This is a genomic window from Aquabacterium lacunae (assembly GCF_004310865.1).
GTDB classification, from domain to species: Bacteria; Pseudomonadota; Gammaproteobacteria; order Burkholderiales; family Burkholderiaceae_C; genus Aquabacterium; species Aquabacterium lacunae.
The window spans coordinates 1-55318 of the sequence record NZ_SIXI01000008.1 but is presented as its reverse complement, the minus strand read 5'-3'; the positions used below and the strand labels follow the sequence as shown (position 1 = coordinate 55318).

Below are 55318 nucleotides of genomic sequence, written 5' to 3'. Positions count from 1 at the left end.
CCAGGAAGCGGCCTGAGCGCCCCTGAAACCGTCTGATTTTGTTGACTCAGAAGCACTACCTTCTTAACCCTTTCTTTCGCGGAGTCCGACCATGCGCACCAAGAGCCTGCTGACCGAAGCCAAGCAAATCGAACGGGCCGTCACCCTGATCCACCTGGGTGCCCGCCTGCAGGTGCTCGAGTCGGAAACCGACATGTCGTACGAACGCCTGCTGCGCCTGTACAAGGAAGTGGCCGGCAAGTCGCCTTCCAAGGGTCAGCTGCCGTTTTCGACCGACTGGTTCATGACCTGGCAGCCCAACATCCACTCGTCGCTGTTCCTCAACATCCACGAGTACCTCAACAAGGCCGCCGAAATCGACGAGATCGACGTCGTCATCAAGGCCTACCAGCTCTACCTGGAGCAGACCCAGTCACAAGGCCTCGAGCCCCTGCTGTCGGTGACCCGCGCCTGGCGCCTGGTCAAGTTCATCGACAACGGCATGCTGACCATGACCAAGTGCTCCAAGTGCGGTGGCCATTACGTCACCCACCCCCACGAAATCTCGCGCCACTATGTGTGCGGCCTGTGCAACCCGCCGGCACGTGCCGGCAAGGGCAAGGCCTCGGGCGCGCTTCAGATGCATTGATTTCCTGTCGTGTGCATGTGCTTCTCCTCCTGATGGCATGCGAATGCCTTGAGGGCTCCCCACGGGGAGCCCTTTTTTTCGTGCCCGCTGCTTCGCCGGAAAAGCCCTTGCAACCGCCGGGCGGCTCAGGCGGCGCCCGACTGGGCCAAGGCGTCGGCGATGCGCGCGATGCTGGAGAAGGTGCTGCGGGTCAGCAGATGGTCGGCGAATTCGATGTCGAAGCGTCCCTCCAGAGTCAGCATCACATTGACGCTGCATTGAGAGGTCAGGCCCGACTCGTACAGATCGGCATCTGGAGACAGGGTGCGCGCGTCGACAGACAGGCGACCCTGAGCAGACAGGGCATCACGCACAGCATCAAACAGAGATTCGGAAACACTCATGGCGCAGAAGGCGCAGAAACAGCAGGTTGAACAATGGCCACCACAGCCACCGCGTGGTCGCCATCATGGCTGAGGCTGAGTGCCCAGTGGGCGATGCCGCGGGAACGCAACACCTCGGCTGCGCGTCCGTGCACCCGCAGCACAGGCACACCACCAGGCAAGCGCTCAACCTCCAGGTCACGCCAACTCACGCCCACCTCGGCCAGGCCAAAGGCCTTGATCGCGGCCTCCTTGGCTGCGAATCGAGCGGCAAGACGCTCAACGCGAAGCATCGGTTCTGAACCGGCATCGCGGGCTTCGACAGCGGTGAACAGGCGCCGCAAAAAGCGTTCGCCAAACGTGTCGAGCGCCCGGGCAATCCTCGGCACATGCACCAGGTCCACGCCCAACCCTGGGGCCTTGCCGGCGTGGCCTCCAGAAACCGCCCCGAACAGATCGGCGCAGGACACCTGCAACTGATGAGCACTCAACATGCGCGCATTGTGCGGCCTGAGCCCTCGGCGCGCGCATGCGGTCGAGGGGGCAAAGCGTGACTGTCGCACATGAACATCCCCTGATTGCAGGGGAACCACCCGCTCAAGCAGGGCTGTTGGCTGTCACACGCACGCTGGATAATTCGGACGTATCAAGGGTTCGTGGGCGTGCAGTCTCACGCAGACTCGCCAACCTGACTCGGGGCCACCTTTGTTCGCTGCTCACTCAGATTCCCTCTGGCATTCCAGAGCGACCACAGACCACCAATGAGCATCACCTACGACATGGCCGCCTTCTATGAAGGTCTGGTCGCCCACCGACTGATCCTGCCCTCGGGTGTGCCAGGTGTGTTCGGCCGCGGCCCGATGTACGAACGCGTGATGGCCGGCCTGAACCACGCGCTCGACCAGATCGCGCTGAACGATGGTTACGAAACCATCCACCACCCGCCGGTGCTGCCCCGCCAGCTGCTGGAAAAGGTCAACTATCTGGAAGCTTTCCCGCACCTGTGCGGCTCCATCCACAGCTTCATGGGCAATGGGCTGGCCGCGCTGCGCCTGGCCGAGGCCGCGCGCAATCACGAGCCCTGGGGCGAGATGCTGGTGCAAAGCGATGTGGTCATGAGCCCGGCGGCCTGCTACAGCATCTACCCGCTGTTCAAGGGCACGCTGCCCGCCGATGGCCGCACCGTGGGCGTGAACAACTGGGTGTACCGCCACGAGCCCTCGGCCGAACCCACCCGCATGATGGCCTTTCGCATGCGCGAGTTCGTGCGCTTTGGCAGCGCCGAGCACGTGGTGCCGTGGCGCGAGATGTGGCTGAACCGCTTCAAGGCCCTGTTCGACACCCTGCAGCTGCCTGCCCATGCCGAAGTGGCCTCCGACCCCTTCTTCGGTCGCGCCGGCAAGCTCATGGCGGCCAGCCAGATCGAACAGAAACTGAAGTTCGAATTGATGGTGCCCATCAATTCGCTGGAATCGCCCACCGCGCTGGTGTCGTTCAACTACCACCAGAGCAAATTCGGCGAGCTGTTCGACATCCAGCAGGCCGACGGCGAAGTGGCCCACACGGCCTGCATCGGCATCGGCATGGAGCGCATCACCATGGGGCTGTTCAAGCACCTGGGCTTTGACCCGCGCGCCTGGCCCGAAGCGGCCCGCCGCACCCTGTGGACCGATGGCCAGCCCTGAGCTTTCTGCCCCCCTCGACCCCCATGGCGCCTTCCCCCTCCGCCCCCATGCACGTGGCCATCCTGGGCATTCGCGGCGTGCCCGCGGCCCACGGCGGCTTTGAAAGTTTTGCCGAGCGGCTGGCGCCATTTCTGGTGCGGGCTGGCTGGAAAGTCACGGTGTACTGCCAGGAAGACGGGCTGGGCCCTGTCACACGCAGCCGCTGGGGCGACGTGCACCGCGTGCACATCCCCTCGGGCGAAGACACCCCGGTGGCCTCCATGCGGTTTGACCGTGCCTGCCTGCAGCACGTGGCCCAGCACCGCCCCGATGTGGTCCTGCTGCTGGGCTACAACACGGCCGCCTTCACGTGGCGTCTGCGCCTGGCGGGCGTGCCCACCGTCATCAACATGGACGGCATCGAATACAGCCGAGCCAAGTGGAGCCTGCCCGCCAAGGCCTGGCTGTACCTGAACGAACGCCTGGGCTGCTGGCTGGGGCACCACCTGGTGGCCGACCACCCGGTGATCGCCAACCACCTGGCCAGCCGCGTCAGGCGCCGCAAGATCACCACCATCCCGTATGGCGCCGACGTGCTGGCGCCCGCCGCACCCGAGCCGCTGACCACACTGGGCCTTCAACCCGAGCAATTCGTCACCGTGATCGCGCGGGCCGAACCCGAGAACTCCATCCTCGAGATCGTGCAGGCCTTTTCGGTACGCCGGCGCGGCGTGCGCCTGGTGGTGCTGGGCAACTACCAGCCGCAAAGCAGCGCCTTCCATGCCCAGGTGCTGGCTGCCGCCTCGGACGAAGTGCTGTTCCCGGGGGCCATTTACGACCCCGCCGTGGTGCAGGCCCTGCGCACGCACTGCCTGTTCTATGTGCACGGCCACCAGGTGGGGGGCACCAACCCCTCGCTGCTGGAGGCCATGGGCGCAGGCAACGCCGTGCTGGCCCACGACAACCCCTTCAACCGCTGGGTGGTGGGCCCCGGCGCGCTTTACTTCCGTGACCGGGCCACCTGCACGGTGGCCCTCGACCAGATGCTGTCGGGCCGTGCCAATCTGGCCCTGATGCGCCGCGATAATCAGGCCCGCGTGGGCCGTGTCTTCGTGTGGGAGCAGGTGCTGGGCGCCTACGCCAGCCTGCTGGCGGCCGTGGCGCGCCAGGCCGCCACCCGAGAACCGGTGCGTCAGGACAACCCGATCTGGAAACAACACACCACATGAACCGTAGCGCCTTCGTGGTCGCTGGCTGGGGCCTGGCCCTGCTGGCAGGCTGTGGCCACGCCCCTTCGTTGCCGCCCACCGGCCCCGTGCCCGTGATGGGGGGCAGCGCCTCTGGCCCTGCCGACGCCCGCCCCGGGGAATCGGCTCCTTACCTGCTGGCCACCGGCGACGAGCTCGACATCAAGGTGCCCGACGCGCCCCAGTACGACCAGACCGTGCGCGTGCGCCCGGATGGCAAGATCGCCCTGCAGGTGGTGGGCACGGTGCATGTGGCCGGCCGCAGCCCGGACGATGTGCAGGCCGAGGTGCGCGAGCGCTACCGACAGGCTGGCGGCGGTCTGCAACAGCGCGACTACCTGCTGCACCCGAACGACGAGCTCGACATCAAGTTCCCTTACCAGGCGCAGCTCAATGAAACCCTGCGCGTGCGCCCGGACGGCAAGCTGCAGCTTCAGCTGGTGGGCACCGTGCAGGCCGAAGGCCTGACGCCCGAGCAGCTGCAGGCCGAACTCAAGCGCCGTTACGCCAAGGTGCTGCGCGTGCCCGAGCTCAGCGTCATCCTGCGCACGGCCACTTCGCAAAGCCTGCGCACCAACGCAGGCAATGGCCGCGCAGGGGTCAATGCCCTGGAGCCCACCGTGCTGGTGCGCAACTTCCAGGCGCCGCAGGTGTATGTGGCCGGAGAAATGGCCCGCCCCGGCATGTTCGCCTTCACACCGGGCATGACGCTGCTGCAGGCCCTGGCCCAGGCCGGTGGCCACCTGCCTTCGGGTGATCTGGCGCGCCTGATCGTGCTGCGCCGCACCGGCGCCGGCACGGCCGAGGTGCTGCAGCCGGGCCTGGAACGCGATTACCTCGGCGCTCCCCGCAAAGACCTGGTGCTGCAACCCTTCGATGTGGTGATGCTGCCGCCTTCACGCGTGGCCCTGCTCGGCCAGGACCTGGAGCAATACGTCTTCAAGATCCTGCCCCCGCTGCGCAACAGCTCGTTCGGCTTTGTGTACGACATCCGCAAGAACGGGAACTGAGCCATGAGCAGCACCGACATCCCCCTGTTCCCTGTGGCCACACCCCGTGCAGGCGGTGGCTTCACCGGCCGCGACCTGTGGCGCCAGTGGTTCAAGTACTGGGGCACCATCCTGGGCAGCACCGTCACGGTGGGTGCACTCACCTTGTACGGTGTGGCCATGCAGGCGCCGCAGTACCAGGCCTCGGCCAAGGTGTGGGTCAAGACCGAACAGCAAGGCACACCCAGCTTCCTGTCGGGCGTGTCCGCCTACCGGGAAGGCCAGGTGATCGACCCGGTCAACCGCAAGATCGAGACCGAAATGCAGCTGCTGCTGGCCCGCCCCAACGTGGAAGCCGTGGTGCGCAAGCTGGGCATGACACGCCGCGACCTGCCCGGCAACGCCCTGAGCGCCGTGCTGGGCAGCCCGCGTGCGGCCAGCCCCGAAGCCGAGTTGCAGGCCACGGTCGACGTGTTCCTCAAGACCGTGAAGGTCGAAGCCGCACGCTCGAAAACCGCCGACACCGCATCGAACCTGCTGGACATCAGCCTGACCACCACGCGGGCCGAACTGGCGCCGCAGGCCCTGCACGCCCTGGTGGCGCAGTACCAGCAGTACGGCACCGCGCAGACTCGGCAGCAGGGCCAGGCCAGCTACGCCCTGATCCGCGACAAGATGATGGCCGCCCAGGCCGACCTCGATCAGCTCGACCAGCGCCTGCTCAAGCTGATGGTGGCCCAGGGCAAGCGCAGCGATGTGCCCGTGCAGGGCACGCCACCGGTGCCAGTGGAAGTGGTGGTCGAGCCCGGCGAGGGCCTGCGCATGGACACCATGCTGGGCAGTGCACGCGCCGGCGGCACCTCGGCCGTGGGCCTGCTCAAGCAGCAAACCGTGACCCTGCAGTCGCGCGTGGAAGAGCTGCGTCAGCAGTACACCGACGAAGCCGAACCCGTGCGCAATGCCAGGCGCCAGCTGGCCCAGGCAGAGGCACGCCTGAGCCGTTCGGTGCAGGCCGGTGCCGAGCTCGAAGCGCAGATGCGCCAGCTGGAGCGCTCTCGCGCCCTGGCCCAGGACCGCTACATCGAGTTGCGCCGCAAGCTCGACCAGATCGAGCTGTACCTGGCCAGCAGCCCCGATGAAACCACCTCGCGCGTGCTGACCGAGCGCGCCCAGGTGCCCGACAAGCCCGAACGCAAGAAGCTGATCGTGCTGGGCGTGCTGGGTCCGTTGCTGGGCCTGGCACTGGGCCTGCTGCTGGCCGGCCTGCGCGAATACTTCGACCACCGGCTGCAGTCGGCCGAAGACGTCGAGCGCTACCTGGGCCTCGAAGCCCTGGCCATCATCCCCGACCACGGCAAGGAGCGCCCATGAAAGACGATGCGTTCTACCGCCTGGGCCTGCGGGTGCTGGGCAAGCTGCCCGCTGGCCCGCAAGGCCGTGTGGTGGTGATCACCAGCGCCCGCGACGGCGAAGGCAAGACCCATGTGGCGCAGGCCCTGGCGCAAGCCCTGGCGGCGCAATGCAGTGACCCGGTGGCCCTGGTGGCCTGCGAAAAGCAAGCCGGAGAAAGCGGTCCGGGCTGGTCGGAACTGGTGCATGACAGCGCCTGGCAAGACGCCATGGCCACGCCACCGGCCTCGGGCGATGGGCCGCACAGGGTCCGCGCCGGCCAGAAGGCCCGTGCGGAAACCCTGTTCAAGCCCGAAGCGGTGGCCCAGGCCCTGGGCACGCTGCGACAGCGCTTCGGCATGGTGATCATCGACGCGCCATCACTCGCTGGCTGCGGCGCCTTGCTGCGCCAGGCCGACGGTTGCCTGCTGGTGGTCAACGCCAAGGACACGCGCCGCGAAGTGGTGCAAGGCGCCCTGGCGGCCAACCCGGTGCCGGCCGACCGTTTGCTGGGCACGGTGCTGAACCAGCGGCCCGAGTACGTGCCCAGCTGGCTGTACCGCTGGGTGCTCTGACCCACCCTTCGCCGCCATGGCCCTGACCGACCTGCGCCACCCTGTGCTCGGGGCCCTGCTGGGCCTGGGCGCCGGCACGGCCTTGCTGGCCACAGCCGGTGATTCCATGACGCTGCCGGTGCTGCTGTTCGTGGCCCTGGCGGGCCTGGGCAGCATGGTGTGGTTCAGGGGCTCGCTTCGGCGCTACTTCCTGGTGCTGCTGTTTTTTGTGGCGCCCTTCGACCTGAGCAAGGCGGTGGTGCCGCCGCTCGACCGCTTCTATTCGCCCGGCTGGTACCTGAGCCTTGGGCAGCTGGTGCTGCTGGCCCTGACCGTGGCCTGGGGCGTCGAGCGCCTGCTGGTGCGCAAGGTCCCTCTGCAACGCACCCGACTGGACACGCTGGCCTTCGTCTACGTGGCCTGGATCTGGTGCTCGGCCGCCATGTCACCGGGCGACAAGTTGCTGCTGCTGGCCTCGGCCTTCAGTTACACCCTGTGCGTGCTGGCCTTCTACGTGGTCTCGCACGCCATCGAGCACATCACCGAAGTGCGCCGCCTGATGCAGGTGGTGGTGGTGGGGCTGCTGCTGCAGGTGGCCCATGTGAGCGCCCAGATGCTCACGCGCAGCCACCTGCCGCTGCCTGGCTCCAAAGGAGCGGGCACGGCCAATGCGGGCAACGTGGCCAACTTTGGCGGGCAGGAGGCTGCGGCCTTTCGGCCCACCGGCGCATTCGACCACCCCAATGCCCTGGCCGACTACCTCACGCTGGTGGGCATACCGGCCCTGGCACTGGTGCTGATGGGGCCACAGCGCATCCCCAGGCGCACCTGGTGGGTGGCCCTGGGCGTGTTCGGCCTGTGCAGCGTCACCTTGCTGATCACGCTGTCGCGCGGGGGATGGGCTGCCATGGCTCTGGGCTGCCTGGCGGTGGCCGTGGTGTTCTGGCGCCACCGCCTGATCGGCAGCACCCATGTGCTCGGGGCCGTGCTGGCGGGGGCTGTGGCGCTGGGCGCCGTGCTGGCGGCCTACCCGCAAGTGATCTGGCGCCTGACCGAACCCGACGACCGCTCGACCGAATCGCGCACCATCCTGAACGACCAGGCGCTGGCCATCATCGCCGAGCACCCGCTGACGGGTGCGGGCTTCGGGGCTTACAACCGGGCCGCCCACGAGATCCATGGCGAGAAATGGGCGCAGATCTCGCCTGACTACCAGGAGCAGATCCTCAAGCTGGTGGTGCACAACCACTACCTGCTGGTGGCCGCGCAACTGGGCATCCCGGCGCTTCTGTTCTGGTGCTACCTGCTCTGGTGCCTGGCCCGGCAGGCCTGGCCCGTGCAACGCTGGCGTGATCCGGGCACCACCGCGCTGGCCGTGGGGCTGGGCGGTGCCCTGATCAGCCAGATGCTGTTCCTGGCCTCCGACAACTACGACGCCGACATCCGCGTGTTCATGCTGTGGCTGACGGCAGGCCTGCTGCAGGCCCTGGTGCGCCTGCGGCCCTGGCCTGCTGTGGCCACCCCCACCGCCAGGAGCGCTGCATGAACCTCAAGCGGCTGCTGGGCAATTTCGCATCGGTGACCGTGCTGCGCCTGGGCATGGCCGCGCTGGGCTTCGGCCTGTTCTGGGTGCTGTCGCATGAACTGCCCACCGAGCAGCTGGGCGGGTTCTCGGTGCTGATGAACACCTTCTTCCTGCTGCAGACCTTGCCGCTGCTGGGCCTGGGCGTGCACCTCACGCGGGAGGTGGCCGCGCAACCTGCCCAGCGGGGGGCCCACATGGGCCAGGCGCTGGTGTTCAGCGCCCCCTGGGCGGTGCTGCTGGCGATGGGCGTGGGCCTTTACGGCCTGTGGTCTGCGCCCGCAGGGCTGCAGGCCGCTCACTGGCTGGTGGGCCTGGCCATGGTGCCCACAGCCTTCACGCTGGTGGCCGAGTCCACCCTGGTGGGCATGGAGCAGGTGCGCCCGCTCACGCTGATCAACCTGGCCGAAGCCGCCGTGCGCCTGGGGGGCGCCGCACTGGCCATTCACCTGGGGGCCGGGCTCGATGGCGTGTTCGCCGTGTTCCTGCTGGGCCGCCTGCTGAGCGCCGGGCTTTACCTGCGCCTGGCCCAACTGCCTCGCATCGATTGGCCCCGCGCGCGTGGCCCGGCCTGGCTCGCCCTGTGGCGCGAAGCACCGCCCTACCTGGGCCTGGCCGTGGTCACGGCCGCCACCAGCCGCATCGACGTGCTGCTGCTGTCGCGTCTGCAGGGCCTGGAAGCCGCAGGCGTGTACGCCGCCGCCGCCCGCCTGTACGAGGCCTCTCAGATGATGTCGACCATGGCCCTGGTGGTGATCTTCCCGGTGCTGGCCCGCCTGTTCCATGCCGATCCACCGGCCTTCGCCGCGATGCTCGACCGCTGCCTCCGCTGGGGCCTGCTGCTGGGTGTGCCCGTGGTGCTGGCCATCAGTGCCGTGGTGCCGTGGCTGGTGAAGGCGGTGTATGCGCCTCACCTGTGGGGCAGCGCGGCTGTGCTGCAGGTGCTGTGCGTGGGCACCTGGCTGCTGGCCCTCGACCAGCTGATGTCCACCACCATGCTGGCCGCACGGGCCCAGCGTGACGACCTGACGGCCATGGTGATCGGCCTGCTGCTGCTGCTCGCCTTGATCCCAGCACTGCTGTCCGTGATGGGGCTGGTGGGCACGGCCTGGGCGGTGGTGCTGGCCCTGGCCCTGCGCCTGGCCTGGCGCATCCGCTGGGCGGGCCAGGCATTGAAGCTGCCACAGCTGGGGCACCAGTCGCTGCGCGCCGCGGGGGCTGCCGGTGGCGCCCTGGCCTGCCACTTTGGCCTGCTGAACCACGGGCTGCCCATCTGGCAGGTGCTGCCGCTGGCACTGCTGACTCACGCAGCCCTGGCGCTGCTGCTGGGGGCCTTCCACCGCGGCCACCGCGACGACCTGCTCAGCCTGCAGCGGCTGCGCGCCGCCCGGCCCTGAGCCCCCTTGACCGCCATGCGCATCCTGCACCTCGACCCTGACGACATGGACAACCCGCTGTCCGGTGGTGGGCCCGTGCGCACCTTCGAGATCTGCCGACGCCTGGCACGCCGGCACGAGATCACTGTGCTCACGCCCACCTTCGAGGGCTCCACGCCCACGCTGGAACGCGAGGGCATCCAGTACGTGCGCCTGGGCCGCAAGATCAGGAACCACGGCTCCTCGCACCACTTCACCTTCCTGGCCAGCCTGCCGCGCGCCGTGCGCGAGCGCCAGCACGACCTGCTGGTGGAAGACTTCATGCCACCCTGCTCGGCCACCTGGACCCCCTGGTTCCGTCGCCGTGACAAACCCCTGATCGCCTCGGTGCAGTGGTTCTTCGCCGACGAATGGACGCGCCAGTACAAGCTGCCCTTCCACTGGGGCCAGGCCTGGGGCGTGCGCTGGTACGAACGCTTCGTGGTGCTCACCGACGACATGCGTCAGACCATCGAAGGCCTGAACCCGAAGGCTCAGTGCCGCTTGCTGCCCAACGGGGTGGACGACAGCTTTTACGCCATCGAGCCTGTGGTGGGTGACTTCCTCTTGTACCTGGGCCGCATCCAGGTGCACGCCAAAGGCCTGGACCTGCTGCTGCAGGCGCTGGCCACCATCGCACCCGAGCGTCGCCCGCGTCTGGTGCTGGCCGGCAGCGGCTTTGAAGAACCGCTGCTGCACCAGTGGCTGGCCGACACCGGCATGGGGCCGTGGGTGCACCTGACAGGCCATGTCAACGCCCCCCAGCGCGCCGAGCTGCTGCGCACCTGCCGCTTCATGGTGATGCCCTCGCGCATCGAGACCTTCGGCATGACCATCGCCGAAGCCCATGCGGCCGGCAAGGCCTGTGTGGTGTTCGATGCCGCCCCCATGCACGAAGTGGCCGCGCCCGACAGCCCCCGGGCCAAGGCCTTCGATGCGCGGTCGCTGGCTGCTGTCATCGAGCACTGGCACCATCGGCCCGATGCCGAGCTGGCCCAGCTCGGCGCCTCGGCCCGGCAGTGGGCCCGGCGCTACAACTGGGACACCGTGGCCGCGGCCCAGGAAGCCTTTTACCTCGAAGCCTGCGAACGCCCATGAGCACTTCAACGCTTCCACCCACTTTGCAAGACCCCACCACCTGGGCCGAAGCCCGGGCCCTGTTCCGTGCCGACTTCAGTCGCTGGGTGCAGTGGCTGGGCGGTGGCTCGGCCGCTCAGAAGGCCTACTGGTTCTGCCTGCCCAGTGTGCAGGCCCTGCTGTGGTTCCGCGTGGCCCGCTGCCTGTTCCTCAAGGGGCACCGCAACAGCGCCCGCCTGATCAGCCTGATCAGCCTGTACCTCACCCGCATCGAGATCCCGCCCACCAGCTCCATCGGGCCGGGTTGCATCATCCCGCACGCGGAAGGCGTGATCGTGTGCGGACGACTGGGTGCGCGCGCCACCTTGTCGGGCAGCTGCGGCATCGGTGGCGGCGCCCGCGAAGGCGATGTCGGTGGTGGCCCTGGTCTGCCCTGGGTGGGTGACGACGTGTTCTTCGGCCAGGGCGCCGTGGTTCTGGGCGCCCTGCGCGTGGGCCATGGCGTGGTGCTGGGCGCCTGCACGCTCACGCTCGACGACGTGCCCGACCGCGCCACCGTGATCGCACCCGTGGCCACGGAAGAGCCCTCCTGCAACTCCCTTGACCCTGCTCGCGCATGACAGACACCACACTGGACGCCCACACGGACGCCCCCCTGAGCTGGGCCCGCACCCGCGCCCTGATCGCGTCAGACGCGCGCCGCATGTTCGCTGGCAATGGCGGCGGCTCGCTGCCACAGCGCATGTTCTGGCTGCTGATGCCCACCTACCAGGCCCTGTTCTGGTACCGCCTGTCACGCTACTGCTTCCTGCGCGGATGGCGCAACACAGCGCGGCTGCTGTTCCTGTTCAACCTGTACCGCACGCGGGTGGAGATCCCGCCCACCACCGACATCGGCGAGGCCTGCCTGATCGGCCATGCCAGCGGCGTGGTGCTGTACGGCCGCATTGGCGCGCGCGCCACCATCTACGGTGACGCGAAGATCGGTGGGGGCATCGACAACAGCATCGACATCGGCGCCGGCCCGGGTTACCCCATCCTGGGTGACGACGTGACCCTGGGCTACCGTGCCGCGGTGCTGGGCCCCTTCCGCGTGGGTGACGGTGCCCGACTGGGTCCCTTTGCGCTGGCGGTGTACGACGTGCCCGCGGGCGCCAAACTCAGGGCCCGCAAGTCGGTCATCATGCGTCCCGCTGACGCCGCGGCACCCGCATCTCAAGGGCCACAGGCATGAGCATCGAAGCCTCCATCATCATCGTCAACTGGAAAGTGTGCGAGCTGCTGCGCGCCTGCCTGCAGTCGGTGCGCGACCAGGCGGGCCTGCGCATGGACCAGATGGAAGTCATCGTGGTCGACAACGACTCGCGCGACGGCAGCGTCGAGATGGTGCGCGCCGAATTCCCCGAGGTGCGCCTGATCGCCAACGCCGACAACCCGGGCTTTGGCAAGGCCAACAATCAGGCCCTGCCGTTCTGCACCGGCCGTTATGTGGTGCTGCTGAACCCTGACACCGTGTTGCTCGACGGCGCCATTGGCACCATGGTGCGCCGCATGGACGCCTGCCCTGACGTGGCCACCATGGGCTGCCGCCTGCTGAACGCCGATGGCAGCCTGCAGCGCTGGACCGGTGGCGCCTTCCCGCGCGCACTGAACCTGGCCAACCACTACCTCTTCCTCGACCGGCTGCTGCCACGGGCCATGCGGCCCATGCCCCTGTACCTGGACCACGACGCCCAGGCCGAGATCGATGTCGACTGGGTGAGCGGTGCGTTCATGATCCTGCGCACCGGCATGCTGGGTGGGCAGCTGTTCAACCCGGCCTTCTTCATGTACGGCGAAGACATGGAGCTGTGCCACCGCCTGAAACTGGCGGGCCACCGCGTGGTCTACAGCCCGGCGGCGTCGATCATTCACTACCAGGGCGCCAGCATGAAGCAGCAACAGGGCGATGTGCTGCTGTCCTCGCTGAAGGGCCCGCGCCAGTTCTACCGCCAGATGCGCGGGCCGCAGGGCCTGTGGATCTTCGACCTGTTCACCGTCAGTGGTTTTGGCCTGCGCTGGCTGCTGTACCGCCTGGCCAGCTGGGTGAAGCCGCAAGGCAACTACCAGGCCCGCGCGGCCTCCAGCCTCGACCTGATGGGGCGGGCCTGGCGCATCATGAAAGGCTGAGCCATGCTGAACCGACGCCAGTGGTTGTCTCGTGGTGGGGCCTTGCTGGGCACCACGCTGGTGGGCGCCTGCGGCGCCGGCGGCAACCCGGTGGCGCAGGTGCAGGCCATGCTGCAAACACCCATTCGCTCGGCCACGGGCCAGCCCAATGCCCTGAGCCTGCAGCTCGACCCGCGCGCGGCGGGTGTGGCCGTGAACCGGGCCGTGCTGGGCCAGAACCTGCACTGGGTGGACCGCGGCGACGAGATGTTCGACAGCGCAGCCGAACTTCGCCCGGCCATGGCCAGCCTGGCCGCCCGGGTGGGCACCACCAGCCTGCGCTACCCCGGCGGCCTGCAGTCAGACACCTTCCACTGGAAGCTGGGCATGGGCCTGCGCACCGAACGCGGCCTGAACGAGCACGCCAACGCCAAGCGCTTTCAGCCCACCCTGGTGGGCACACAAGAGCTCCTGGAGCTGTGTGAACAACTGGGCGCCCAGCCCCTGATCACCGTGAACCTGGCCTCGGGCACCGCGGCCGAAGCGGCCGACTGGGTGCGGGCCGTGAACGTCACCGGCCTGACCTCGCGCCGCACCGGGCAGCGCCTGCCCCGCGTGCCCCTGTGGGAGCTGGGCAACGAGCCCTACCTGCAGCCCGAAGAGCAACCCGCCCTGTGGATGAACGCCAGCGCCTTTGCGCAAAAGGCCCGTGAGTTCGCCAAAGCCATGCGGCAGGTGGACCCAGGCATTGCCCTGTCGCTGCCCATCACGCTCGACAAGCGCCATGGCGTGCCCGCCACACCCTTGCCCGGTTTCGCGCGCGAAGTGCTGGCCAGCCCCATCGAGGGGGTGAGCCACTTCAGCCTGCACAACGCCTACCTGCCCTTCGGGGCCGATGCCGAGCACAGCACCGACCGCCTGTACTGGGCCGCCATGGCCGCCGGTCGGGGCCTGAGTGCCGACCTGGCTGCCAACCGCCAGCTGCTGGCCGAGCTGCAACCGGGTGCCACGCCGCGCTGGGCCCTCACCGAGTTCAACGCGCTGTTCAGCCTGGGCCGCAGCACCGACACGCTCACGCTGTCGCCCGCCGGTGGCCTGGCCCTGGCCGAGCTGCTGCGCCAGCTGGTGCTGGAGCCTGACGTGGAACTGGCCCAGGGCTGGTCGCTGTCGGGCAATGGCTTTTTCGGGGCCATCCACCCCGACGCCTGGTTGCGCCCCACCGGTCAGGTGCTGGCGCTGTTCCGCGAAGGCCTGGTGGGCCAGCGCCTGCCCTGCACCCTGCAAGCGCCCACGGTGAACACGCCCGCGCTGGGCTTCACGCCGGCGGCCGAGAACCTGCCCGTGGCCACCGCCCTGGCCTGCCGCGAAGGCGACACCCTGCGCCTGCTGGTGCTGCACAAAGACCCTGCCAACCCGGCCGAGCTGACGCTGCAGCTGGGCGCCCACCGCATCGACAGTGGCCGCATCAGCCAGCTGAGCACCGAGCAGCTGTTCGACACGCGCGACGTGCCCGACACGCTGCGTCGCACCGACCGCGGCTGGGCGGCGCCTCCGGGTGCCCCCACCCTGAGCCTGCCCCCCCACAGCCTGACCCTGCTCACCCTGGTGCTCAGCCCCCAGCCCGAGACGGCCACCGCCTGAGCCCCGCCGACCATGCCCGCGCCACGCCGCCCCCGCATTGGGGTCGATTTCCACACCTTCGACGGCATCTTCCAGGGCAGCCGCAGCCACCTGCTGGGCCTGTACGAAGCGGCCATTGCCCAGGCCCCTGACCTCGATTTCCACCTGTTGCTGGCCGACACCGAGCGCCTGGTGGCCGAGCACCCGGCCTTCGGCGCCCCCAACGTGCACCGCGTGCCCATGCCCCATCGCAACGGCCTGGTGCGCCTGGCCTGGCAGCTGCCGCGCCTGCAGCAGCAACTGGGCCTGGACCTGTTCCACCTGCAGTACCGCCTGCCGCTGTGGACGGCCGGTCCCTGTGTGTGCACCATCCATGACGTGCTGTTCGAGACGCACCCGCAGTTCTTCTCCAAGGCCTTCACCGCCTTTGCACGCCTTTCAAGCCGCGATGCCTTGCGCCGTTCTCAAGCGCTTTTCACCGTCAGTGAGTACTCACGTCAATCGATGGTGCAGGCCTATGGCACGGCGCCTGAGCGCATCACCGTCACGCACAACGGGGTCGACACCCAGCGCTTCCATGCCGGGCCAGAAGGCGCCGACCTGGTGCAGGCGCACGGGCTGCAGCCCGGCGGCTACCTGTGCATCGTGGGCCGGCTGGAGCCCCGCAAGAACCACGTGAACCTGGTGCAGGCCTACGCCCGCCTCCCCAAGCCGCGCCCACCGCTGGTGGTGGTCGGCCAGCGCGATTTCGCCTTCGAAGCGGTGTTCGAGGTGGTACAGCGCGAGGGCCTGCAGCACGAGGTGCGCTTCCTGGAGCGTGTGGGCGACGCCGAGCTGCCCGCCTTGATCCGCCACAGCGCGGCCTTCGTGTACCCCACCTGGGCCGAAGGCTTCGGCATGCCGGTGCTCGAGGCCATGGCCTGTGGCGTGCCGGTGGTCACCTCCAGCACCACCTCGTTGCCCGAAGTGTCCGGTGACGTGGCCTTCCTGTGCCCGCCTGACGATGTGGCCGCCCTGGCCCAGGCCATGGCCCTAGCCCTGAACGAAGCCCCGGCGGCGCGCCAGCAGCGCATCCAGCGTGGCATCGAGCGGGCGCAGCAGTTCACCTGGCAGCGCTCGGCGCAGGCCCTGCTGGGCGAAATGCGCCGCCTGCTGGCCCGGCAGGGCCTCACACCTGGGTGACCAGCCCCCGCATCTCGACCACCTCGAAGTTCGAGCCCTTCACCTGGGCCAGCTGACCGACCAGGGTGTCGTTGTCCCAGCGGTCGTCCGGGGCGCCACTGACAAACCAGTTGCTGCCGTTGTCGGCCACGAACATGCCGTGGGTTTGCATGGCCGTGAGGATGGCCTTGACTTCGGGCGAAAAGCCGGCCGGGATCTGGTAACCGGCCTTCAGTCGCACCCGCATGCCCATGGGCGGCAGGTTGGCGCTCGTGTTCGCACTGGCGTAATGCGTGGCCGGCGGCACGAACGCGCGGCGCGTGCGGGCCACGGTGAAGCGCAGCGCATGGCGGATGCCACCCGGGCCCAGGCGGGCTTCGTCGTAGCGCACCAGGCCCGGGAAAATGGGCAAGCCAGCGGCGTCGGCACTGGTCCAGCCAGGCTGGGCCGTGGGGCGCACGGCGTTGCTGTCGGCATGGAACACGGCCCCGCAGTGGGCCTGCCAGCTGCCATCGGCCTGCGGCTCGGCACCACCGATTTCGTACAGGCGGTCGTTGTCGCGGTCGACCACCAGCACGTGCCGATCCCCCTGGCTGGCAGGGCCCCCTTCGATGGGTGCATCACGCGGCACCGGGTAGGGGCCAGGGTCACTTTCATCGCCATAAAGCGTCCAGACCATGGGCACGCGCGCCTGCTGGCCAGACACCACCACATACGGGATGCCGATGGGCTGCCCTTCGTACAGGCCTGCACCGAAATCGGGGTGCAGCCCGGTGTTCAGGCCGATGCTGGCGATCAGGGCGTCGGAATTGGGGTCTGGGGGCAGGGCCCGCACGTCCAGGTTCCACGCGTTGTCATCGGGGAACGGGCGTGCCCCATGGAGCGAGGCGCCCACGCCCAGGGAAGCGGCCTGCAGGCGGCCTGAGCCGCCAGGGGCTGCAATCTGCGACTGAGGTGCGCCACCGGCACCGCCGCCTCCGCAGCCGGGCAGGGCGCCAATCAAAGGCAGGGTGCCCAGCCACTGCAGGGCCTGGCGTCGGGTGTGCGGCATGGAGGTCTCCTCGGGTCCGCTCAGGGTGAGGCCGACAGGCAGCACCTCGTTTCAGCAGCGCCCACCCTGCAAAAAGCTTTACGTCTGCTGACGAAGCCATGCCCGAAATTGCAGGTGCTGACAGGGGTTTATCCGGTGGGCACGTGAATCGTTCACGCCGTACAACGTGAGGTGTGCAGCGTCGGCATCCCTCGGCGCACGCCCTTCCAAGGAGGCGAGATGACCGGTTCCCAAGGTTCGCAGTCGTTCCGTTCCCGTTCACGTCAGTGGTCTGCCCTGGCCTGTGTGGTCCTGGCCGGGGTGGCATTGCTGGCGTTTGCGCAGCAGCATCCGGTGTTCGGTCTGCTGGCCCTGTGCGGTGCCGCCACACTGTTCAAAGGCAGCGCCCTGAACCCACGCCATGCACGACGGCCCGCTCGCGTCGCACAGACTGTGCTGCCTGCCAGCGGCAGGCGCCGCCCCCTGCGCAAGGCAGCCTGACCATCGCCTTGCGCCCACCCGGCGCGGGCCTCAGGCGTTCACATCCACCACCACACGGCCACGCACCTGCCCTGCCAGCAACTGGCGGGCGGTGTCGATGGCCTCGTTCAGACCGATGGTGCGGCTGATCGCCGCCAGCACGGCCGGGTCGAGGTCACGGGCCAGGCGCTGCCAGGCTTGCAGGCGCAAGGCCTTGGGGGCCATCACGCTGTCGATGCCGGCCAGGGTCACACCCCGCAGAATGAACGGCGCCACGGTGGCGGGCAGGTCCATGCCGCCAGCCAGGCCGCAGGCCGTGACCACACCCCCGTACTGGGTGGCAGCGCAGACATTGGCCAGCGTGTGGCTGCCCACGGTGTCGACCGCGCCGGCCCAGCGTTCTTTGGTCAGCGGCTTGCCCGGCGCGGCAAAGGCCTCGCGGGGCAGCACCTCAGCGGCGCCGAGCTGCTTCAGGTAGTCGGCCTCCTGCGGGCGGCCGGTCACGGCGGCCACGCGGTAACCCAGGCGCGCCAGCAAGGCCACCGCCACACTGCCCACGCCACCGGCCGCACCCGTCACCACCACCTCGCCCCGCTCGGGCGTGATGCCATGGCGCTCCAGGGCCATCACGCACAGCATGGCGGTGTAGCCCGCCGTGCCGATGGCCATGGCCTGCGCCGGGGTGAAGGCGGCAGGCAGCGGCACCAGCCAGTCGCCTTTCAGGCGTGCCTTCTGGGCCAGGCCGCCCCAGTGGGTTTCGCCCACGCCCCAGCCATTGAGCACCACGGCATCACCGGGCTTGAACTCGGGGTGCTGGCTGTCCAGCACCGTACCGGCCAGGTCGATGCCCGGCACCATCGGGAATTTGCGCACCACCGGTGACTGACCCGTGATGGCCAGGCCGTCCTTGTAGTTCAGGGTGGAGCACGCCACCTGCACGGTCACGGCGCCCTCGGGCACCTCGGGCAGGGCGCTGTCGTCCAGCTCGCGCAAAGTGGCGCGGTAACCCTGGTCGTCCTTGTCGATGCAGATGGCCTTGAACATGGTGCGTGTCTCCTCGGGAATGCAGTCAGCGGTCGGCCTGCAGCATACCCCTTGGCGAGCCTGGGGCCCTGTGGTCTACTGCACACCGGACGTACGCCGTATCACGCGGGAAACACAGCCGGGAGACAACCATGTCGGGGCCCCCTTGGCGGATGCGAACGAACCTGGCCGTGCTGGTCGCAGCCTGTGTGCTGCCGGCTGCCATTGTGGCTGGGCTTCTGGTGTTCCGTGACTATCAGGAAAGCCGGCAGAACACCTTGCGGGGGCTGTTCAGCGCGGCGCGGGCCACGGCAGCCACACTCGACCGTGACCTCACCGGCATTGAAAGCGGGCTGCGCGTGCTGGCCGCCACCACCGCCCTGGCCGAAGACGACCTGCGGGCCTTCCATGCCGAAGCCAGCCATGCCTTGCCCACCCAGCAGATCACCAACTACGTGCTGATCGATCGGCAAGGCCAACAGCGCCTCAACACCCTGCGCCCACCCGATGCCCCCCTGCCCACCACCGACACGCCCCCGGTGCTGCTGTCGGTGTTCGACAAGCCACGCCCCGTGCTGTCCGACCTGTTCACCGGGCCTGTCACCGGCAAACCCACGGTCACCCTGGGTGTGCCGGTGCTGCGGGAAGGGCGTGTGGTCTACGTGCTCAATGCCGGGCTGGTACCCGAGCGTTTGCTCGACGTCATCAAGTCACAGCACCTGCCGCCCCACTACGTGTGCGCCATCCTTGACAGTCGAGGGCGCATCGTGGCGCGCAGCCACGACATGGCCCGCCACATCGGTCGTTACGCAGTACCTGACCTGGTGCAGGCCGTGACCCGCCAGCAAGAGGGGCAGATCGAGACCGTCACGCTGGAGGGCACGCCAGTGGTCAGTGCCTTCGTGCATTCGAGCGTGTCGGGCTGGAGCGTGGTGATCGGCATCCCGCAGGCCACGCTGTCGGCCGGCTTGCAAGAGGCGCTGGGCTGGCTGGTGGGCTCGACGCTGCTGCTTTTTTCAGTGACTCTGGGCCTGGCCTGGTGGCTGGCTCGCCACCGGGTGATGCGCCCCACCGACCGTCTGCTCGACCAGATGAATCGCATCACACTGGGCTTTGTCGACGAGCCCGAGCCCGTCGAGCACCGGGTGCGCGAATTCGCCTCGCTCCAAAAAGGGCTGGACACCATGCGCCGCCGGCTGAAAGCTCATGACGACGAACGCAACGCGGTACTGCACCGACTTGAAACCGTGCTGGAAGCCATCACCGACGGCTTCGTTCTCGTCGATGAGCAATGGTGCGTACGCCACGTGAACGCCCGCGCCGAATCGCTGCTGTGCGAACCCCGTGAAGCCTTGCTGGGCCTGGTGTTGTGGGACGTGTTGGCACCGGCCGACATCACGGTGCTGCGGCCGCATTTCGAGCGCGCCATGCGGCGCCACGAAGCCGAGCATTTCGAATGCCACCTGCCCGCCCTCAACCTGTGGCTGGAGGTGCGGCTGTTCCCTGGCGAAACCGGGCTGTCGGCCTACCTGCAAGACGTGAGCGCCGTGCGTGCTGCACGAGAAGCCCTGGAGGCACAGCGCCTGGCTGAGGCATCCAGCCTGGCCAAGACCGAGTTCCTGTCGCGCATGAGCCATGAACTGCGCACACCGTTGAACGCCGTGCTGGGTTTTGCCCAGTTGCTGGAGATGGACCGCCAGGAGCCCCTGAGCGCCCGGCAGCGCGAACGCATGCGGCACATCATCGATTCGGGCCAGCACCTGCTGGACATGATCAGCGAGGTGCTGGATGTCTCGCGCATCGAATCGGGCACGCTGAAAGTGCAGATCGGGCCCGTGGATGCAGCCCAGGTGGCGCGCGAATGTGAGCACATGCTGCAGACCGATGCGGCTCGGTTGGGCCTGAGCCTGCGTGTGATGACGACCGGCTCGCACCTGCCTGTGTTGGCTGACCCCACTCGCCTCAAGCAGGTGATGCTGAACCTGATGAGCAATGCACTGAAGTACAACCGCAGTGGTGGTCGGGTCGATGTGAGTCTGGTGCCCAGTCAGGGCCGGCTGGCGGTGGAGGTGCGCGACACCGGCCTGGGCATGAGCGCCGATCAGCTGGGGCACCTGTTCGAGCCCTTCAACCGACTGGGCCGTGAACACAGCGGCCTTCCGGGCACGGGCATCGGCCTGGTGATCAGCCAGCGCTTGCTGCACATGATGGGCGGACATTTGCAGGTGCGCTCAGAAGAGCAGGTGGGCACCACTTTCAGCTTCGAGTTGCCAATGGCGGGGGGGGCTCGCACCGACACGCATGCCGCCTCGCCCCTGCCGATGGACAGCCCCCAAGCCCCCATGCGCACCCTGCACTGAAGGACCCTGTACCGCACGACGTTCTCAGGGCCGCCAGACCGCCTGCACCCGGGGGTGCACAGGGTGATGGTCCAGCCAGCGAACCAGCACCCATACGCCAACCACAGCCAGCACGGTGCCCAGCACGAAGGTGGCTGTGTAGCCCACTGCATCGCCCAGCACACCGGCCAGCAAATTGGCCAGGCCCGACACCCCCACCACCACGCTGGCCAGCACGGTGTAGTCAGTGCCCGCATGCTCAGGTTCGCACACGTCCATCATCAAGGCAAACAGGGCGACGGTGGCCATGGTGCCTGCCAAGCCCTCCAGCATGGTGACGGTCCACAGGCAGGCCATGCCCCCCCAGCCCACCGCCACCACCGCATACAGCCCCAGAGACAAGGCCTGCATCAGGCCGGCCCACCACAAGGCCGCGCGGCGGCCGAAGCGCCACATGAACCAGCCACCCAGCACCGCACCCAGCAAGGAGGTGCCAGAGCCGGCCACGCCCTTGATCAGCGCCATCGTGTCCTTGGGCACTTGCAGGTCGGCCATGAAAGGCATGACCAGTGAGCCCACCATCTGCTCACCCAGCCGATAGGCCAGGATCAACAGGGCCAAGGTGCGAACTGGTGGTGTGCACAGGCGGCGCCACCAGTGAAGCCAAAGCCCATGCGCCTGAGCTGGTGCCAGGCTTCGGGCCGGCGGGGTTGCAGCCCGGCGGTCGGTGTGGGCATCGGTGGGGGCCCCGGCAGGCAGACGCCACACGGGCCACAAGGTCAGGGCCAGGGCGCCTGCCATGGCCGCGTACATCCAGCCACTGCCGTGTCGGGCATACAACCACATCAAGCCACCGCCGCCCAGGATCATGCCCACGCGGTAGGCACCCACCTGCAAGGCATTGGCCAGGCCACGTTGCGGCCCATCGAGCAGGCGCACGGCCAGGGCATCGGTCACCACATCCTGGGTGGCGGCCAGCAGGTTGAACAGCAGCACCACGGCCAGCAAGGCCAGGCTGTCAGCGCCGGGTTGCCACACGGCCATGGCCAGGGCCAGCACGGTAGCGCCGCCCTGCAGGCCCAGCAGCCAGCGACGCGAATGGCCGTGGGCGTCCAGCCAGGGCGCCCACAGGAACTTCAGCGCCCAAGGCAGGGCCAGGAACTGCAGCAGGCTCAGCGCCTTGAGCGACCAGCCCTGTTCGCGCAACAGCACCGGCAGGGCCAGCGTGAAGAACCCGAAGGGCAGACCCTGGGCCGCGTACAGGCTTGCCAGCAAAGGGCCATGGGGCAAGCGCCACCAGGGCAGCTCAGGCGCGGAAGGGCTCGTCATCGGTCAAAGAACCTTCAGGCCTTGTCCGCCGGCACCGGGAAGCGCCCCTCGTTGATGCGCATCTTGTCCTGGGCGGCCTGCACCAGGTCCACCTGCAGGCTGTCGGCCAGCTGCACCAGGTACAGCAGCACGTCGGCCATTTCCAGGCGCACCGCTTCGTGCACGTCGGGGGGCAGGGCGCGGCTTTGTGCCTCGGTCAGCCACTGGAAGGGCTCGAGCAGCTCGCCGGCTTCGACCACCAGGGCCGAGGCCAGGTTCTTGGGCGCATGGAAAGGCCCCCACTGGCGGGCCTGCGCGAACGCGCGCAGCGCCTGCTGTAACTGGTTCAGGGAATCGGCGGGTGGGCAGGGGGCGTCAAGGCTCATGTGCGCATGGTACCCAAGCGCCACCGCCCACCTGCAGGCCGCGCGGCTCAGGAGCTCAGAGGCTCAGCGGCGCGCGTCGGCCAGGGGCTTCCAGTGCAGGAAGCCGAACAGCAGGGTCAGCAGGGCGCTGACCACGAAGGGGCCGCGGTACAGGGCCACGGCCTTGCGGAACACCGCGATCTCCAGCAGGTGAGCGGCGAGCAGGCCCAGGGCACCCAGCTGCATCCAGTGGGTGATCTCGGGCGTCAGGGGCGCAGGCAGCACCACGAACACAGACGCCAGGGTGACCAGGTAAAAGGCGATCAGCGCGATCTTGTTGAGGGCATAGAACATCGTGTCTCCTCGAATAATTGACAACGGATCATGTCACAAATTAGGGTGCGCGGAAAAGGGATCTCTGGCGACAAGGCTGGCACGCCTCTCGCTTGTATACCAGTCGGTACATCACCCGAGTGCCCGCCTGCTGTGTGGCGGTGCATGCCGGGCCGATGCCTGCAACACGCTGGTGCAAGGAGATGCGCATGTCACTGGATCAATGGAATCGTCGGGACTGGATCAAGACCCTGGGCGCCACGGGCGCTTCGCTGGCCGCCGGAGGGCTGGCCTTGCCCGCCTGGGCCCAGAAGCCCCTGACGATCGGCATGATCTACGTCGGCCCGAAGGACGACTTCGGCTACAACCAATCGCACTACGAAGCCGCCATGGCCATCAAGGCCATGCCCGGCATCCAGATGGTGGGCGAAGAGAACGTGCCGGAAACCCAGGCCGTTCAAAAGACCATGCAGGGCATGATCTCGCAGGACGGCGCCACGCTGCTGTTCCCCACCTCGTTCGGCTACTTCAACCCGCACATCCTGGAGGTGGCCAAGAAGAACCCCGACGTGCGCTTCTCGCACTGCGGCGGCCTGTGGGATGCGGCCAAGCACCCCAAGAGCGTGGGCAGCTTCTTCGGCTACATCGACGAGTGCCAGTACCTCAACGGTGTGATCGCCGGCCACATGACCAAGTCGAAGAAGATCGGCTTCATCGCGGCCAAGCCCATCCCGCAGGTGCTGCGCAACATCAACGCCTTCACGCTGGGCGCCAAGTCGGTCAAGCCCGATATCACCTGTTCGGTCATCTTCACTGGTGACTGGTCGATGCCCGTGAAAGAGGCCGAGGCCACCAACAGCCTGGCCGACCAGGGCGTCGATGTGTTCACCATGCACGTCGACGGCCCCAAGGTGATCGTGGAAACCGCGGCCAAGCGCGGCAAGTTCGTGTGTGGCTACCACGCCTCGCAGGCCAAGCTGGCGCCCAACGCCTACCTGACCGGCGCCGAGTGGAACTGGGTCACGCCCTACAAGCAGATCGTGGACGCCGCACGCACCGGCAAGCCGCACCCCAACTTCATGCGCGGTGGCCTGAAGGAAGGCTATGTGAAGACCTCGCCTTATGGCGCCATGGTGCCCGAAGGCGCACGCAAGCAGGCCGATGCCATCAAGGCCGCCATGCTGAAGGACGAGTTCGAGATCTTCAAGGGCGAGCTCAAGGACAACACCGGCAAGGTGGTGATTCCCAAGGGCACCGTGATGAAGCAGACCGACGTGGCCCTGGAAGGCATGAACTGGCTGGTCGAAGGCGTGATCGGCAAGGTCTGAGCCCCATGAGCAGCACCCTGCCTTCCGCCTGGCCCCTGCGCGCGGCCAACCTGTTCGACGCGCTGGGCCTGCCGCTGCTGGCCCTGGCTGGCGCGGTGCTGCTGTTCGGCGGCTTTGTGTGGCTGGGCGGCGCCAGCCCGGTGGAGGCCTGGGTGCTGCTGTTCAAAGGCGCCTTTGGCGACGCTTTTTCCTGGCAGAACACGCTGCAGCGGGCCGCCCCGCTGATGCTCACGGCCCTGTGCGTGGCCATCCCCTTCCAGGCCGGCCTGATGGTGATCGGCGGGGAAGGGGCGCTGGTGCTGGGCGGCCTGGCCTGCGCCGCCCTGCCCATGTTCATGCCGCTGCCCGTGGGCGTGCCCGGCACGGTGCTGGTGCTGGTGGCCAGCGCGGCCGCAGGGGCCGCCTGGATCGCGCTGGTGGGCGCCATGCGACAGTTCCGCGGCGTGAACGAAACCATCGGCTCGCTGCTGATGGGCTACCTGGCCATCGGCCTGTTCAAACACTGGGTGGAAGGCCCGCTGCGCGACCCGGCCAGCCTGAACAAGCCTTCGACCCTGCCTTTGCCCGAGACCAACCTGCTGGGCCTGCTGCCCGGCTGGGAGGTGCACTGGGGCCTGGTGTGGGGCGTGGTGGCCTGCGTGGCCGCGGGCCTGTGGCTGCTGGGCAGCACGCATGGCTTTGCCACGCGGGTGGTGGGCGGCAATGCGCGCGCTGCGCGCCTGGTGGGCCTGCCCAGCCACCGCCTGATCCTCACCGCTTGTGCCTTGGGTGGCGCGGGTGCCGGCCTGGCCGGTGGCATCGAAGTGGCTGCTGTGCACACCTCGGCCAATGCCTCCCTGATCGTGGGGCTGGGCTACACGGGCATCCTGGTGTCGTTTGTGGCCCGCCACCAGCCACTGGCCATCGTGCCGGTGGCCATCCTGTTTGGCGGCTTTGGCGCGGCTGGCAGCCTGCTGCAACGCCGCCTCGACCTGCCCGATGCCTCGGTGCTGGTGCTGCAGGGCTTTGCCTTCGTGCTGATCCTGGCCGCTGAAGCCTGGCGCGGCCGCCTGGGCCCGTGGCTCACGGCCCGCGCCCAGATGGCCGGGCAAGCCGAGCCCACCCACGAAACCAGCCGCCAGCGGCTTCAACGCGAAGCCCTGGCCGCACTGCGCAAGCGCAAGGAGGCCGCATGAGCGATGTCAGCACCTTCAGCACCCTCGGCCTGTGGGGCGATGTGGCGGTGGCCGTGCTGGGCGGTGCCATCCGCGTGGGCACGCCCTTCCTGTTCGTGAGCCTGGGCGAATGCCTCACGGAGAAATCGGGCCGCATCAACCTGGGCCTGGAAGGCGTGCTGGTGCTGTCGGCCATGGCGGCCTTTGGCGGCAGTTACCTCACGGGCTCGGCCTGGCTGGGCGTGCTGATCGGTTGCTGCGCCGGCGCCCTGCTGGCGCTGCTGCACGGCCTGCTGTGCTCGCTGCCCCGTGTGAACGACATCGCCACCGGCATCGCGCTGATGCTGCTGGGTGCGGGCCTGGCCTTCTACCTGGGCAAACCGCTGATCCAACCGCAGGCCGCGCAAATCCCGGCGCTGGAGCTGGGCGCCTGGAGCAGCTCGCCCCAGGTGCAGGCCGCACTGCGCATCAATGCGCTGTTCCCTCTGGGCGTGGCCCTGGCGGCCTTCCTGGCCTGGGCCCTGGCCAACACGCGCTGGGGCCTGATCGTGCGCATGGCCGGCGACAGCAGCGACGCCGCACGCGCCCTGGGCTATTCCGTCAACACGGTGCGCGTGCTGGCCACCACCGCGGGTGGCTTCATCGCCGGGTTGGGCGGGGCCTCGCTGTCGCTGCACTACCCGGGCAGCTGGAACGAAGGCCTGTCGAGCGGGCAGGGCCTGATCGCCGTGGCCCTGGTCATCTTCGCGCGCTGGCGCCCCATGGCCTGCCTGGGCGCGGCCCTGCTGTTCGGCGGTGCGGGCGCATTGGGCCCGGCCCTGCAGTCGGTGGGCATCGGCTGGGGCTACCACCTCTTCAACGCCGTGCCCTATGCGCTGACCCTGCTGATCCTGCTGTGGACCTGCAGCCCGCGACGCTCGCTGCAAGGCGCGCCGCTGGAACTGGGCATGTCGCGCTGAGCGCAGATTTCTTCCTGATCAACACGGAGCACAGGCATGAGCGGACTCGGTGGATTGAACAAGACGCCTTCGGGCATGGTGATGGGCCTGGTGCAGCTGCAGCTGCCCGTGGTCGACACACCCACCCAGCTGGCGGCGCAAACGCAGCGCATCGTCGAGATGGTGGGCAAGGCCCGCCGCAGCTACCCGGGCATGGACCTGGTGGTGTTCCCCGAGTACTCGCTGCACGGCCTGAGCATGAGCACGGCCGATGAACTGATGGTCACGCTCGATGGCCCAGAGGTGGCCGCCTTCAAGGCCGCGTGCGTGGCGCACCAGATCTGGGGCTGCTTCTCGATCATGGAGAAGAACCCCGGCGGCATGCCCTACAACACCGGCCTGGTCATCGACGACCAGGGCCAGCTGCAGCTGTACTACCGCAAGTACCACCCGTGGGTGCCGGTCGAGCCCTGGGAGCCCGGCAACATGGGCATCCCCGTCATCACGGGGCCCAAGGGCGTGAAGCTGGCGCTCATCATCTGCCACGACGGCATGTTCCCCGAGATGGCGCGCGAATGCGCCTACCAGGGCGCCGAAGTCATGATCCGGACCGCGGGCTACACAGCGCCCATTCGCCACGCCTGGCAGATCACCAACCAGGCCAACGCCTTCCAGAATCTGATGGTCACGGCCAGCGTGTGCCTGTGCGGCAGCGACGGCACCTTCGATTCCATGGGCGAGGCCATGGTGTGCAACTTCGATGGCACCGTGATGGCGCAAGGCGGTGGCCGCCCCGACGAGATCGTGTGCGCCGAAGTGCGCGCCGACCTGGTGCGCGAAGCCCGCCAGCACTGGGGCGTCGAGAACAACATCTACCAGTTCTTCCACCGCGGCTATGTGGCCGTGAAGGGTGGCGCGCAAGACTGCCCCTACACCTTCATGCAGGACATGGTGGCCAGCACCGCACGCCTGCCCTGGGAGGCTGAAGTGGCCCACACCGACGGCCGAAGCTGCGGCTTCGCCCCGCCCACCCGCCACTTCCAGGGCAGCGAGCCCAACCTGCTGACCGCCGCTGCAGCCACCGCACAACCCGACCTGAAGGACGCCGCATGAACCCCACCACCTTCGTGGATGCCCGCCCCTACGCCTGGCCCTACAACGGCGACTTCCGCCCCACCAACACGGCGCTGGTCATCATCGACATGCAGACCGACTTCTGCGGTGTGGGTGGCTACGTGGACAAGATGGGCTACGACATCAGCGCCACGCGTGCGCCCATCGAGCCGCTGAAGGTGCTGCTGGCCGAAGCCCGCCGCGTGGGCATGCACGTGATCCACACCCGCGAAGGGCACCGCCCCGACCTGAGCGACCTGCCGGCCAACAAGCGCTGGCGCTCGCGCCAGATCGGCACCAATGGCGTGGGCATTGGCGACGCCGGGCCTTGCGGCCGCATCCTGGTGCGGGGCGAACCCGGCTGGGACATCATCCCCGAGCTCTACCCCGTCGCGGGCGAACCCATCATCGACAAGCCGGGCAAGGGCAGCTTCTGCGCCACCGACCTCGAGCTGATCCTGCGCACCCGTGGCATCGAGAACCTGATCCTCACGGGCATCACGACCGACGTGTGCGTGCACACCACCATGCGCGAGGCCAATGACCGCGGCTTCGAGTGCGTGATGCTGACCGACTGCACCGGCGCCACCGACCCCGGCAACCACGCCGCCGCGTTTTCGATGATCCAGATGCAGGGGGGCGTCTTCGGCGCCTTCACCGATTCCAAGGCCGTGCTGCAAGCCACCCGCGCCTGGCCCGCCGTGGCCGCGCAGGCGGCCTGAGCCCTTCAACCTCCCCCTTGCCCAACCGCCACCCCACGCCATGAGCCAGAACCCACGCCAGACCTCCTCCCGTCGCCAGTTCATCCAGACCTCGGCCGCCGCCTTGGCCTTGGGGGCCGGCGTGCCCACCGCACACGCGCAGGACGACAAGATCCTCATCGGCTTCTGGCCGGTGGCCTCGGGCCTGCCCCTGTTCACCGCGCTTGAGCGGGGCTTCTTCAAGGAGGCGGGCCTGAACGTGGAGGGCGTGAAGTTCGCCAGCGCGCAACAGGTGGCCGAGGCCATGATCGCCGGGCGCATCCACGGCTCGGCCAACGGCACCGCCTCGGCTGTGCTGGCCCTGGCCGAGATCACCTCGCCTGGCCTGTTCAAGATCATCTGTTCCAACCCCTCGAACCACAAGCTGGTGCTCGATCAGTTCGTGGTGCCCATCGACAGCCCGGTCAAATCGATCGCCGACCTCAAGGGCAAGCGTGTGGCCTCGGGCCCGGGCATCCAGAACGTCACGCTGGCCAAGATCATCCTGGAGAAGAACGGCATTGCCGATGCCAAGGTGACCGAGCTGCCCATCGGCCAGCACGTGGCCGCCCTGGCCGCCGGCCAGATCGATGCCGTGTACACGCTGGAGCCCACCGGCACCTCGGGCCGGCTCAAGGGCCTGACCCGCGTGCTGGAAAACGGCGTGATCGCCAAGTACGTGCTGGGGGCCGCCGATGCGCCCTGGTTCGGCGGCTCGGCCTCGCTCACCACCACCTTCCTGAAAGAGCGTCCCGAGGCCGCGAAGAAGTACATCGCGGCCTACGCCAAGGCCGTGGATTTCGTACGCAAGAACCCGGCCGATGTGCGTCGACACCTCGACGGCTTCACCGCCATTGACGAGACCCTGGTCAAGGAGGTGCCGCTGTCGGGCTTCGTGATGTACAACGAGTTCACCCCGTCGGACCTGAGCTACTTCCAGAAGTTCTTCGACGTGTTCGCCGAACGCAAGATCTTCTCGCGCCCGGTGCCGGTCAAGTCATTGATCTACGGCGGCTGAGCCGGAGGCCCCCATGCGTGTGCCCCTGAACTGGTCCAGTCCCTGGCTGTCCACCCGCTGGCTGCCGCTGATCGGCCCGCTGCTGCTGTTCGGCCTGTGGGAGCTGGTGATCTCGGCGCAGTGGGTCAAGCCGGTGCTGCTGCCCCCACCGGGTGACACCCTGGCCCACCTGTGGGAGGTCACGCACACCGGGGCCATCCGCGAAGACTTCATGGCCACGCTCACACGCACGCTGTCGGCCTTCGGCATCGCCGTGGCCATCGGCGTGCCCCTGGGCGTGATGCTGGGCAGCTCGGTCCTGGCCTACCGCAGCGTCGAGTTCCTGATCGACTTTTTCCGCTCCACGCCTTCGTCGGCCCTGATCCCGCTGTTCCTGCTGATCTTCGGCATCACCGACGTCAACAAGATCGCCATCGCGGCCTTTGCCGCCGTGCTGCTGGTGCTGTTCAACAGCGCCTACGGCGTGATGAACGCCAAGAAAACCCGCGTGATGGCCGCTCAGATCATGGGCGTGAGCCGTTGGCACGTGTTCAAGGACGTGATGCTGATGGAGAGCCTGCCGCAGACCTTCGTGGGCCTGCGCACCGGGGTGTCGATGGCGCTGGTCATCGTGATCGTGGCCGAAATGTTCATCGGCTCGGAAACCGGCCTGGGGCACCGCATCATCGATGCGCAGCAGGTGTTCAACGTCAAGGACATGTACACCTCCATCCTGATCACAGGCGCCCTGGGCTACCTGCTCAACCTGGCCTTCCTGCTGATCGAACAACGCATCGTGCACTGGAGCGGCAAAGCATGAGCGCCCTGATCGACCCCGTGGTGGCCACGGCCCGCCCGCACGTCACGGTGCGTGGCCTGAGCAAGGCCTTTGCCGGCCAGCCCCTCTACACCGACTTCCACCTCGACCTGCCACGCGGGCGCATCGTCTCGATCTTCGGGCCCAACGGCTGCGGCAAATCGACGCTGATGAACATGATCGCCGGGCTGATCCCGCTGGACGCTGGCGAGATCCTGTTCGACGGCAAGACCCTGAAACAGACGCAGATCGGCTACGTGTTCCAGAACTACCGCGATGCGCTGTTCCCCTGGCTCACGGCCCGCGACAACATCGCCTACCCCTTGCGACGCCAGGGCATGAAGGAAGCGGCCGTGCAGGCCCGGGTGGACGAGCTGATCGCGCTGTTCGAGATCCGCTTCGACCTGAAACGCTACCCCTATGAACTGTCGGGCGGGCAGCAGCAGACCGTGTGCATCATGCGGGCCCTGGCCCCCAGCCCCGAGGTCATGTTCCTGGACGAGCCGTTTTCCGCGCTCGACTTCGAGATGACCCTGTTCATCCGCGAAAAGCTGCAGGAGGCCCACCTGGCCACCGGCACCACCATGGTCATCGTGTCGCACGACCTGGAAGACGCCGTGTTCCTGGCCGACGAGATCCTGCTGCTGACCCGCCGCCCCACCCGCATCGCCGAGATCGTGCCCTTCCACCTGCCGCGCCCGCGCAGGCCCGAGTCGGTGGCCGACCCCGAGTTCGTGCGCGTGAAGGCCCGCACCCTCGAAGTGTTCAGAAGGGAAATGGCCGCATGACCGCCCCCCTCGACCCCACCCCGCGCAAGGCAGGCGCACTGGCCCTGTCCACCTACCAGCTCACCAAGCGCTTTGGCAGCTTCACCGCGCTCGACCACGTCGACATCGAGGTGCGGCCCGGCACGGTGCATGCCCTGCTGGGCGAAAACGGCGCGGGCAAAAGCACCCTGGTCAAGGCCATCGTGGGCTACCACCTGCCGGACGAAGGCGCCGTGCTGATCGACGGCCGCGAGCAGGCCATCGCCTCGCCCGTGGTGGCGCGCCAGCTGGGCATCGGCATGGTCTACCAGCACTTCACCGTGGTGCCCGGCATGACGGTGGCCGAGAACCTGCTGCTGGCCAAGGGCGAGCTGCCCGCCATCATCCACTGGAAGCAGGTGCGCGCCGAACTGGAAGCCTTCCTGGCCACCACGCCCTTCCGGCTCGACCTCGACGCGCGGCCCATGGACCTGTCGGCCGGTGAGAAGCAGAAGCTCGAAATCCTCAAGCAGCTGTACCTGAAGCCGCGGCTGCTGATTTTGGACGAGCCCACCTCGGTGCTGACCCCGCAGGAAGCCGACGAGGTGCTGGGCGCGCTGCGCGACCGCGCGCACGCCGGTGAGGTCAGCGTGATCATGATCTCGCACAAGTTCCGCGAGGTGATGGAAGTGGCCGACGACGTGAGCGTGCTGCGCCGCGGCCAACTCATGGGCAGCCACCGTGTGGCCGACACCACCCCCACCCGCCTGGGCGCCGAGATGATGGGCCTGACCGACGAAGCACAAGGCCAGGCCGCGGCATCGCCAGGCCTGGTCTCGGCCGTGGGCGGCACCGCCGGGCAGCGCATGCCGCGCGAGCCCTTCCCGCAAGGCCCCATCCGCCTGCGCATCGACCGCTTGCAGGTGGGCGGTGACCGGGGCGAGGCCGCCGTGCAGAACCTGTCGCTGCAGGTGCGCGCCGGCGAGATCGTGGGCGTGGCCGGCGTGTCGGGCAATGGCCAGCGCGAGCTGATGGAAGCCCTGGTGGGCCAGCGCGAACGGCTGGGTGGGCAGGTGTACATCGGCAAGGAGGCCTACCGCGCCACCCGCGAGCAGAACCAGCGCCTGAACGTGCGCAGCCTGCCCGAAGAGCCCCTGCGCAACGCCTGCGTGGGTGACCTGAGCGTGGCACGTAACATGGGCCTGCGCCGCTTCGACCAGGCGCCAGTGGCCCGTGCCGGCTGGGTGCGTGGCGGTTTGCTGCGCCAGCAGGCCCGCGCCCTGATCGAGGCCTACCGCGTGAAGACACAAGGCGAGAACGCGCCCATCCGCTCGCTTTCCGGGGGCAATGTGCAACGCGCCGTGCTGGCCCGCGAACTCGACGGCCAGGTCGACGTGCTGCTGGTGGCCAACCCGGTGTTCGGCCTCGACTTTGCTGCCGTGTCCGAGATCCATGCACGCCTGATGGCCGTGCGCAATGGCGGTGGTGCGGTGCTGCTGATCAGCGAAGACCTCGACGAGCTGCTGCGCCTGGCCGACCGCATCGTGGTGATCAGCGAAGGCCGCATCGTGCACGAATGCGACGCCGCCGACGCCGACCGCCATGTGCTGGGCGCCTGCATGGGCGGCCACGACCACGCGCCCCTGGAGGCCGCCGCATGATCACACTGCCTGCCCAACCCTTTGCCTACACCTTCGAGCTGGCCCGCACCGCGCTGGTCATCATCGACATGCAGCGCGACTTCGTCGAGCCCGGCGGCTTTGGTGCCTCGCTGGGCAACGACGTGCGCCCCCTGCAGGCCATCATCGCGCCGCTGCAGGCCCTGCTGGCCGCCTGGCGCGCTGCCGGGGGCTGTGTGGTGCACACCCGCGAAGGCCATGTGCCCGACCTGTCCGACTGCCCGCCCGCCAAGCGCGACCGCGGCCAGCCCGCCCTGCGCATTGGCGACGCGGGGCCCATGGGCCGTCTGCTGGTGCATGGCGAGCCCGGCCACGCCATCGTGCCCGAGCTGGCGCCACAGCCCGGCGAGGTCGTGATCGACAAGCCCGGCAAGGGCGCCTTCTACGCCACCCCCTTGCAAGCCGAGCTGCAGGCCCGCGGCATCACGCACCTGCTGGTGGCAGGGGTCACCACCGAGGTGTGCGTGCAGACCACGATGCGCGAAGCCAATGACCGGGGCTACGACTGCCTGCTGCTGGAAGACTGCACCGAAAGCTACTTCCTCGCGTTCAAGGCCGCCACGCTGGCCATGGTGCGCGCCCAGGGCGCCATCGTGGGGTGGACCGCCCCCAGCACCGCGGTGCTGAAAGCCCTCGCCTCATGAGCATCACCCCCGACCAGATCGACCTGCCGGCCGTGTGCGCCGAACTGCAGGCCGAGTTCACCCGCTACGAAGCCGCCCTGATGGCCAACGACGTGCAGGCCCTCAACGACTTCTTCTGGTGCGACCCGCGCGTCACGCGGTACGGCATCGCCGACAAGCAACTGGGCCATGAAGCCCTGGTGCGCTACCGGGCCCAGGTGCCAGCCCCCGATTTCACGCGGGCACTGCACCGCGTGCGCCTGCACAGCTTCGGGCCCGACCTGGCCGTGGCCCAATGCGAGTTCACCCGCAGCGACACCCCCTTGCACGGTTTCCAGACCCAGACCTGGGCGCGCCTGCCCGAAGGCTGGAAAATCGTGGCCGCTCACGTGAGCATGGTGCCGCCCTTCCCAGACCCATGAACCTGCCCGCCCCAGCCTTCGCTGCCCCCAGCGCCACCGAGCGTGTCGCGCCCAGCGCCTTCACGCTGGCCGAGCGCGCTTACGCCGAGATCAAGCAGCTGATCTTCGACTTCCAGCTGCTGCCGGGCGACCGCTTCTCGGAGAGCGACCTGGCCCAGCGCGTGCAGGTCAGTCGCACCCCCTTGCGACAGGCCCTGCAACGCCTGCAACGCGAAGGCTTCCTGCAGGTGTTCCCGAAAAGCGGCTGGCGGGTCAGCCCGCTCGATTTCGAGGCCTTCGACCAGCTCTACGACCTGCGCGTGCTGCTGGAGTGCCACGCCGTGGCCCGCCTGTGCGAAATGGAAGAGCGCCCCACGCTCAAGGCCCTGGCGCACGACTGGCTGGTGCCCGAGGCCGAGCGCCTGCAAGCCGCCCTGCCGGTCGACCGGCTGGACGAAACCTTCCACCACGCCCTGGTGCAGGCCACGGGCAACCAGGAAATGGTGCGCGTGCACGCCGACATCACCGAGCGCATCCGCATCATCCGGCGCCTGGACTTCACCCAGCGCCGCCGGGTAGACGCCACCTACGACGAACACGCCCGCATCCTGCGGGCCATCACCCGCCGTCGCAGCGACGAGGCCCAGCGCCTGCTGCGCGCCCACATCGAGCAAAGCAAGCTGGAAGTGCGGCACATCACGCTGGACATGCTCTACCAGGCCCGCCAGCGCGCCCAGGCCGCGCCCTGACCTCGTCACTTGAGGCAATGGCAGGCGCGCCGCCCTTGGCCTACAGTGCGGCATGGGCTGGGGGCGCCTTCTGCCCCGCCCACTCTGACCTGACCGGGGCCCCATGCAACGTCGCACATTCCTGCACCACACCTCCCTCGGCCTGCTCGTGGCCGCCGCGCACCAGCAAGCCTGGGCCCTGAGCCTGGCCGACCTGTCCAGCAAAGACGCCAGCGCCGGCGTCAAGGCTGCCCTGGAAAAGGGCGCGCTGGCCGCGGTCAGCCTGCTGGGCCAGCCCGACGGCTTCCTGGCCAACCCCAAGGTCAAGATCGAGCTGCCCGGCTTTCTGGAAGACGCCGCCCGCGTGCTGCGCATGACCGGCCAGGGTCGCAAGGTCGACGAGCTGGTCACCGGCATGAACCGCGCCGCCGAAGCCGCCGTGCCCATGGGCAAAGACCTGCTGGTGAACGCCGTCAAGACCATGAGCGTGACCGACGCCAAGCAGATCCTCTCGGGCGGCGACAACGCCGTCACCCAGTTCTTTGCCGACAAGACCCGCGCCCCCCTGGGCGAGAAGTTCCTGCCCGTGGTCACCCGCGCCACCCAACAGGTCGACCTGGCCAAAAGCTACAACCGCGTGGCTGGCAAGCTGGCCAGCACCGGCCTGCTCAAGGGCGACGACGCCAACATCGAGCGCTATGTCACGGGCAAGACGCTTGACGGGCTCTACACCCTGATCGGCGAAGAAGAGCGCAAGATCCGGCAAGACCCGGTGGGCACCGGCAGCGCCATCCTCAAGAAGGTGTTCGGCGCGCGCTGAGCGCCGGACCTGCCTCGCCGGTCAGCCGTTGCTGCCTGCGGTGCGCACCATGGCAATGGCCTCGAACGGGCACACCACGACACACCGCGCACAGCCCGTGCAGTGCCCTGGGTCATGCAAGGCGGACACCTTGGGCCCCCAGCCCTTGGGGTGCACGGCCTCCAGCCACAACACCTTGGGCGGGCAAGCCGCCACACAGCGACCGCAGCCAGTGCAGCGGTCGGGATCGACCGCGGGCAGGGCCTTGGGGCTCACGGCGCGTTGGCCATCAGCAGCCGCCAGGCCGCGCCGGTCAGGGCATGGGCCTGACCAAAACCCGCCACGAAACGCACCTGCGTGGGCTCGACCAGAAACAGGCTGAAATCACCGAAACCGAACAGGGGCTCGCTGTCAGGGAAACGCGTCTGGTAGAGCGCACGCGCCTGGGCGTGGTCGGCATGGTCTGTGGGGCATGGCTGGGCCAGACCCTGCAGGCTGATGCGCGGCAGGGCCAGCGGGGTGGGCGAGGTGTCTTGCGGCGCCGTCACCAGCAGGGCCACCTGAGGCTCGGTCTGCATGTCGGCGGTGTGGGTGGCCAGCTGGCTGACGTGGATCACCAGGCGGCCGTCGGGCATCAGGGCATAGGGCACCATCGAGGCCGCGGGCACGCCGCCGTGCAGGGTGGCCAGGGCGGCCACAGGCTGGCGTTGCAACACGGTGTGCAGCATGGCGCGGGTGTCGTCGGGCAAGGGCATGGTGCGGGCCTCCTGGGTGCATTGTGAACTGGGTCAGCCGGCTCATGGCTCGTCACGCGTGCGTCTTGCAAGGACCCCACCATGCAGGGGCCTTGAAGCCTCCACGATGTGGCGCATCATGGCGCCATTCAACAATTCAGGGCTCTCATGAACACCTCTCAACGTTGCACCTCGCTGGCGCTGGCTTTCCTCGCGCTGACCTGCGGCACGGCCGCCCATGCCACCGACCTGGCCGACGGCCTGCAACTGTCTTGCGACAGCACCCTGACCGTGCTGGACGGCACCGACCTGTCGTTGCGCTGCGCGGGCAACCTGTCACTGCAAGGCGTGCTGAACGACGTGCGACTGAGCCGGTCGGGCTCGATCAGCCTGGAAGCTGGAAATGACCTCAGCCTGTCGGGCCTGTCACTGACGGCCACTTCGGTGCACATGACGGCCACCGGCCGCTTGGAGCTCGCCTCTGACGTGAAGATCTTCAGCCCCGCCGGCACGGTGGTGCTGGACGCTTCCAGCCCGGGCACCGGCAACCCGCCGCCCCGGGTGTCAGGAGGCCAGGTGACACTGCGCGACCCCGCAGACTCGGGCGGTCTGCCGGGCGACCTCATCGTGCAAGCGGGCCGTGACGTGAGCCTGGGCGGCTCCCTTGGCGTGACCACGGCCGTGCCTGAGCCCACCACGGGCCTGATGGGCCTGATGGGCGCGGCACTGGTCTGGCGCTTGGCGCGCCGCCGCCGCAGCGTGGGCCTGGGGGCCTGAGTCACCCGGCCAGAACCCCCACGCCCTGGCAGGGCTTGTGACGCGGCCAGGGCGGTGCGCTACAGTGCCGCCCCATGTCAACCTACCCCGCCCCCACCGGCCAGGTGCCCAGCCCCTGCCGCAGCCTGTGCAAGCTCGATGACGAGCGGTTCTGCATCGGCTGTGGCCGCCATGTGGACGACATCCGCGCCTGGCGCACCATGACCGACGCCGAGCGCCTGGCCTGTGTGGCCCGTGCCGCCGAGAAAAAAAGGCGGCTCGAAAGCCGCCCCAACTGAACCAAAGAACACGGGCCTCACACCCGACAAAGGCTTTCGCCCCTGTTCAGAATCCTTCGACGATGAAGCGCGAGAACTCGCCTTCGCTGATGCCGCCCTTGACCAGCGGGTCGTAGCGCATGTCATCGTCCAGGAAACGCTTGAGCCACGACACCGTGGCCTTGTTCATCGTGTTGAGCTGCGCCTTGCTGGCCAGGAAGGTGGCGCACAGGTGGCTGGCACCCCGCACCTCGATCTCGGCGCGCGGCAGCGTGACCGGCAGGCTGGCGTAGAAGGGGTCAGAGTGCGTCTTGTTGGGCGCAATGGTGTCCTTTTCGCACGCCACGATCAGCATGGGCACCTGCACCTGGGCAAAGCTCTTGGTGGTGTGCCAGGGCTGAAGGGCCACAGCCGCCTTCAGGCTGGGGTCGGCCTGGGCGGCACTCAAGGTGGCCCCACCGCCCATCGAATTGCCGATCACGGCACGGCGCGAGGTGTCGGCCACCGAGGCGTAGGGAGCCTGGCCTTGCTGCGCCAGGCTGACCACATGCTTCAGGCCGGCCGCCAGCTGGGTGGCGCGTGCGTCGGGGAAATCACCCCGGGCCAGGCTGTCGAGGTTGGCCACCACAAAGCCGTGCGACGCGATCTTCTTGACCAGGCCGTCGTAGACCAGCTGGAATGCCTGGAAGCCTGGCATCAGGGCCACCACGCCGAAGGTCTCGCCCTGGGACTTGGGGTAATGCACGGTGGCACCGCCATAACCCTGGGCCTTGGCGTCGGTGGCCGAAATCTTGAACGAGGCCACCTCGTAGGGGCCGGCCACATTGAGCGCAGCCGCCGTGGGGGCCGGGCCGCGTTCGTACCCGGCGGCCAGGGCAGGAAAGGCGGCGCCCAGCGAGGCCACCAGGGCCAGGGCGGTGAACAGGCGGCGGGCAGTGCGCATGGGTGTCTCCAGTGAGGTGCCACGAGGGGCAATTTTGTTTGCTGCATGTTAAACACCCGACACTTTCCCGGCATTGCCCGAAACGCCCACCGGCTTGACCGAAGCGCCCCGGACTTTCCCGGGGCAGCGACAATGCGCCTTTCGTGCCCACCACCTGCCTGGCGCCCAAATGCCTGTGCCCCTGCCCGTGCCCCTCCAGCCCCTGCTCGACGCCATTGCGGCCCTTGACCACGTGCCCACCGAGGCCTGCCGCCTGTTCCATGGCCGCGGCGGGCGTTTCGCGGGCAGCGAGCACTGGACGCTCGACGCCTACCCACCGGTGTTCCTGCTCACCAGCTTCGCCCCGGTGCCCGAGGACGAGGTGGCGCAGGTGCAGCAGGCCCTGAGCCAGCGTTGGGCCGCCATCGCCCCGGGCCAGCCCTTGAACCTGGTGTTCCAGCACCGCAGCGATGTGCGCGCCGACACCCAGGTGCTGTGCGGCCACGTGCCCGAGCCCCATGTGGTCGAAGAAGCCGGCGCCCGCTTCAAGGTGCACCTGCCGCGGGGCTTCAACCATGGCCTGTTCCTGGACATGGCCGAAGGCCGCCGCTGGGTGCGCGAAGCCATGGCTGCGCAGCCCGGGGGCCGCGTGCTGAACCTGTTTGCCTACACCTGTGCGTTTTCGGTGGCGGCCTTGCAGGGCGGCGCGCACCAGGTGGTGAACGTGGACATGGCCAGCGGCGCGCTGAACATCGGCAAGCAGAACCACCAGCTCAATGGCCTGACCCACGGCGCCAGCTTTTTGCCCCACGACATATTCAGCAGCTGGGGCAAGATCACCCGCAGCGGGCCTTACCAGCTGCTGATTGCCGACCCGCCCAGCTACCAGAAGGGCAGTTTCGTGGCCGAGAAAGACTATGCCCGCCTCATGCGGCGCCTGGCCGACCTGGTGGTGCCCGGTGGCCATGCCCTGCTGTGCCTGAATTCACCCAAGCTGGGCCCTGGGTTTCTGCAAGATCTGATGGCGGAACACGCGCCCGGCTTCACCTTCGTGCAACGCCTGGGCAACCCAGCCAGCTTTGCCGACATTTCCGCTGAACGTGCATTGAAAGTGATGCTTTACCAGCGAACCGAGTTCTTCTCGCAAGAACCTGCGGGCACCAGAGAGGCCGAACCGGCCCTGTGAAGGGGGCCTGAAGCCATCGAGGCAGCTCTCCAGCATAGGCGCATTCGGCCCCCTTGTGGGGCCTCGTTGCAAAGAAACCCCGAAGCCAGGGTTGACCCCGCATTTCTCCCACCACAAGCGGCGTTCTTTTCAGCATGATGGGCATCAGTGAGTGACCCTTGCAGCACCGGAGGAAGACGCCATGAACTGGTTGGACAACGTCTCTTCAGACAGTGAGCACCGGATCGCACCTGCCTGCCTGTTCTCAGGGCACTGGCAGTTCCGGCCTCACCCTTACGCCGAGCTGCAAACGTGCCGCATCGTGATGGATGTGGCCGAACCCCGCGTCGTGGCCGCGCAATGGCTCGAACACGGGGTGCCGCAAGACCTCGACAGCGGCCAGCTCGAAGACCTGACGCGCGAGCTCGTGCAAGGTGAAGTGCATCACCAGCCCACCCGCTGGGGCCTGAAGGAGTGCACCATGCTGCCGACCTGGGCCCGGCCCAGCTTCAGCGAGGACCAGATCGAAGAGCTCGAACGCATCGAGGGCTACCTGATCGATGCCGAGAGCGACGAATCGGTCGAGACCGTGCTGGCCGTGCGCGACGAGTTCCTCAAGGGCATCGGCATGACCCACCGCGACATGTACCGCGCGGTGCGCCAGCCCCAGCATGGCCTGAGCAACCGCAAAGGCGGCCGCGGCCTGGCGAACTGAGGGTGTGGGCTGCGCCCCGGGGCGCGGTGCTGAGGCGCGCACTCCAGCGCTCAGAACACACCCAGCGCCAGCCCGGTGGCCAGCGATTCGCCCAGCGCTTCGCAGGCCATCAGCGCGTCGTCGTCCAGCACCTTCGGGGCCGCGATGGCCTCGGGGGTTTGTGCGTGCGTGCACACCACCAGCGGCTCGGCCACCACGCGCAGGCGCCAGCCCGTGGCAATGCGCTGCAACTGACGCACGGCGTTCTGTCCATCGCTGCCCGCGCACACCATGAAAGCGCAAGGGCGCCCATTCACCTGGTCGAGCACCGGGTAGTAACTGCGGTCGAAGAAATCCTTCAACGCGCCGCTGATGGCGGCCAGGTTTTCGGGCGTGGCGAACACCAGGCCGTCGGCGGCCAGCACATCGGCGGGGCCGGCCTCGGCCGCCGTTTTGAGCACCACCTGCACCGTGCCCTCGGCCTGCGCGCCGCGCACGGCGGCCTCGACCATCTGGCGCGTGCCACCGGTCATGGAGTGGTAGACGAAGAGCAGGGTGCGGGTTGGGGCGAGGTCGGCGGTCAAAGGCATGGCGGGATTGTCGGCTGTGAAAGGGGTGCGTATACTCCCCCCCACTATGGTTGATGCCCATGCCCCATTCACCCGCTGACAAAAAGAAGGCCCTGACCCGCGTGCGCCGCATCAAGGGCCAGGCCGAGGCACTGGAACGCGCGCTCGAAAGCGGCGCCGACTGCGCCCCGGTGCTGCAGCAACTGGCCGCCTTGCGCGGTGCGGTCAATGGCCTGATGGCCGAGGTGATGGATTCGCACATCCGCGAGCAACTGGCCGAAGCCGGGCCGCCCGAGCAGCTGGCCCAAGACCTGACCACCCTGGTGCGCACCTACCTGCGCTGACCCCCACCCTTCCCTGACACCGGAGCCCCACCCCATGATCAAGTCCCGTGCCGCCGTGGCCTTCGCCGCTGGCCAGCCCCTGCAGGTCGTTGAAATCGACGTGGCCCCGCCGCAAAAGGGCGAGGTGCTGGTGCGCATCACGCACACCGGCGTGTGCCACACCGACGCCTTCACCTTGAGCGGTGACGACCCCGAAGGCCTGTTCCCCGTGGTGCTGGGCCACGAAGGCGCCGGCATCGTGGTGCAGGTGGGCGAGGGCGTGACCAGCGTCAAGCCGGGCGACCACGTCATCCCCCTGTACACGGCCGAATGCGGCGAATGCCTGTTCTGCAAGAGCGGCAAGACCAACCTGTGCGTGTCGGTGCGTGCCACCCAAGGCAAGGGCGTGATGCCCGACGGCACCACCCGCTTCTCGTACAACGGCCAGCCCATCTACCACTACATGGGCTGCAGCACCTTCAGCGAGTACACCGTGGTGGCCGAGGTGTCGCTGGCCAAGGTCAACCCCGACGCCAACCCCGAGCAGGTGTGTCTGCTGGGCTGCGGTGTGACCACCGGTCTGGGCGCGGTCAAGAACACCGCCAAGGTGCAGAAGGGCGATTCGGTGGCCGTGTTCGGCCTGGGTGGCATCGGCCTGGCCGTGGTGCATGGCGCACAGAAGGCCGGCGCCGGCCGCATCATCGCGGTCGACACCAACCCCGACAAGTTCGAGCTGGCCCGCCTGTTCGGCGCCACCGACTGCGTGAACCCGAAAGATTTCGACAAGCCCATCCAGCAGGTCATCGTCGAGATGACGGGCTGGGGTGTCGACCATTCCTTCGAGTGCATCGGCAACACCCAGGTCATGCGTGCGGCGCTGGAATGCGCGCACCGCGGCTGGGGCCAGTCGGTCATCATCGGCGTGGCCGGTGCCGGCCAGGAAATCTCCACCCGCCCCTTCCAGCTGGTGACGGGCCGCAAGTGGCTGGGCACGGCCTTTGGTGGCGTCAAGGGCCGCAGCGAACTGCCCGGCATGGTGGAAGACGCCATGAAGGGCGAGATCAACCTGGCCCCGTTCGTGACCCACACCATGGGCCTGCAGGCCATCAACCACGCCTTCGACCTGATGCACGAAGGCAAGTCGATCCGCTCGGTGGTGAATTACGCCGAGGTGTGAGCCAGGGCTGGACAGGCCGCCAGCCTCAGGCGTACGCCACGGCTGAACCTGGTCGGCAAAAGCCCATCAGCTGCAGGCCGCTGTGGTGGGCCAGTTGCACCGCCAGGGCCGTGGGCGCCGACACCGCGGCCAGGGCGGGCAGGCCGGCCCGCGCGCACTTGCTGACCATCTCGTAGCTGGCCCGGCTGCTGACCAGCACGAAACCTTCGCGGTGCGGCACGGCAGGCTGGGGGTGCTGCAGGGCCAGGGCCCCGATCAGCTTGTCGAGCGCGTTGTGGCGCCCCACGTCTTCACGGGCCCACAGCACCTGGCCCTCAGGGCTGCACCAGGCCGCGGCATGGCAGCCGCCACTGCGGGCCTGCAAGGGCTGCCAGTCAGGCAGGGCGCGTACGGCGCGTTGCACGGCCTCGGTGTTGAGCCGCGGGATGATCTGGGTGGCATTGGGCTGGGCAGCCCGTGGCCACGCCTGCCGAAAGGCCTGCAGGCTGTCGATGCCGCACAGACCGCATCCGCTGCGGCCTTCCAGCTGGCGTCGCCGTGATTTGATCTGCTCGAAGGCACGGGGCGAGACCTCCAGCTGCACGCTGTGGCCCAGGCCATCAGGGGCGGCTTCGACCTCCACGCCGCGCAGCGCGTCCAGGCTGTCGATCAGGCCTTCTGACAGGGCAAAGCCCACGGCCAGCTCGTCGAGCTGCCACGGGGTGGCCATCATCACCACGTGCGACAGGCCGTTGAACACCAGGGCCACGGGCTGTTCGTCGATCAGCCAGTCATCGGCCTGCTGGCAAGCGCCCTGGGTGTGGCGCTGCACGAGCGCAGGGCTCAGCCCCGGCGGCGCAAGCACTGCCATGCTCACGCCTCCTGCGCGGGCCGCAAGGTCACGGGCACCGATTTCGACGTGGGCGTGCGGGCGCCGATGGCATGGCTGCTCAAGGGCACCAGGCCGTTGGTCTCCGGGTAGTAGGCGGCCACGCAGCCCGTGGGGATGTCGTAATCGACCAGCTTGAAACCCGGCGCCACACGCTCGGTGGTGTCGCCTGCGGCGCAGCCCACCAGGTCCACCCAGGCGCCTTCGGCCAGCCCCAGGGCCTGACGGTCGGCCGCGTTCACGAACACCACACGGCGCTGGCCGAACACGCCGCGGTAGCGGTCGTCCAGGCCATACACGGTGGTGTTGTACTGGTCGTGGGCACGCACCGTGGTCAGGGCGAACACGCGCTCGGGCTGGTGGCCGGCTTGCCGGGCCTGATCCCGCGCCTCGTGCACCGCCGTGTCCTGCGGGATGGCGTGCACCGCAAACTGAGCCTTGCCGCTGGGCGTGGCCCACACCCGCTCGCTGGCCGTGTTGCGCAGCCGAAAACCGCCAGGGTGGTGCACCTTCTCGTTGAAGCCCTGGAAGGCGTCGAACACCCGCTCGATGTGGTCGCGGATGCGGTCGTAGTCCTCGACCAGCCAGCGCCAGGGCACGCGGCTGTGGGGCAAGGTGGCCTCGGCCAGACGCGCCACGATCATGGGCTCGGACAGCAGGTGCGGCGAGGCTGGCTCGTTGATGCCGGCCGACAGGTGCACCGTGCTCATGGAGTCTTCCACGCTCACGTGCTGCGGGCCGGTGGCCTGCTGGTCGATCTCGGTGCGGCCCAGGCAGGGCAGCACCAGGGCCTCGCGGCCATGCACGGTGTGGCTGCGGTTGAACTTGGTGGCCACGTGCACGGTCAGGGCGCAGCGCTGCAGCGCGGCCCAGGTGGCGGGCGTGTCGGGCGTGGCCGCCGCGAAGTTGCCGCCCATGCCGAAGAACACATGGGCGCGCCCGTCGCGCATGGCCTCGATGGCGCCGATGGTGTCGAAGCCCTCATGGCGCGGGGGCGCAAAGCCGTACACCCGCTCCAGCCGGTCGAGGAAGGCGGTGGTGGGCTTTTCGTCGATGCCCATGGTGCGGTCACCCTGCACATTGCTGTGGCCACGCACCGGGCACAGGCCCGCACCAGGCCGGCCCACCATGCCGCGCATCAGCAGCAGGTTGGCGATCATCTGCACCGCGCCCACACCGTGGCGGTGCTGCGTGATGCCCATGCCCCAGCAGGCGATCACGCCTTGCGCACGGGCGATCACTTCGGCCGCATGGTGCAACTGGGCCTGGCTCAGGCCCGATTCACGCTCGATCAATGGCCAAGGCTCGGCCAGCAGGTCGGCTTTCAGGGCCTGGAAGCCCTGGGTGTGCGTGGCAATGAAAGCGTCGTCGAGCACCGGTGCGCGCCCCTCGGCACGCGCCTGCACATCGAGCGTGAGCAGGTGCTTCATCAGGCCCTTGAGGGCCGCGATGTCACCGCCCACCTGCGGCTGGAAGTAGTCGGACGTGATGGCCGTGGCACCACCGCCGAGCATCTCCACCGGGCTTTGCGGGTCGGCAAAACGCTCCAGGCCCCGCTCGCGCAGCGGGTTGAAGCTCAGGATGCGGGCGCCCCGTTTGGCGGCAGCGCGCAATTCGCCCAGCATGCGCGGGTGGTTGGTGCCCGGGTTCTGGCCGAAGATCAGGATGCAGTCGGCATGCTCGAAATCTTCCAGCGTGACCGTGCCCTTGCCCACGCCCACACTCGCCTTCAGGCCCATGCCACTGGGCTCGTGGCACATGTTCGAGCAGTCGGGGAAGTTGTTGGTGCCGAACTCGCGCACGAACAGCTGGTACAGAAAGGCCGCCTCGTTGCTGGTGCGCCCCGAGGTGTAGAACACGGCCTCGTCGGGAGAGGCCAAGGCCCGCAGGTGGCGTGCCACGGTGGCGAAGGCCTCGTCCCAGGTGATGCGTTCGTAGCGGTCGGTGGCCGGGCGGTACACCAGGGGCTCGGTCAGGCGGCCCATGGCTTCGAGGTCGTGGTCAGGCCAGGTGCGCAAGGCGCTCACGGTGTGCTGGCCGATCAGCTCGGGGGTGGCCCGGTCGGCCGTGGCCTCGGCCGCCACCGCCTTCACGCCGTTTTCGCAAAACTCGAAACTGCTGGTGTGCTGGCGGTCGGGCCAGGCGCAGCCGGGGCAGTCGAAGCCATCGGGCTGGTTGGCCGACAGCAGAGTGCGGGCGCCCTTGGCCGCGATGCGGTGCTGCAGCAGCTGGCGCGCCACGCTGCGCAAGGCGCCCCAACCGCCTGCAGGGCCCTTGTAGAACTCGATCTTGGCTTGGCTCATGGATGCACTTTAGGCGGCGTGTCAGCCCGTGGCAACCCAGAGACCCTCTGTGCGCAGTGACCCTGCGGCCTGAAAGTTGCATGGCATGGGCCAGCCCCTCGCTGAGCCCACACCATGCACAAACACAGTCCCCGAGGGCTGAGCCTGCCGTTTCGGCGCGGGCCGCAGCCCACCCTGCCGCCTTCGGTGGCACAGGCCCTTCAAAAACCCCTGCTGCGCCTGGCCTGGTGCGTGCTGGGTGCCGCCATGGGCCTGGCACTGGCGCTGTGGCTGGTCGGGCCACGGGTTCACCCCTTTTTGCTGGCGTCACTCGGTGGCTCGGCGGTCTTCCTGTTTGGGCTGACACGGGCGCCTGCGGCCCAGCCGCGCGCACTGCTGGGCGGGCACCTGGGCGGCGCTGCTGCAGGCATCGCCTGCGGTCTGTGGCTGGGTGATACCGTGCTGGCGTACAGCGTGGCCGTGGGCCTGACCCTGGGCTGGATGCTGCTGACCCGCACCGTGCACCCGCCGGCCGGCGCCACACCCCTGGTGATGGTGCATGCCCAGGTGGGCTGGGGGGCGCTGTGGTCACCGGTGCTGCTGGGGGTGCTGGCCCTGGTCGGCGTGGTGATGGTGTGGAGCCGCCTGTACCCCCGCCTGGTGCACTACCCGGTGCAGGCCCTGGCCCCTTCGCCGCCCACCTTGAACTGGGGCGGGTGGTCCGACTGACACCCCCCTGACACCGGCCTGACACGGTTCTGACAAGGCGGCTTCACACAAGGGGCTGAGCATGGGGCATCGCCGTTTCTCGGCACCCAGGCCCCTGTCATGCCCAATCATCGCGAACGCACGGAACGCTTCCTTCAACTCACTCTGACCCTGGCGGTGCCCTGCGCGCTGGCCCTGTGCTGGCACAAGGCCCACGCGCAGACCCCGCCTGCAGGCAGCCTCACCCCGATCCACCAGATCCAGGGCCCCGGCAGCACCAGCCCCCTGGTCGGGCAGACGGTCACCACCGAGGGCGTGGTCACCCGCCTGAACAACAACGGCTTTTACCTGCAAGCGCTGGTGGGCGATGGCGACGAGGCCACGTCCGATGGCATGTTCGTGTTCACCAGCACGGCCCCGAGCGTGAGCCCAGGCCAGTGGCTGCGCCTGAGCGGCCGGGTCACCGAGTTCAACACCGGCGCCGCCAGCAACGCCCTCACGCTGGCCCACACCGTCACGCAACTGACCTCGCCCACTGGCGTCACGGTGCTGGGCAGCGGGTACAGCATCGCGCCCACACCGATCAGCCTGCCCCTGACCGGTGGCCTGGAGCGGGTGGAAGGCATGCTGGTCACGCTGGCCGGCCCGCTGACCATCAACCAGAACTACTTCCAGGCCCGTTACGGCCAGCTCACGCTGTCGGCCGGTGGCCGCCTGGAAACGCCCACCAACCGCCACCGCCCCGGCACACCCGAGGCGGTGAGCATGGCCCAGCAAAACGCCGCGCGCCGCATCGTGCTGGACGATGGCAGCACCGCCCAGAACGTGAACCCCACGCCCTACACGGGCCCGCAGGGCATTGCCCGTGCCGGTGACCTGCTGGGCGCCATCACCGGGGTGATCGACTATGGCCTGGCCACCGCGTCGAACACCGGTCTGGCCGACTACCGCATCATCCCCACGGTGCCGGTCACGCACGTGTCGGGCAACCCGCGCCCCACCCTGGCCCCGGCCGTGGGTGGCAACGTGAAGGTGGGCAGCATGAACGTGCTGAACTACTTCACCACCTTCACCAATGGCCAGACCGCCGATGGCAAAACCGGCCAGGGCTGCACGCTGGGCACCAGCACCAGCGCCTCCAATTGCCGTGGCGCAAACAACCTGACCGAATTCCAGCGCCAGCAGGCCAAGATCGTGGCCGCGCTGAGCACACTCGATGCCGACGCCGTGGGCCTGATGGAGATCCAGAACAACGGCAACACCGCCGTGCAGACCCTGGTGAACGCGCTCAATGCCCAGGTGGGTGCAGGCACGTACGCCAGCATTGCGCTGCCGGCGCAAGGCACGGGCACCGACGCCATCCGCCTGGCCATCATCTACAAGCCGGCCCGCCTGAGCCCCAAGGGCGCGCCCTTGAGCGACACCCACGCCATCAACAACCGCCCCACGCTGGGCCAGGCCTTCACCACGCCCAACGGCATGGGCTTCAGCCTGGTGGTGAACCACCTGAAGTCGAAGGGCTGCTCGGGCGCCAGCGGGCTGGATGCCGACCAGGGCGACGGCCAGGGCTGCTTCAACGACACCCGCGTGCAGCAAGCCCAGCAACTGCGCAATTTCGTGGCCCAGCTGCAGCAGCAAAGCGGCAGCCCGGATGTGCTGCTGGTGGGTGACTTCAATGCCTACGCGCAGGAAGACCCGATCCACACGCTCACCAGCAACGGCCTGGTCGACCTGGTGGGCCGCTTCAACAGCTTCGGCTATTCCTACGTGTTCGATGGCGCCGCCGGCCGGCTGGACCACGCGCTGGCCACGGCCACGCTGGCCAGCAAGGTGAGCGGCACCCGCGAATGGCACATCAACGCCGACGAAGGCCTGGCCCACGACTACAACCTCGAGTTCAAGCAACCGGCCTGTGCCACCTGCGCACCCGACCCCTACCAGCCGCACATGTACAAGTCGTCTGACCACGACCCGGTGCTGGTGGGCCTGAACCTGTACCCCAGTGTGCTGACCGCCTCGGGCACCATCTTCTCGGGCACGGCCCAGGATGACCTGATCACCGTGGGCGCTGGCCGCCGCACGCTGCAAGGCGGCGCCGGTGCCGACCAGTTCGTGTTCACCAGCGCCTACAGCGGTGGCGCCACGATCGCCGACTTCCGCCCGGGCACCGACCTGCTCAATCTGACCGCCGTGCTGCGCGCCATGGGCGTGCAGAGCGACACCCCGTGGGCCACCGGCCACCTGCAGTGCCGCGCCTCGGGTGCGTCGGATGCCCTGGTGCTGGCCGACCCCGATGCCCAGGGCCCCGCCGCCGCGCGCGCCCTGATCCTGCTGCAGGGCGTGCCTTGCGCCCAACTGGACAACCGCAGCTTCGTCCGCTGACCTTAGGTTTCACCATGACCCACTTGATCCGCCGCACCCTGGGCGTGGCCCTTGGCCTGACCCTGAGCCTGTGCAGCCTGCATGCTTCGGCCGCCAGCTTCACGTTCTCGGGCGTGACCGATTCGGGCCCCCTGGCCGGCGCCACCTTCTCGGGGCAGTTCAGCCATGCCGACAGCCCCGATGGCCTGCCGCTGGACGGCGACCTGCCCCTGAGCAGCTTCAGCCTGAGCTTCAACGGCCAGACCTACACCCTGGCCCCCGACAGCCTGGCCGCCTACGCACAGGGCCAGTTCCTGGGCCTGGTGCATGCCGACACCACCAGCACCGACACGGCGCTGCGCCCGCACGTGGCCCTGGTGCCCGGCTTCACCGATTTGTCTGAAGCGCATTTCTTCTACACGGGCGCGCAAGGCGACACCGGCTTTGGCAGCTACACGGTCACGGCCATCACACCCGTGCCCGAACCCACCTTGCCTGTGCTGGCCCTGTGTGGCGTGGGCGTGGCCGCCCTGGCTGCACGCCGCCGCGCAGCCCCTGTTCTGATGACCCCCACCGTTTGAGGCAACCACCATGTCCCGCACCCTTGCACCCCTCCTGACGGCCACGCTGATGGCACTGACCGCCACCCAGGCCCACGCCCAGGTCGGCACCGGCATCGACTACACCGAGAACTTCGACACCCTGGCCGCCCCGGGCGCCACCGGCACGGCACTGCCTGCAGGCTGGGCCTTGGTCGAAACCGGCACCTCGGCCAACACCAGCTATGGCGTGGGCACCGGCAGCAGCAACACCGGCAACAGCTACAGCTTTGGTGCGACCGGCAGCACCGACCGCGCCCTGGGCAGCCTGCAGTCGGGCGCGGTGAACGCCGTGTTCGGCGTGGAGCTGACCAACGTCAGCATCGGCATGGACAAGCTCGTGGGGCTGAACATCTCGTACACCGGCGAGCAATGGCGACTGGGCAACACCGGCCGCAGCGACCGCCTCGACTTCCAGTACAGCCTGGACGCCACCTCGCTGCAAACCGGCACCTGGGTCGACGTGGATGCGCTCGATTTCAGGTCGGTGGTGACCGCCGGCGCAGTGGGCGCCTTGAATGGCAATGCCGTCAACGCCCTCATCAGCGGCAGCATCACGGGCTTGAACGTGATGCCCGCCGGCAAGCTGTGGCTGCGCTGGCAAGACTTCAACGCCACCGGTGCCGACGATGGCCTGGCCATCGACAACCTGCGCGTGAGCTCGGTGGTGGCTGCCGTGCCCGAGCCCGAAACCTGGGCGCTGGTGCTGGCCGGTGTGGGTGTGGCCGCCGTGGCGCGGCGCCGCAAGGGCTGACACAGGGCTGAAACCAGGGGCGCAATGCCCCTGGTTTGCACTGGCGCAAACCCCGATGGCAAGGGTTTCTTAAGCTGAATGGGCACACCCCGCCCGCCGACAGCTTCAATGCCATCGTGTCGGGCCGCTTCACCTTGAGCTTCGACCCGTCAATGCGGGTGGTGGCCGCGGGCTGGTACGGTGAATTCGGCGCCAACCCCAGCCTGCCCGCCCCCACGGGTGATCTGGCGCTGGCCGACATCAGCACGTTGCAACTGCAGGCCAATGCAGCCATGCAGCACGCGTCGATCACGGTGGACCAGGCGGCCGGCCTGGCCGTGTTCGAGTTCGAGTTCGACTGGGGCCCTGCGGGCATGGTGCCCAGCCTGAACGTGGACAGCAACGGCCACACCAACATTGCAGCGCTGCTGCTGGAAGCCCCGGCACAGCCCATGGCCGACGCCGTGACGGTGCTGGGCAGCCCCGCGCAAACAGCCGCACTGGGCACAGAAAGCAGCACCTACATGCTGTGCACCTCGGGCTACTGCGGCGTGAACCCGGTGCCCGAGCCACAGGTGTGGGCCATGGTGATGGCCAGCCTGGGGGTGATCGGGTGGCGGGTGAGGGGGCGGGGGAAGGCGGCTTGAGCGCTGCACCCGCGTTTCACTCTTGCCTGCACGAACCTGATTGCCTCAAGTGCTCACCGACAGCTTGCCGTACTGCTGCCTTCCTTGATGCACCCTGGCTCGTTGAAACACACCACTCACTGATCTGCTTTTCAAATCGCTCAAGCACTTTTCCATGGCTGGTTGTAGGCAAGTACTCGCGCATCCACGCGACGAACTCAGCCTGGCTCAACTCCAAGGTGATTTGCTCGAGTGCGACCACTGCCGTGCTGTCAATGACATACATGCCGAAGATTCTCTTTGACTGATCACGTAGCCACCTCTCGCGAACCTCCTTCAAAGCAGCCAAATCAAATGCGGCAGCCTTGGCCCGAGAGAACAACATCTCCAGCGAGTCTTCCGAGCACAAATCAACCAGCGCAGTCCATGTGTCCTTCAACTCATCGTCTTTCAATGCCTTGATCCACTGGGTGAGGAATTCATCAGGCTGGTGGATGCGGGCCATCAGCGCGCGTGCGTCATCCACCTTCTGGCGCCGCACACAGGCGCCACACATCACCTTGAATGCCTTCTGTGCGCTGGCTTGGTCATCGGCAAACCGTTGCTGGATGTGCTCGATCGCCACATCAACCCGGTTCCACAGAGTCGATCGGGTGAATGCGTCCTCGTCTTGCGTGGCGTCCAGCAACTCCTTCGTGGTGAGGGTCTGCTCGGTGTCACTGTGCTGCCACCAGCTCAACCAGTTGCCACGCTCTTCCAGGCCGCGCCCGGTGACTTCGCGAGGCGTTTCGCCGGTGCCCTGAGACAACAGCCCGATCAGGAACACTGCAGCCGAATGACTGGCCACCGGCAAGCTGCTCAGCACCAACACCGGCTTCTTCTGCTCACCAGAACGGTTCACAGATTGGGTCCACGAGGCGTAGGTCATGCCGAACTCTCGGATCGCTTCAGGGTGCTTCAGCGCCAGGGCTTCCACCACGAGCAGATCGCGAAGGTCGATCTGCAGCCCCAGTTTACGAACCGCAAGCTGGAAGCGCACCAGCAAGCGCTCGACATCACGGGGTGACTTCATCAGCCCCGAGGTGACTCGCAGCGCCCGCTGCCAGACTGCGTGTTGCAGTTGCGACTCTTGCACTGGCAGCGCGTGCACCGTGTTCAACACGCTCTGCACCTTGGTCGACAAGGCCTCATCGAACACGCTGGGCAACGGCGCCGGCACCACCACCTCATAGTTCACGATCTTTTCCAGATAGGCCCGGCCGTTGTCGATCTTGAGGTGCTGTTCCAGCGCATTGGCCACCACCGCTTCGTCGTAGGCCATCAGGTGGACCACATTCGGGAAGTTCGCCACGGCCTTGATGGCCTGGATCACCTCGCACACCTCGACCGGCGGCATGCGGTCCAGGTCGTCGTAGGCGATCACGACCTTGAAGTTCACGCCCTGCAACTTCTTTGTGAGATCTTCCTTAAGGTCGTGCAGCGACTCGCGATCGGGCTGCTTGTCGACCTCGGGCTCTGGCTTGCTGTCGTCCTTTTCGTCGTCTTCCTCTGCCGCAGGCGCCGCCAGCTTGATCAGGGCGGCCACCTGGGGTGACACGGCCTCCACCCAGTCGATGTGCCCACGGGCCTTGCCCAGCAGGCTTCGGAACTTGAGCACCTGATCACCAATGCCCTGAGCGGTTTCCAAAGCACCGTTGAACTTCTTGAACTGCGCGGCTACCTGCCCACCCAGGAACTGCTTGCCGATCTCGTCGAGCACCTGCTCGACCACCTGGTTGCTGCCACTGAACATCCAGGGGTTCACGTCGATCCACACCCAGTGCTGGCCCGCGGCCGTGTGCCCCTCAGCCAAGCGCTGCTTGAGCGCCTGCAGCACCCAGGTTTTGCCGCTGCCCCAGTGGCCCTGCAGCCCCAGCACAGCGCCTGAGGTCACGTCCAGCACCTCCAGCACGTCGTGGCAGTGCTGAACGAAGTTCGCACGCGACAGCAGGTCGGGTTCAAGGCGTGGGGAAGGCGTGGGGGCAGACAAGAATCACTCCTGAATTTTGGGCACACTGCGGTGCTGCCATTGTCTCTGCCCGGATGCCCCTTGATGTCTTCGCCCATGCCCGCTTCGCTTCGCGCCCAACAGATCGCGCCCTTCCTGGCCATGGAGTTCGGCAAGCGCGCGGCTGCGCTGGAAGCCCAGGGCCACCGCGTGATCAAGCTGAACCTGGGCGAGCCTGATTTCGGGGCGCCACCCGCGGTGCGCGCCGAGCTGGCCCGCGTGGCCCAGCACGAAGCCCTGCCCTACACCGGCGCCCTGGGCCTGCCCGCACTGCGCGAGGCGATTGCCGGCTTTTATGCCCACGCCCACGGCCTGCACATCGCGCCCGAGCGCGTGGTGGTCACGGCCGGTGCGTCGGCCGCGCTGCTGCTGGTCACGGCGGCCCTGGTGAACCCGGGCGACGAGGTGCTGGTGGGTGACCCGTCTTACCCCTGCAACCGGCAGTTCCTGGCGGGCTTCGGGGCCGAGGTGCGGCTGGTGCCCACCACCGCCAACAGCCGCTTCCAGCTGGACCTGGCTGCGGTGCAGCGCCACTGGAGTGCCCGCACCCGCGGCCTGATGATCGCCACGCCGTCGAACCCCACGGGCACCTCGGTGCCCCCGGCCGAGCTGACGGCGCTGTGCCAGTGGGCCGAGGCGCGCGGGGCCTGGCGCATCGTCGACGAGATCTACCTGAACCTGTCCGACCCGCAGCCCGATGGCTCGGCCACGCCCAGCATCCTGGCCACTGATCCGGGCGCCTGCGTCATCAACAGCTTCTCGAAGTACTTCGGCATGACCGGCTGGCGCCTGGGTTGGGCCGTGGTGCCCGAAGCCCTGGTGCCCGCCATGGAGCGCCTGGCGCAAAACTACTTCATCTGCGCCAGCACCCCAGCGCAAATGGCCGCGCGGGCCTGCTTCACGCCCGACAGCCTGGCCGTGTGCGAAGCGCGCAAGCAGGAGTTTGCCGAGCGCCGCGCCCTGGTGCTGCAAGGCCTGGCCGACATCGGCCTGCCCGTGCCCGTGCGGCCAGATGGCGCCTTCTACGCCTACATCGACGTCAGCCCCACGGGGCTGAGCGCCATGCAGTTTTGCGAGCAGGCCCTGCAACAGGCCCACGTGGCCCTGACCCCGGGGGTGGATTTCGGGCCCAGCAGCGGCGGGCAGCATGTGCGCCTGTCGTGCGCGGCCTCAAAACAAGACCTGGCCGAAGGGCTGGCGCGGCTGGGTCGCTTTGTGAGCCCGCTGCTGGCCCGCCATGCTGCAGGAGCCCACCATGGCTGATCAACCCCGCGTCACCGCGCAAGCCCTGCGCGCCCTGCTCGAAGACCTGCGCGACCTGCTGGCATCGGCCGGGCCCGTGCTGCTGCTGGTGGCCGCCCTGGTGGCGGGTGCTTACTGGTGGCTCGACCCCCAGCCCCCGCGCACCGTGACCCTGGCCACGGGCCCGGCGGGCAGCGCCTATGCCGAGTTCGGCCAGCGCTATGCCAAGGCCCTGGCCCAAGAGGGCATCAAGGTGCAGTTGCTGACCACCGAAGGCACGGTGGGCAACCTGCAGGCCCTGCGTGACGGCACGGCCGATGTGGCCTTCGTGCGCGGTGGCAGTGACGACACCAGCGCCGATGCCAATGCCGGCATCACCTCGCTGGGTGCGCTGTTTTACGAACCGCTGTGGGTGTTCTACCGCCCAGCAGCGCTGGTGCCGGCAGGCAAGGCCCCCAAAGCAGCCAAGGCACCACCGCCGCCTCCCTTGAGCGCACTGGGCCAGCTGCAAGGCCTGCGCGTGAACGTGGACCAGTCGGGCAGCGGCGTGCCCGATCTGGTGCGGCGCCTGCTGCAGGCCAATGGCCTGGACCTGGCCGCGGTGCAGGCGCGCGAACTGCCGCCTGAAGAAGCCGCCCACGCCCTGCAGGCCGGCGAGCTCGATGCCCTGGTGCTGGTGACAGCGCCCGAATCGCCCGTGGTGCAGTGGCTGCTGCGACAGCCTGGCATTGCCCTGGCCGACCTGCCGCATGCCGACGCGCTGTCGCGCCGCTTCCCGTTTTTGCAGACCGTGAGCCTGCCGCGCGGCATGGTTGACCTGGCCGGCGACCTGCCCCCGCAAGACATCGGCCTGCTGGCCGCCACCACCGCCTTGCTGACCCGAGACGAGACCCACCCCGCGCTGCGCCAGCTGTTTGCCCAAGCCGCACAGAAACTGCACGGCGGGGCTGGCTGGTTCAATGGCGCGCGAGATTTTCCGAACACCCGCACCAGCGAACTGCCCGTGAGCCCCGAAGGCGACCGCGCCATCAACGGCACGCCGCCCTTCTGGCAGCGTTACCTGCCGTTTTGGGCCAGTAACCTGCTGGAGCGCATGTGGCTGGTCATCGGTGGTTTGATCGTGCTGCTGCTGCCTTTGTCACGCGTGCTGCCGCCGCTGTACACCTACCGCGTGCGCCAGCGCGTGTTCAGGTGGTACGCCCGCCTGCGCGCCGTGGAGGCCCGCATGGACGAAGGCCAGGCCCCCCGCGACGAACTGCTCAACGAGCTGGACGAACTCGACCGCGTGGCCAGCCAGATCACGGTGCCGCTGGCGCATGCCGATGAGCTGTATGCGCTGCGCAGCAACATCGAGAAGACGAGAAGGCGGTTGTTGACGCGCAGCCAGGCACTGGCCTGAGTCGCTTCAGCCTTCGATGCCTGCACCGCGGACCTGACGGGCCAACAGTTCCCGAGGCCACAACACCTGGGCCAGTCGCTCGGCACCTCGGGCCAAGTGGTAGCGGTAGGTGTTGAAGGGCAGGCCCAGGTCGGCCGCCACGGCCTCCTGCTTGGCACCTGGCACCAGCCAGGTCGCCTGCAAAGCGCGGTGGAACTTCAGGTCGGCGGGATGGGTGCCCAACGCTTGCACCCCCTCGGTGAGCAACTGGCGCAAAACGGCACATTCCCCGTGGGGCTGGGCAGACTCGACCGCTTGCTGGACCAGCGCGCTGTGGCACAGAGGGTTGGTGACCAGGGCTTCATCGCGTTGGCACTGACGCAAGGCCTCACGGACCGCCTGGGTGAAGTCGTCTCTGCCGAGGGGTGGTGCCTGTCCAGGCAGTGGCACCGGCGCTGCCGGGCGCCACTGGGGCCCGATCGGCTCGCGCACGCAGTCGCGCACAAAGGCACCGTGGTGCTGGCCGTCCATGACGTCGTCGAGCGCCGGACAGCGGTGCGCCCAGTTGAGCCGGGTCATGGCACCGTACAGCGGCGCCATGGCGTCGGTGTTGTGGTGCAGGGCCAGGTTCCAATCGGCACGGGGGTGGGTGAGGGTGCGCTGGGTCAGCCACATGCCTGACAACGTGACCGTGGGCAGCGGCAACGCGTCCCCATGTGCGTCAACCATGAGGCGGCAACACCACACACTGCCACCCGGCAGAGGCTCACGCTGCTGCTGCACATGCGTCCACAGGCGAGCCACCGCGGGGTCACCAGCTCGGGCTTGCGGCGAGGCCTCCGCCAGCTCGAGCATCAGTACGACGCCCACCAGGCGTCCATCGCGATGCCTGACCACACGGAAGTCGCCAGGACGGTGATGCAACCAGTGCATCACGACCGCGTCCATGCCCTGGCCTGTTGAATCACGAGCAAAACTGAGCCAGGCGTCACGTCCAAAACTGAGCCACTAGGTTGACGAAGAAGCGGACTGCTCGGATGTGGATAAGTCTACTGTCTGGTCGGCTCCTTTGGGTGTTT

General features: G+C 68.1%; 58 protein-coding genes (1 of these 58 cut by a window edge). 43 read left to right on the top strand and 15 right to left on the bottom strand.

Annotated elements, in window-relative coordinates; genetic code table 11:
- Together flhD and flhC are read left to right on the top strand one after the other, a co-directional pair.
- Positions 1–16 carry the end of a flagellar transcriptional regulator FlhD gene (flhD, locus tag EYS42_RS15850; RefSeq protein WP_130969179.1) on the top strand. 305 nt of this gene lie to the left of the window's left edge, so 16 of the gene's 321 nt are visible here — the last part of the coding sequence; its start codon lies beyond the left edge, outside the window; the stop codon is at positions 14–16.
- A 75-nt stretch (positions 17–91) separates the two neighbouring features.
- The gene (flhC, locus tag EYS42_RS15845) at positions 92–628 is read left to right on the top strand and encodes a flagellar transcriptional regulator FlhC (RefSeq protein ID WP_130969178.1); all 537 of its coding nucleotides are present in this window, start codon (positions 92–94) and stop codon (positions 626–628) included.
- 125 nt (positions 629–753) lie between these two features.
- Here the strand turns inward: flhC and EYS42_RS15840 are convergent, their stop codons facing one another.
- Positions 754–1011, bottom strand: a complete 258-nt coding sequence (locus tag EYS42_RS15840) for an acyl carrier protein (RefSeq protein WP_130969177.1) — start codon at positions 1009–1011, stop codon at positions 754–756.
- Complete coding sequence (gene acpS / locus EYS42_RS15835; RefSeq protein ID WP_130969176.1) at positions 1008–1484, bottom strand: holo-ACP synthase; 477 nt, start codon at positions 1482–1484, stop codon at positions 1008–1010. Before acpS ends, EYS42_RS15840 begins: the two co-directional genes overlap by 4 nt.
- A 267-nt stretch (positions 1485–1751) precedes the next feature.
- Between acpS and EYS42_RS15830 the strand changes: the two genes are divergently transcribed.
- The 13 genes from EYS42_RS15830 to EYS42_RS15770 are packed head-to-tail and all read left to right on the top strand — an operon-like array spanning position 1752 to position 15857.
- Positions 1752–2675, top strand: coding sequence for an amino acid--[acyl-carrier-protein] ligase (locus EYS42_RS15830; protein ID WP_130969175.1), 924 nt, complete (start codon positions 1752–1754; stop codon positions 2673–2675).
- Positions 2676–2698: 23 nt separating this feature from the next.
- Positions 2699–3883: a glycosyltransferase gene (locus tag EYS42_RS15825; RefSeq protein ID WP_207301174.1), complete on the top strand. Its 1185-nt coding sequence runs from the start codon at positions 2699–2701 to the stop codon at positions 3881–3883.
- Positions 3880–4911 carry a polysaccharide biosynthesis/export family protein gene (locus tag EYS42_RS15820; RefSeq protein WP_130969174.1) on the top strand — a complete coding sequence of 344 codons (1032 nt, stop codon included), beginning with the start codon at positions 3880–3882 and terminating at the stop codon, positions 4909–4911. The genes EYS42_RS15825 and EYS42_RS15820 overlap by 4 nt, the downstream gene beginning before the upstream one ends.
- A 3-nt stretch (positions 4912–4914) precedes the next feature.
- Positions 4915–6261: a GumC domain-containing protein gene (locus EYS42_RS15815; RefSeq protein WP_130969173.1), complete on the top strand. Its 1347-nt coding sequence runs from the start codon at positions 4915–4917 to the stop codon at positions 6259–6261.
- Positions 6258–6854, top strand: a complete 597-nt coding sequence (locus EYS42_RS15810) for a P-loop NTPase family protein (RefSeq protein ID WP_130969172.1) — start codon at positions 6258–6260, stop codon at positions 6852–6854. The genes EYS42_RS15815 and EYS42_RS15810 overlap by 4 nt, the downstream gene beginning before the upstream one ends.
- A 16-nt stretch (positions 6855–6870) precedes the next feature.
- Positions 6871–8379, top strand: coding sequence for an O-antigen ligase family protein (locus tag EYS42_RS15805; protein WP_130969171.1), 1509 nt, complete (start codon positions 6871–6873; stop codon positions 8377–8379).
- Positions 8376–9812: a lipopolysaccharide biosynthesis protein gene (locus EYS42_RS15800; protein WP_130969170.1), complete on the top strand. Its 1437-nt coding sequence runs from the start codon at positions 8376–8378 to the stop codon at positions 9810–9812. The genes EYS42_RS15805 and EYS42_RS15800 overlap by 4 nt, the downstream gene beginning before the upstream one ends.
- 15 nt (positions 9813–9827) lie before the next feature.
- The gene (locus EYS42_RS15795; RefSeq protein WP_130969169.1) at positions 9828–10928 is read left to right on the top strand and encodes a glycosyltransferase family 4 protein; all 1101 of its coding nucleotides are present in this window, start codon (positions 9828–9830) and stop codon (positions 10926–10928) included.
- The gene (locus tag EYS42_RS15790) at positions 10925–11527 is read left to right on the top strand and encodes a serine O-acetyltransferase (RefSeq protein WP_130969168.1); all 603 of its coding nucleotides are present in this window, start codon (positions 10925–10927) and stop codon (positions 11525–11527) included. Before EYS42_RS15795 ends, EYS42_RS15790 begins: the two co-directional genes overlap by 4 nt.
- Positions 11524–12141: a serine O-acetyltransferase gene (locus EYS42_RS15785; protein ID WP_130969167.1), complete on the top strand. Its 618-nt coding sequence runs from the start codon at positions 11524–11526 to the stop codon at positions 12139–12141. Before EYS42_RS15790 ends, EYS42_RS15785 begins: the two co-directional genes overlap by 4 nt.
- The gene (locus EYS42_RS15780; protein ID WP_130969166.1) at positions 12138–13076 is read left to right on the top strand and encodes a glycosyltransferase family 2 protein; all 939 of its coding nucleotides are present in this window, start codon (positions 12138–12140) and stop codon (positions 13074–13076) included. The genes EYS42_RS15785 and EYS42_RS15780 overlap by 4 nt, the downstream gene beginning before the upstream one ends.
- A gap of 3 nt (positions 13077–13079) precedes the next feature.
- Positions 13080–14696 carry an alpha-L-arabinofuranosidase family protein gene (locus EYS42_RS15775; RefSeq protein ID WP_130969165.1) on the top strand — a complete coding sequence of 539 codons (1617 nt, stop codon included), beginning with the start codon at positions 13080–13082 and terminating at the stop codon, positions 14694–14696.
- A 12-nt stretch (positions 14697–14708) separates the two neighbouring features.
- Complete coding sequence (locus EYS42_RS15770; RefSeq protein WP_130969164.1) at positions 14709–15857, top strand: glycosyltransferase family 4 protein; 1149 nt, start codon at positions 14709–14711, stop codon at positions 15855–15857.
- On the opposite strand, the gene EYS42_RS17370 is transcribed toward EYS42_RS15770, so the two are convergent.
- Complete coding sequence (locus EYS42_RS17370) at positions 15844–16887, bottom strand: hypothetical protein (protein ID WP_245503670.1); 1044 nt, start codon at positions 16885–16887, stop codon at positions 15844–15846. The two genes, EYS42_RS15770 and EYS42_RS17370, sit on opposite strands and share 14 nt — an antisense overlap.
- A gap of 219 nt (positions 16888–17106) precedes the next feature.
- Between EYS42_RS17370 and EYS42_RS15760 the strand changes: the two genes are divergently transcribed.
- The gene (locus EYS42_RS15760) at positions 17107–17367 is read left to right on the top strand and encodes a hypothetical protein (RefSeq protein ID WP_130969163.1); all 261 of its coding nucleotides are present in this window, start codon (positions 17107–17109) and stop codon (positions 17365–17367) included.
- A 30-nt stretch (positions 17368–17397) separates the two neighbouring features.
- Here the strand turns inward: EYS42_RS15760 and acuI are convergent, their stop codons facing one another.
- A complete protein-coding gene (acuI, locus tag EYS42_RS15755) occupies positions 17398–18390 on the bottom strand; it encodes an acrylyl-CoA reductase (NADPH) (RefSeq protein ID WP_130969162.1) in 993 nt (330 codons plus the stop codon).
- 131 nt (positions 18391–18521) lie between these two features.
- Here acuI and EYS42_RS15750 point away from each other — a divergent pair, with 131 nt between their 5' ends.
- A complete protein-coding gene (locus tag EYS42_RS15750; RefSeq protein ID WP_130969161.1) occupies positions 18522–20729 on the top strand; it encodes a sensor histidine kinase in 2208 nt (735 codons plus the stop codon).
- 24 nt (positions 20730–20753) lie between these two features.
- Here the strand turns inward: EYS42_RS15750 and EYS42_RS15745 are convergent, their stop codons facing one another.
- The 3 genes from EYS42_RS15745 to EYS42_RS15735 form a co-directional block, all read right to left on the bottom strand.
- Entirely contained in the window at positions 20754–22037 is a 1284-nt protein-coding gene (locus tag EYS42_RS15745) for an MFS transporter (RefSeq protein ID WP_130969160.1), read from the bottom strand.
- Between the two features lie 14 nt (positions 22038–22051).
- Positions 22052–22402: a nucleotide pyrophosphohydrolase gene (locus tag EYS42_RS15740; RefSeq protein WP_130969159.1), complete on the bottom strand. Its 351-nt coding sequence runs from the start codon at positions 22400–22402 to the stop codon at positions 22052–22054.
- 63 nt (positions 22403–22465) lie between these two features.
- Positions 22466–22735, bottom strand: a complete 270-nt coding sequence (locus tag EYS42_RS15735; protein WP_130969158.1) for a hypothetical protein — start codon at positions 22733–22735, stop codon at positions 22466–22468.
- 188 nt (positions 22736–22923) lie between these two features.
- Between EYS42_RS15735 and EYS42_RS15730 the strand changes: the two genes are divergently transcribed.
- The 13 genes from EYS42_RS15730 to EYS42_RS15670 all read left to right on the top strand — a co-directional run bounded on the left by EYS42_RS15730 (position 22924) and on the right by EYS42_RS15670 (position 34798).
- The gene (locus EYS42_RS15730; RefSeq protein WP_130969157.1) at positions 22924–24042 is read left to right on the top strand and encodes a BMP family ABC transporter substrate-binding protein; all 1119 of its coding nucleotides are present in this window, start codon (positions 22924–22926) and stop codon (positions 24040–24042) included.
- A 5-nt stretch (positions 24043–24047) separates the two neighbouring features.
- Positions 24048–25217, top strand: coding sequence for an ABC transporter permease (locus tag EYS42_RS15725; RefSeq protein ID WP_130969156.1), 1170 nt, complete (start codon positions 24048–24050; stop codon positions 25215–25217).
- Positions 25214–26155: an ABC transporter permease gene (locus tag EYS42_RS15720; RefSeq protein ID WP_130969155.1), complete on the top strand. Its 942-nt coding sequence runs from the start codon at positions 25214–25216 to the stop codon at positions 26153–26155. Before EYS42_RS15725 ends, EYS42_RS15720 begins: the two co-directional genes overlap by 4 nt.
- A 36-nt stretch (positions 26156–26191) precedes the next feature.
- Complete coding sequence (locus tag EYS42_RS15715) at positions 26192–27247, top strand: formamidase (RefSeq protein WP_130969154.1); 1056 nt, start codon at positions 26192–26194, stop codon at positions 27245–27247.
- Positions 27244–27969: a biuret amidohydrolase gene (gene biuH / locus EYS42_RS15710; protein WP_130969153.1), complete on the top strand. Its 726-nt coding sequence runs from the start codon at positions 27244–27246 to the stop codon at positions 27967–27969. Before EYS42_RS15715 ends, biuH begins: the two co-directional genes overlap by 4 nt.
- 40 nt (positions 27970–28009) lie before the next feature.
- Positions 28010–29005 carry an ABC transporter substrate-binding protein gene (locus tag EYS42_RS15705; RefSeq protein ID WP_130969152.1) on the top strand — a complete coding sequence of 332 codons (996 nt, stop codon included), beginning with the start codon at positions 28010–28012 and terminating at the stop codon, positions 29003–29005.
- Between the two features lie 13 nt (positions 29006–29018).
- Positions 29019–29804: an ABC transporter permease gene (locus EYS42_RS15700; protein ID WP_130969151.1), complete on the top strand. Its 786-nt coding sequence runs from the start codon at positions 29019–29021 to the stop codon at positions 29802–29804.
- Positions 29801–30589: an ABC transporter ATP-binding protein gene (locus EYS42_RS15695; protein WP_130969150.1), complete on the top strand. Its 789-nt coding sequence runs from the start codon at positions 29801–29803 to the stop codon at positions 30587–30589. The genes EYS42_RS15700 and EYS42_RS15695 overlap by 4 nt, the downstream gene beginning before the upstream one ends.
- The gene (locus EYS42_RS15690; RefSeq protein ID WP_130969149.1) at positions 30586–32208 is read left to right on the top strand and encodes an ABC transporter ATP-binding protein; all 1623 of its coding nucleotides are present in this window, start codon (positions 30586–30588) and stop codon (positions 32206–32208) included. Before EYS42_RS15695 ends, EYS42_RS15690 begins: the two co-directional genes overlap by 4 nt.
- Positions 32205–32870: a cysteine hydrolase family protein gene (locus tag EYS42_RS15685; RefSeq protein ID WP_130969148.1), complete on the top strand. Its 666-nt coding sequence runs from the start codon at positions 32205–32207 to the stop codon at positions 32868–32870. The genes EYS42_RS15690 and EYS42_RS15685 overlap by 4 nt, the downstream gene beginning before the upstream one ends.
- Positions 32867–33271 carry an oxalurate catabolism protein HpxZ gene (hpxZ, locus tag EYS42_RS15680; protein WP_130969147.1) on the top strand — a complete coding sequence of 135 codons (405 nt, stop codon included), beginning with the start codon at positions 32867–32869 and terminating at the stop codon, positions 33269–33271. The genes EYS42_RS15685 and hpxZ overlap by 4 nt, the downstream gene beginning before the upstream one ends.
- Positions 33268–33999 (top strand): GntR family transcriptional regulator, encoded by a 732-nt coding sequence (locus EYS42_RS15675; RefSeq protein WP_130969146.1) that lies wholly within the window; start codon positions 33268–33270, stop codon positions 33997–33999. The genes hpxZ and EYS42_RS15675 overlap by 4 nt, the downstream gene beginning before the upstream one ends.
- 103 nt (positions 34000–34102) lie before the next feature.
- Positions 34103–34798 (top strand): DUF4197 domain-containing protein, encoded by a 696-nt coding sequence (locus tag EYS42_RS15670; RefSeq protein ID WP_130969145.1) that lies wholly within the window; start codon positions 34103–34105, stop codon positions 34796–34798.
- 21 nt (positions 34799–34819) lie between these two features.
- Here EYS42_RS15670 and EYS42_RS15665 read toward each other — a convergent pair whose 3' ends face one another.
- Entirely contained in the window at positions 34820–35053 is a 234-nt protein-coding gene (locus EYS42_RS15665; RefSeq protein WP_130969144.1) for an ATP-binding protein, read from the bottom strand.
- Entirely contained in the window at positions 35050–35532 is a 483-nt protein-coding gene (locus EYS42_RS15660) for a HugZ family pyridoxamine 5'-phosphate oxidase (protein ID WP_130969143.1), read from the bottom strand. The genes EYS42_RS15665 and EYS42_RS15660 overlap by 4 nt, the downstream gene beginning before the upstream one ends.
- A 147-nt stretch (positions 35533–35679) precedes the next feature.
- Between EYS42_RS15660 and EYS42_RS15655 the strand changes: the two genes are divergently transcribed.
- On the top strand, positions 35680–36288 hold the full coding sequence (locus EYS42_RS15655) for a PEP-CTERM sorting domain-containing protein (protein ID WP_130969142.1): 609 nt from the start codon (positions 35680–35682) through the stop codon (positions 36286–36288).
- Between the two features lie 74 nt (positions 36289–36362).
- A complete protein-coding gene (locus EYS42_RS15650) occupies positions 36363–36566 on the top strand; it encodes a DUF1289 domain-containing protein (protein ID WP_130969141.1) in 204 nt (67 codons plus the stop codon).
- A gap of 46 nt (positions 36567–36612) precedes the next feature.
- Here the strand turns inward: EYS42_RS15650 and EYS42_RS15645 are convergent, their stop codons facing one another.
- Positions 36613–37488: an alpha/beta hydrolase family protein gene (locus EYS42_RS15645; RefSeq protein ID WP_130969140.1), complete on the bottom strand. Its 876-nt coding sequence runs from the start codon at positions 37486–37488 to the stop codon at positions 36613–36615.
- Positions 37489–37657: 169 nt separating this feature from the next.
- On the opposite strand from EYS42_RS15645, the gene EYS42_RS15640 reads away from it, so the two are divergent.
- Positions 37658–38653: a class I SAM-dependent methyltransferase gene (locus tag EYS42_RS15640; protein WP_130969139.1), complete on the top strand. Its 996-nt coding sequence runs from the start codon at positions 37658–37660 to the stop codon at positions 38651–38653.
- Positions 38654–38834: 181 nt separating this feature from the next.
- Entirely contained in the window at positions 38835–39347 is a 513-nt protein-coding gene (locus tag EYS42_RS15635; RefSeq protein WP_130969138.1) for a hypothetical protein, read from the top strand.
- Positions 39348–39397: 50 nt separating this feature from the next.
- Here the strand turns inward: EYS42_RS15635 and EYS42_RS15630 are convergent, their stop codons facing one another.
- Positions 39398–39916 carry a flavodoxin family protein gene (locus EYS42_RS15630; RefSeq protein WP_130969137.1) on the bottom strand — a complete coding sequence of 173 codons (519 nt, stop codon included), beginning with the start codon at positions 39914–39916 and terminating at the stop codon, positions 39398–39400.
- A gap of 59 nt (positions 39917–39975) precedes the next feature.
- Between EYS42_RS15630 and EYS42_RS15625 the strand changes: the two genes are divergently transcribed.
- The gene (locus EYS42_RS15625; protein WP_130969136.1) at positions 39976–40239 is read left to right on the top strand and encodes a metal/formaldehyde-sensitive transcriptional repressor; all 264 of its coding nucleotides are present in this window, start codon (positions 39976–39978) and stop codon (positions 40237–40239) included.
- Positions 40240–40276: 37 nt separating this feature from the next.
- Positions 40277–41395 carry an S-(hydroxymethyl)glutathione dehydrogenase/class III alcohol dehydrogenase gene (locus EYS42_RS15620; protein ID WP_130969241.1) on the top strand — a complete coding sequence of 373 codons (1119 nt, stop codon included), beginning with the start codon at positions 40277–40279 and terminating at the stop codon, positions 41393–41395.
- A gap of 25 nt (positions 41396–41420) precedes the next feature.
- On the opposite strand, the gene fdhD is transcribed toward EYS42_RS15620, so the two are convergent.
- Positions 41421–42245, bottom strand: a complete 825-nt coding sequence (gene fdhD / locus EYS42_RS15615; protein ID WP_130969135.1) for a formate dehydrogenase accessory sulfurtransferase FdhD — start codon at positions 42243–42245, stop codon at positions 41421–41423.
- 2 nt (positions 42246–42247) lie between these two features.
- Complete coding sequence (locus EYS42_RS15610) at positions 42248–44566, bottom strand: FdhF/YdeP family oxidoreductase (protein ID WP_130969134.1); 2319 nt, start codon at positions 44564–44566, stop codon at positions 42248–42250.
- Between the two features lie 114 nt (positions 44567–44680).
- Between EYS42_RS15610 and EYS42_RS15605 the strand changes: the two genes are divergently transcribed.
- The 5 genes from EYS42_RS15605 (at position 44681) to EYS42_RS15585 (ending at position 49593) form a co-directional block, all read left to right on the top strand.
- On the top strand, positions 44681–45274 hold the full coding sequence (locus EYS42_RS15605; protein WP_130969133.1) for an HPP family protein: 594 nt from the start codon (positions 44681–44683) through the stop codon (positions 45272–45274).
- A 99-nt stretch (positions 45275–45373) separates the two neighbouring features.
- Positions 45374–47635: an ExeM/NucH family extracellular endonuclease gene (locus EYS42_RS15600; RefSeq protein WP_130969132.1), complete on the top strand. Its 2262-nt coding sequence runs from the start codon at positions 45374–45376 to the stop codon at positions 47633–47635.
- 14 nt (positions 47636–47649) lie between these two features.
- A complete protein-coding gene (locus EYS42_RS15595) occupies positions 47650–48195 on the top strand; it encodes a hypothetical protein (protein ID WP_130969131.1) in 546 nt (181 codons plus the stop codon).
- Positions 48196–48205: 10 nt separating this feature from the next.
- Positions 48206–48967, top strand: coding sequence for a PEP-CTERM sorting domain-containing protein (locus EYS42_RS17365; protein ID WP_130969130.1), 762 nt, complete (start codon positions 48206–48208; stop codon positions 48965–48967).
- A 35-nt stretch (positions 48968–49002) separates the two neighbouring features.
- A complete protein-coding gene (locus tag EYS42_RS15585; RefSeq protein ID WP_130969129.1) occupies positions 49003–49593 on the top strand; it encodes a PEP-CTERM sorting domain-containing protein in 591 nt (196 codons plus the stop codon).
- A gap of 16 nt (positions 49594–49609) precedes the next feature.
- On the opposite strand, the gene EYS42_RS15580 is transcribed toward EYS42_RS15585, so the two are convergent.
- Positions 49610–51601: a KAP family P-loop NTPase fold protein gene (locus tag EYS42_RS15580; RefSeq protein WP_130969128.1), complete on the bottom strand. Its 1992-nt coding sequence runs from the start codon at positions 51599–51601 to the stop codon at positions 49610–49612.
- Between the two features lie 75 nt (positions 51602–51676).
- On the opposite strand from EYS42_RS15580, the gene EYS42_RS15575 reads away from it, so the two are divergent.
- Entirely contained in the window at positions 51677–52882 is a 1206-nt protein-coding gene (locus tag EYS42_RS15575) for an aminotransferase class I/II-fold pyridoxal phosphate-dependent enzyme (RefSeq protein WP_130969127.1), read from the top strand.
- On the top strand, positions 52875–54260 hold the full coding sequence (locus tag EYS42_RS15570; protein WP_130969126.1) for a TAXI family TRAP transporter solute-binding subunit: 1386 nt from the start codon (positions 52875–52877) through the stop codon (positions 54258–54260). The genes EYS42_RS15575 and EYS42_RS15570 overlap by 8 nt, the downstream gene beginning before the upstream one ends.
- Before the next feature lie 6 nt (positions 54261–54266).
- On the opposite strand, the gene EYS42_RS15565 is transcribed toward EYS42_RS15570, so the two are convergent.
- Positions 54267–55187 (bottom strand): hypothetical protein, encoded by a 921-nt coding sequence (locus EYS42_RS15565; protein WP_130969125.1) that lies wholly within the window; start codon positions 55185–55187, stop codon positions 54267–54269.
- Positions 55188–55318 lie beyond the last annotated feature (131 nt).

Coding starts and splice junctions, on each gene's coding strand:
- EYS42_RS15685 (WP_130969148.1), top strand. CDS start 32,205: ATGATCACACTGCCTGCCCAACCCTTTGCCTACACCTTCGAGCTGGCC.
- EYS42_RS15795 (WP_130969169.1), top strand. CDS start 9,828: ATGCGCATCCTGCACCTCGACCCTGACGACATGGACAACCCGCTGTCC.
- EYS42_RS15695 (WP_130969150.1), top strand. CDS start 29,801: ATGAGCGCCCTGATCGACCCCGTGGTGGCCACGGCCCGCCCGCACGTC.
- EYS42_RS15820 (WP_130969174.1), top strand. CDS start 3,880: ATGAACCGTAGCGCCTTCGTGGTCGCTGGCTGGGGCCTGGCCCTGCTG.
- EYS42_RS15725 (WP_130969156.1), top strand. CDS start 24,048: ATGAGCAGCACCCTGCCTTCCGCCTGGCCCCTGCGCGCGGCCAACCTG.
- EYS42_RS15565 (WP_130969125.1), bottom strand. CDS start 55,187: ATGGACGCGGTCGTGATGCACTGGTTGCATCACCGTCCTGGCGACTTC.
- EYS42_RS15810 (WP_130969172.1), top strand. CDS start 6,258: ATGAAAGACGATGCGTTCTACCGCCTGGGCCTGCGGGTGCTGGGCAAG.
- EYS42_RS15635 (WP_130969138.1), top strand. CDS start 38,835: ATGAACTGGTTGGACAACGTCTCTTCAGACAGTGAGCACCGGATCGCA.
- EYS42_RS15825 (WP_207301174.1), top strand. CDS start 2,699: ATGGCGCCTTCCCCCTCCGCCCCCATGCACGTGGCCATCCTGGGCATT.
- EYS42_RS15625 (WP_130969136.1), top strand. CDS start 39,976: ATGCCCCATTCACCCGCTGACAAAAAGAAGGCCCTGACCCGCGTGCGC.
- EYS42_RS15815 (WP_130969173.1), top strand. CDS start 4,915: ATGAGCAGCACCGACATCCCCCTGTTCCCTGTGGCCACACCCCGTGCA.
- acpS (WP_130969176.1), bottom strand. CDS start 1,484: ATGTTGAGTGCTCATCAGTTGCAGGTGTCCTGCGCCGATCTGTTCGGG.
- EYS42_RS15805 (WP_130969171.1), top strand. CDS start 6,871: ATGGCCCTGACCGACCTGCGCCACCCTGTGCTCGGGGCCCTGCTGGGC.
- biuH (WP_130969153.1), top strand. CDS start 27,244: ATGAACCCCACCACCTTCGTGGATGCCCGCCCCTACGCCTGGCCCTAC.
- EYS42_RS15770 (WP_130969164.1), top strand. CDS start 14,709: ATGCCCGCGCCACGCCGCCCCCGCATTGGGGTCGATTTCCACACCTTC.
- EYS42_RS15790 (WP_130969168.1), top strand. CDS start 10,925: ATGAGCACTTCAACGCTTCCACCCACTTTGCAAGACCCCACCACCTGG.
- EYS42_RS15720 (WP_130969155.1), top strand. CDS start 25,214: ATGAGCGATGTCAGCACCTTCAGCACCCTCGGCCTGTGGGGCGATGTG.
- EYS42_RS15715 (WP_130969154.1), top strand. CDS start 26,192: ATGAGCGGACTCGGTGGATTGAACAAGACGCCTTCGGGCATGGTGATG.
- acuI (WP_130969162.1), bottom strand. CDS start 18,390: ATGTTCAAGGCCATCTGCATCGACAAGGACGACCAGGGTTACCGCGCC.
- EYS42_RS15780 (WP_130969166.1), top strand. CDS start 12,138: ATGAGCATCGAAGCCTCCATCATCATCGTCAACTGGAAAGTGTGCGAG.
- EYS42_RS15595 (WP_130969131.1), top strand. CDS start 47,650: ATGACCCACTTGATCCGCCGCACCCTGGGCGTGGCCCTTGGCCTGACC.
- EYS42_RS15570 (WP_130969126.1), top strand. CDS start 52,875: ATGGCTGATCAACCCCGCGTCACCGCGCAAGCCCTGCGCGCCCTGCTC.
- EYS42_RS15830 (WP_130969175.1), top strand. CDS start 1,752: ATGAGCATCACCTACGACATGGCCGCCTTCTATGAAGGTCTGGTCGCC.
- EYS42_RS15840 (WP_130969177.1), bottom strand. CDS start 1,011: ATGAGTGTTTCCGAATCTCTGTTTGATGCTGTGCGTGATGCCCTGTCT.
- EYS42_RS15700 (WP_130969151.1), top strand. CDS start 29,019: ATGCGTGTGCCCCTGAACTGGTCCAGTCCCTGGCTGTCCACCCGCTGG.
- EYS42_RS15605 (WP_130969133.1), top strand. CDS start 44,681: ATGCACAAACACAGTCCCCGAGGGCTGAGCCTGCCGTTTCGGCGCGGG.
- EYS42_RS15675 (WP_130969146.1), top strand. CDS start 33,268: ATGAACCTGCCCGCCCCAGCCTTCGCTGCCCCCAGCGCCACCGAGCGT.
- EYS42_RS15740 (WP_130969159.1), bottom strand. CDS start 22,402: ATGAGCCTTGACGCCCCCTGCCCACCCGCCGATTCCCTGAACCAGTTA.
- EYS42_RS15650 (WP_130969141.1), top strand. CDS start 36,363: ATGTCAACCTACCCCGCCCCCACCGGCCAGGTGCCCAGCCCCTGCCGC.
- EYS42_RS15800 (WP_130969170.1), top strand. CDS start 8,376: ATGAACCTCAAGCGGCTGCTGGGCAATTTCGCATCGGTGACCGTGCTG.
- EYS42_RS15630 (WP_130969137.1), bottom strand. CDS start 39,916: ATGCCTTTGACCGCCGACCTCGCCCCAACCCGCACCCTGCTCTTCGTC.
- EYS42_RS15775 (WP_130969165.1), top strand. CDS start 13,080: ATGCTGAACCGACGCCAGTGGTTGTCTCGTGGTGGGGCCTTGCTGGGC.
- fdhD (WP_130969135.1), bottom strand. CDS start 42,245: ATGGCAGTGCTTGCGCCGCCGGGGCTGAGCCCTGCGCTCGTGCAGCGC.
- EYS42_RS15730 (WP_130969157.1), top strand. CDS start 22,924: ATGTCACTGGATCAATGGAATCGTCGGGACTGGATCAAGACCCTGGGC.
- EYS42_RS17370 (WP_245503670.1), bottom strand. CDS start 16,887: ATGCCGCACACCCGACGCCAGGCCCTGCAGTGGCTGGGCACCCTGCCT.
- EYS42_RS15600 (WP_130969132.1), top strand. CDS start 45,374: ATGCCCAATCATCGCGAACGCACGGAACGCTTCCTTCAACTCACTCTG.
- EYS42_RS15645 (WP_130969140.1), bottom strand. CDS start 37,488: ATGCGCACTGCCCGCCGCCTGTTCACCGCCCTGGCCCTGGTGGCCTCG.
- EYS42_RS15660 (WP_130969143.1), bottom strand. CDS start 35,532: ATGCCCTTGCCCGACGACACCCGCGCCATGCTGCACACCGTGTTGCAA.
- EYS42_RS17365 (WP_130969130.1), top strand. CDS start 48,206: ATGTCCCGCACCCTTGCACCCCTCCTGACGGCCACGCTGATGGCACTG.
- EYS42_RS15745 (WP_130969160.1), bottom strand. CDS start 22,037: ATGACGAGCCCTTCCGCGCCTGAGCTGCCCTGGTGGCGCTTGCCCCAT.
- EYS42_RS15785 (WP_130969167.1), top strand. CDS start 11,524: ATGACAGACACCACACTGGACGCCCACACGGACGCCCCCCTGAGCTGG.
- EYS42_RS15735 (WP_130969158.1), bottom strand. CDS start 22,735: ATGTTCTATGCCCTCAACAAGATCGCGCTGATCGCCTTTTACCTGGTC.
- EYS42_RS15655 (WP_130969142.1), top strand. CDS start 35,680: ATGAACACCTCTCAACGTTGCACCTCGCTGGCGCTGGCTTTCCTCGCG.
- hpxZ (WP_130969147.1), top strand. CDS start 32,867: ATGAGCATCACCCCCGACCAGATCGACCTGCCGGCCGTGTGCGCCGAA.
- EYS42_RS15670 (WP_130969145.1), top strand. CDS start 34,103: ATGCAACGTCGCACATTCCTGCACCACACCTCCCTCGGCCTGCTCGTG.
- EYS42_RS15760 (WP_130969163.1), top strand. CDS start 17,107: ATGACCGGTTCCCAAGGTTCGCAGTCGTTCCGTTCCCGTTCACGTCAG.
- EYS42_RS15705 (WP_130969152.1), top strand. CDS start 28,010: ATGAGCCAGAACCCACGCCAGACCTCCTCCCGTCGCCAGTTCATCCAG.
- flhC (WP_130969178.1), top strand. CDS start 92: ATGCGCACCAAGAGCCTGCTGACCGAAGCCAAGCAAATCGAACGGGCC.
- EYS42_RS15750 (WP_130969161.1), top strand. CDS start 18,522: ATGTCGGGGCCCCCTTGGCGGATGCGAACGAACCTGGCCGTGCTGGTC.
- EYS42_RS15640 (WP_130969139.1), top strand. CDS start 37,658: ATGCCTGTGCCCCTGCCCGTGCCCCTCCAGCCCCTGCTCGACGCCATT.
- EYS42_RS15575 (WP_130969127.1), top strand. CDS start 51,677: ATGCCCGCTTCGCTTCGCGCCCAACAGATCGCGCCCTTCCTGGCCATG.
- EYS42_RS15690 (WP_130969149.1), top strand. CDS start 30,586: ATGACCGCCCCCCTCGACCCCACCCCGCGCAAGGCAGGCGCACTGGCC.
- EYS42_RS15610 (WP_130969134.1), bottom strand. CDS start 44,566: ATGAGCCAAGCCAAGATCGAGTTCTACAAGGGCCCTGCAGGCGGTTGG.